47 protein-coding genes, 1 tRNA gene and 1 riboswitch (2 of these 49 only partly in view) are annotated in these 57,671 nt (G+C 71.6%); of the genes, 20 read left to right on the forward strand and 28 right to left on the reverse strand.

The window, feature by feature from the left end:
• Window positions 1-1,382: the 3' portion of a phosphomethylpyrimidine synthase ThiC gene (gene thiC, locus CLV40_RS05750; protein ID WP_104477639.1), read on the forward strand. It extends 292 nt beyond the left edge of the window; only the last 1,382 of its 1,674 coding nucleotides appear in the window; its start codon lies off the left edge, out of view; the stop codon is at window positions 1,380-1,382.
• Window positions 1,382-2,224 (forward strand): bifunctional hydroxymethylpyrimidine kinase/phosphomethylpyrimidine kinase, encoded by an 843-nt coding sequence (thiD, locus tag CLV40_RS05755; RefSeq protein WP_104477641.1) that lies wholly within the window; start codon window positions 1,382-1,384, stop codon window positions 2,222-2,224. The genes thiC and thiD overlap by 1 nt, the downstream gene beginning before the upstream one ends.
• Here the strand turns inward: thiD and CLV40_RS05760 are convergent.
• The 3 genes from CLV40_RS05760 to CLV40_RS05770 form a co-directional block, all read right to left on the reverse strand.
• The gene (locus tag CLV40_RS05760) at window positions 2,210-2,647 is read right to left on the reverse strand and encodes a MarR family winged helix-turn-helix transcriptional regulator (protein WP_104477643.1); all 438 of its coding nucleotides are present in this window, start codon (window positions 2,645-2,647) and stop codon (window positions 2,210-2,212) included. The genes thiD and CLV40_RS05760 overlap by 15 nt on opposite strands.
• Before the next feature lie 76 nt (window positions 2,648-2,723).
• On the reverse strand, window positions 2,724-2,891 hold the full coding sequence (locus tag CLV40_RS05765; RefSeq protein WP_104477645.1) for a DUF397 domain-containing protein: 168 nt from the start codon (window positions 2,889-2,891) through the stop codon (window positions 2,724-2,726).
• 131 nt (window positions 2,892-3,022) lie between these two features.
• Window positions 3,023-3,874 carry a helix-turn-helix domain-containing protein gene (locus CLV40_RS05770; protein WP_104477647.1) on the reverse strand — a complete coding sequence of 284 codons (852 nt, stop codon included), beginning with the start codon at window positions 3,872-3,874 and terminating at the stop codon, window positions 3,023-3,025.
• A gap of 132 nt (window positions 3,875-4,006) precedes the next feature.
• On the opposite strand from CLV40_RS05770, the gene CLV40_RS05775 reads away from it, so the two are divergent.
• Window positions 4,007-4,816, forward strand: a complete 810-nt coding sequence (locus CLV40_RS05775) for a helix-turn-helix domain-containing protein (protein ID WP_104477649.1) — start codon at window positions 4,007-4,009, stop codon at window positions 4,814-4,816.
• Window positions 4,817-5,131: 315 nt separating this feature from the next.
• Here CLV40_RS05775 and thiG read toward each other — a convergent pair whose 3' ends face one another.
• The 3 genes from thiG to thiO all read right to left on the reverse strand — a co-directional run bounded on the left by thiG (window position 5,132) and on the right by thiO (window position 7,198).
• Window positions 5,132-5,887, reverse strand: a complete 756-nt coding sequence (thiG, locus tag CLV40_RS05785) for a thiazole synthase (protein WP_104477651.1) — start codon at window positions 5,885-5,887, stop codon at window positions 5,132-5,134.
• Window position 5,888: 1 nt separating this feature from the next.
• Window positions 5,889-6,089 carry a sulfur carrier protein ThiS gene (gene thiS, locus CLV40_RS05790; RefSeq protein ID WP_104477653.1) on the reverse strand — a complete coding sequence of 67 codons (201 nt, stop codon included), beginning with the start codon at window positions 6,087-6,089 and terminating at the stop codon, window positions 5,889-5,891.
• Window positions 6,086-7,198 (reverse strand): glycine oxidase ThiO, encoded by a 1,113-nt coding sequence (gene thiO / locus CLV40_RS05795; RefSeq protein WP_104477655.1) that lies wholly within the window; start codon window positions 7,196-7,198, stop codon window positions 6,086-6,088. Before thiO ends, thiS begins: the two co-directional genes overlap by 4 nt.
• A riboswitch (TPP riboswitch) is annotated at window positions 7,192-7,299 on the reverse strand. Its footprint overlaps the gene before it by 7 nt.
• A 32-nt stretch (window positions 7,300-7,331) precedes the next feature.
• Between thiO and thiE the strand changes: the two genes are divergently transcribed.
• Window positions 7,332-7,988: a thiamine phosphate synthase gene (thiE, locus tag CLV40_RS05800; RefSeq protein WP_104477657.1), complete on the forward strand. Its 657-nt coding sequence runs from the start codon at window positions 7,332-7,334 to the stop codon at window positions 7,986-7,988.
• An 18-nt stretch (window positions 7,989-8,006) separates the two neighbouring features.
• Here the strand turns inward: thiE and CLV40_RS05805 are convergent, their stop codons facing one another.
• On the reverse strand, window positions 8,007-8,729 hold the full coding sequence (locus CLV40_RS05805; protein WP_104477659.1) for a hypothetical protein: 723 nt from the start codon (window positions 8,727-8,729) through the stop codon (window positions 8,007-8,009).
• A 128-nt stretch (window positions 8,730-8,857) separates the two neighbouring features.
• On the opposite strand from CLV40_RS05805, the gene CLV40_RS05810 reads away from it, so the two are divergent.
• Complete coding sequence (locus tag CLV40_RS05810) at window positions 8,858-9,805, forward strand: threonine ammonia-lyase (RefSeq protein WP_104477848.1); 948 nt, start codon at window positions 8,858-8,860, stop codon at window positions 9,803-9,805.
• Here CLV40_RS05810 and CLV40_RS05815 read toward each other — a convergent pair.
• Window positions 9,795-11,276 (reverse strand): MFS transporter, encoded by a 1,482-nt coding sequence (locus CLV40_RS05815; protein ID WP_281261644.1) that lies wholly within the window; start codon window positions 11,274-11,276, stop codon window positions 9,795-9,797. The genes CLV40_RS05810 and CLV40_RS05815 overlap by 11 nt on opposite strands.
• Before the next feature lie 4 nt (window positions 11,277-11,280).
• Window positions 11,281-12,039 (reverse strand): GntR family transcriptional regulator, encoded by a 759-nt coding sequence (locus CLV40_RS05820; RefSeq protein ID WP_104477661.1) that lies wholly within the window; start codon window positions 12,037-12,039, stop codon window positions 11,281-11,283.
• A gap of 616 nt (window positions 12,040-12,655) precedes the next feature.
• On the opposite strand from CLV40_RS05820, the gene CLV40_RS05825 reads away from it, so the two are divergent.
• Window positions 12,656-13,552, forward strand: a complete 897-nt coding sequence (locus CLV40_RS05825; protein WP_245931102.1) for an N-acetylglucosamine kinase — start codon at window positions 12,656-12,658, stop codon at window positions 13,550-13,552.
• A 4-nt stretch (window positions 13,553-13,556) separates the two neighbouring features.
• Here CLV40_RS05825 and CLV40_RS05830 read toward each other — a convergent pair whose 3' ends face one another.
• Window positions 13,557-14,216, reverse strand: coding sequence for a DUF3159 domain-containing protein (locus tag CLV40_RS05830; RefSeq protein ID WP_245931104.1), 660 nt, complete (start codon window positions 14,214-14,216; stop codon window positions 13,557-13,559).
• Window positions 14,217-14,414: 198 nt separating this feature from the next.
• On the opposite strand from CLV40_RS05830, the gene CLV40_RS05835 reads away from it, so the two are divergent.
• Window positions 14,415-15,209 carry an SGNH/GDSL hydrolase family protein gene (locus CLV40_RS05835; protein WP_104477667.1) on the forward strand — a complete coding sequence of 265 codons (795 nt, stop codon included), beginning with the start codon at window positions 14,415-14,417 and terminating at the stop codon, window positions 15,207-15,209.
• A 182-nt stretch (window positions 15,210-15,391) separates the two neighbouring features.
• Here the strand turns inward: CLV40_RS05835 and CLV40_RS05840 are convergent, their stop codons facing one another.
• The 7 genes from CLV40_RS05840 to CLV40_RS05870 form a co-directional block, all read right to left on the reverse strand.
• Window positions 15,392-18,178, reverse strand: a complete 2,787-nt coding sequence (locus CLV40_RS05840) for an AfsR/SARP family transcriptional regulator (RefSeq protein WP_146107942.1) — start codon at window positions 18,176-18,178, stop codon at window positions 15,392-15,394.
• Between the two features lie 587 nt (window positions 18,179-18,765).
• Complete coding sequence (thpD, locus tag CLV40_RS05845; protein ID WP_104477671.1) at window positions 18,766-19,665, reverse strand: ectoine hydroxylase; 900 nt, start codon at window positions 19,663-19,665, stop codon at window positions 18,766-18,768.
• Window positions 19,666-19,693: 28 nt separating this feature from the next.
• Window positions 19,694-20,089, reverse strand: a complete 396-nt coding sequence (locus tag CLV40_RS05850; protein WP_104477673.1) for an ectoine synthase — start codon at window positions 20,087-20,089, stop codon at window positions 19,694-19,696.
• Window positions 20,090-20,107: 18 nt separating this feature from the next.
• On the reverse strand, window positions 20,108-21,358 hold the full coding sequence (gene ectB, locus CLV40_RS05855) for a diaminobutyrate--2-oxoglutarate transaminase (RefSeq protein ID WP_104477675.1): 1,251 nt from the start codon (window positions 21,356-21,358) through the stop codon (window positions 20,108-20,110).
• Window positions 21,359-21,378: 20 nt separating this feature from the next.
• Window positions 21,379-21,897 (reverse strand): diaminobutyrate acetyltransferase, encoded by a 519-nt coding sequence (ectA, locus tag CLV40_RS05860; RefSeq protein ID WP_104477677.1) that lies wholly within the window; start codon window positions 21,895-21,897, stop codon window positions 21,379-21,381.
• 141 nt (window positions 21,898-22,038) lie between these two features.
• Window positions 22,039-23,067: an L-glyceraldehyde 3-phosphate reductase gene (mgrA, locus tag CLV40_RS05865; protein ID WP_104477678.1), complete on the reverse strand. Its 1,029-nt coding sequence runs from the start codon at window positions 23,065-23,067 to the stop codon at window positions 22,039-22,041.
• A gap of 81 nt (window positions 23,068-23,148) precedes the next feature.
• A complete protein-coding gene (locus CLV40_RS05870) occupies window positions 23,149-23,796 on the reverse strand; it encodes a hypothetical protein (RefSeq protein WP_104477680.1) in 648 nt (215 codons plus the stop codon).
• A 168-nt stretch (window positions 23,797-23,964) separates the two neighbouring features.
• Here CLV40_RS05870 and CLV40_RS05880 point away from each other — a divergent pair, with 168 nt between their 5' ends.
• A complete protein-coding gene (locus CLV40_RS05880) occupies window positions 23,965-24,765 on the forward strand; it encodes a hypothetical protein (RefSeq protein WP_181043343.1) in 801 nt (266 codons plus the stop codon).
• 91 nt (window positions 24,766-24,856) lie between these two features.
• Window positions 24,857-26,182, forward strand: a complete 1,326-nt coding sequence (locus CLV40_RS05885; protein WP_104477850.1) for a lysine N(6)-hydroxylase/L-ornithine N(5)-oxygenase family protein — start codon at window positions 24,857-24,859, stop codon at window positions 26,180-26,182.
• Window positions 26,183-26,259: 77 nt separating this feature from the next.
• Here the strand turns inward: CLV40_RS05885 and CLV40_RS05890 are convergent, their stop codons facing one another.
• Both CLV40_RS05890 and CLV40_RS05895 read right to left on the reverse strand, forming a co-directional pair.
• On the reverse strand, window positions 26,260-26,847 hold the full coding sequence (locus CLV40_RS05890) for a hypothetical protein (RefSeq protein WP_104477686.1): 588 nt from the start codon (window positions 26,845-26,847) through the stop codon (window positions 26,260-26,262).
• Complete coding sequence (locus tag CLV40_RS05895) at window positions 26,844-27,386, reverse strand: SigE family RNA polymerase sigma factor (protein WP_281261645.1); 543 nt, start codon at window positions 27,384-27,386, stop codon at window positions 26,844-26,846. The genes CLV40_RS05890 and CLV40_RS05895 overlap by 4 nt, the downstream gene beginning before the upstream one ends.
• Before the next feature lie 231 nt (window positions 27,387-27,617).
• On the opposite strand from CLV40_RS05895, the gene CLV40_RS05900 reads away from it, so the two are divergent.
• Complete coding sequence (locus tag CLV40_RS05900; RefSeq protein WP_104477688.1) at window positions 27,618-28,400, forward strand: PIG-L family deacetylase; 783 nt, start codon at window positions 27,618-27,620, stop codon at window positions 28,398-28,400.
• A gap of 324 nt (window positions 28,401-28,724) precedes the next feature.
• Window positions 28,725-29,672 carry a methionyl-tRNA formyltransferase gene (locus CLV40_RS05905; protein ID WP_104477690.1) on the forward strand — a complete coding sequence of 316 codons (948 nt, stop codon included), beginning with the start codon at window positions 28,725-28,727 and terminating at the stop codon, window positions 29,670-29,672.
• A gap of 12 nt (window positions 29,673-29,684) precedes the next feature.
• Here the strand turns inward: CLV40_RS05905 and CLV40_RS05910 are convergent, their stop codons facing one another.
• The 8 genes from CLV40_RS05910 to CLV40_RS05945 form a co-directional block, all read right to left on the reverse strand.
• Complete coding sequence (locus CLV40_RS05910) at window positions 29,685-30,023, reverse strand: hypothetical protein (RefSeq protein ID WP_104477692.1); 339 nt, start codon at window positions 30,021-30,023, stop codon at window positions 29,685-29,687.
• Window positions 30,020-31,912 carry a hypothetical protein gene (locus tag CLV40_RS05915; protein WP_104477694.1) on the reverse strand — a complete coding sequence of 631 codons (1,893 nt, stop codon included), beginning with the start codon at window positions 31,910-31,912 and terminating at the stop codon, window positions 30,020-30,022. Before CLV40_RS05915 ends, CLV40_RS05910 begins: the two co-directional genes overlap by 4 nt.
• 281 nt (window positions 31,913-32,193) lie before the next feature.
• Complete coding sequence (locus CLV40_RS05920; protein WP_104477696.1) at window positions 32,194-34,449, reverse strand: transglutaminase-like domain-containing protein; 2,256 nt, start codon at window positions 34,447-34,449, stop codon at window positions 32,194-32,196.
• A complete protein-coding gene (locus tag CLV40_RS05925) occupies window positions 34,446-35,633 on the reverse strand; it encodes a DUF58 domain-containing protein (protein WP_146107943.1) in 1,188 nt (395 codons plus the stop codon). The genes CLV40_RS05920 and CLV40_RS05925 overlap by 4 nt, the downstream gene beginning before the upstream one ends.
• A gap of 5 nt (window positions 35,634-35,638) precedes the next feature.
• Window positions 35,639-36,604 carry an AAA family ATPase gene (locus CLV40_RS05930; RefSeq protein ID WP_104477699.1) on the reverse strand — a complete coding sequence of 322 codons (966 nt, stop codon included), beginning with the start codon at window positions 36,602-36,604 and terminating at the stop codon, window positions 35,639-35,641.
• Between the two features lie 37 nt (window positions 36,605-36,641).
• The gene (locus CLV40_RS05935) at window positions 36,642-42,830 is read right to left on the reverse strand and encodes an Ig-like domain-containing protein (protein ID WP_245931106.1); all 6,189 of its coding nucleotides are present in this window, start codon (window positions 42,828-42,830) and stop codon (window positions 36,642-36,644) included.
• Window positions 42,831-43,148: 318 nt separating this feature from the next.
• Window positions 43,149-43,895 carry a PP2C family protein-serine/threonine phosphatase gene (locus tag CLV40_RS05940; protein WP_104477701.1) on the reverse strand — a complete coding sequence of 249 codons (747 nt, stop codon included), beginning with the start codon at window positions 43,893-43,895 and terminating at the stop codon, window positions 43,149-43,151.
• Between the two features lie 160 nt (window positions 43,896-44,055).
• Window positions 44,056-44,131: transfer RNA gene (locus CLV40_RS05945), tRNA-Thr, on the reverse strand.
• Between the two features lie 251 nt (window positions 44,132-44,382).
• Here CLV40_RS05945 and CLV40_RS05950 point away from each other — a divergent pair.
• From CLV40_RS05950 to CLV40_RS05990, 9 genes are all read left to right on the forward strand, one after another.
• Window positions 44,383-45,741, forward strand: a complete 1,359-nt coding sequence (locus tag CLV40_RS05950; RefSeq protein ID WP_245931135.1) for a threonine/serine exporter family protein — start codon at window positions 44,383-44,385, stop codon at window positions 45,739-45,741.
• Window positions 45,742-45,879: 138 nt separating this feature from the next.
• On the forward strand, window positions 45,880-47,310 hold the full coding sequence (locus CLV40_RS05955; RefSeq protein WP_104477702.1) for an alpha,alpha-trehalose-phosphate synthase (UDP-forming): 1,431 nt from the start codon (window positions 45,880-45,882) through the stop codon (window positions 47,308-47,310).
• Window positions 47,311-47,387: 77 nt separating this feature from the next.
• The gene (otsB, locus tag CLV40_RS05960; RefSeq protein WP_104477704.1) at window positions 47,388-49,916 is read left to right on the forward strand and encodes a trehalose-phosphatase; all 2,529 of its coding nucleotides are present in this window, start codon (window positions 47,388-47,390) and stop codon (window positions 49,914-49,916) included.
• 176 nt (window positions 49,917-50,092) lie between these two features.
• On the forward strand, window positions 50,093-51,184 hold the full coding sequence (locus CLV40_RS05965; protein ID WP_104477706.1) for a hypothetical protein: 1,092 nt from the start codon (window positions 50,093-50,095) through the stop codon (window positions 51,182-51,184).
• Window positions 51,181-52,326 (forward strand): toxic anion resistance protein, encoded by a 1,146-nt coding sequence (locus CLV40_RS05970; RefSeq protein WP_104477708.1) that lies wholly within the window; start codon window positions 51,181-51,183, stop codon window positions 52,324-52,326. The genes CLV40_RS05965 and CLV40_RS05970 overlap by 4 nt, the downstream gene beginning before the upstream one ends.
• Window positions 52,323-53,966 carry a VWA domain-containing protein gene (locus CLV40_RS05975; protein WP_104477710.1) on the forward strand — a complete coding sequence of 548 codons (1,644 nt, stop codon included), beginning with the start codon at window positions 52,323-52,325 and terminating at the stop codon, window positions 53,964-53,966. Before CLV40_RS05970 ends, CLV40_RS05975 begins: the two co-directional genes overlap by 4 nt.
• Entirely contained in the window at window positions 53,953-54,570 is a 618-nt protein-coding gene (locus CLV40_RS05980; protein ID WP_104477712.1) for a hypothetical protein, read from the forward strand. Before CLV40_RS05975 ends, CLV40_RS05980 begins: the two co-directional genes overlap by 14 nt.
• Before the next feature lie 34 nt (window positions 54,571-54,604).
• Complete coding sequence (locus CLV40_RS05985) at window positions 54,605-55,171, forward strand: RNA polymerase sigma factor (protein ID WP_245931110.1); 567 nt, start codon at window positions 54,605-54,607, stop codon at window positions 55,169-55,171.
• Entirely contained in the window at window positions 55,168-56,271 is a 1,104-nt protein-coding gene (locus tag CLV40_RS05990) for a hypothetical protein (RefSeq protein ID WP_104477716.1), read from the forward strand. The genes CLV40_RS05985 and CLV40_RS05990 overlap by 4 nt, the downstream gene beginning before the upstream one ends.
• A gap of 36 nt (window positions 56,272-56,307) precedes the next feature.
• On the opposite strand, the gene radA is transcribed toward CLV40_RS05990, so the two are convergent.
• Window positions 56,308-57,671: the 3' portion of a DNA repair protein RadA gene (gene radA / locus CLV40_RS05995; RefSeq protein ID WP_104477718.1), read on the reverse strand. 4 nt of this gene lie beyond the right edge of the window; the window shows 1,364 of its 1,368 coding nt (coding positions 5-1,368); its start codon lies beyond the right edge, outside the window; its stop codon occupies window positions 56,308-56,310.

Raw genomic sequence — 57,671 nt, forward strand, 5'->3', positions numbered from 1 at the left:
TCACCAAGGAGATGCGGTTCTGCGCCGAGCGCGAGGGCGTGACGCCGGAGTTCGTGCGCGAGGAGGTGGCGATCGGGCGCGCGGTGATCCCGGTGAACCGGTGCCACCCCGAGTCCGAACCGGCGATCATCGGCAAGAAGTTCCACGTCAAGATCAACGCCAACATCGGCAACTCCGCGGTGTCGTCGTCGATCGAGGACGAGGTCGACAAGATGGTGTGGGCGACGCGCTGGGGCGCGGACACCATCATGGACCTGTCCACCGGCAAGCGGATCCACGAGACCCGCGAGTGGATCATGCGCAACTCGCCGGTCCCCGTCGGCACCGTGCCGATCTACCAAGCGCTGGAGAAGGTCGACGGCGACCCGACGCGGCTGTCGTGGGAGGTCTACCGCGACACCGTGATCGAGCAGTGCGAGCAGGGCGTGGACTACATGACCGTGCACGCGGGCGTGTTGCTGCGGTACGTGCCGCTCACCGCGAAGCGGGTCACCGGCATCGTCTCGCGCGGCGGGTCGATCATGGCCGCGTGGTGCCTGGCGCACCACAAGGAGAGCTTCCTCTACACGCACTTCGAGGAGCTGTGCGAGATCCTGCGCACCTACGACGTGACGTTCTCGCTCGGCGACGGCCTGCGCCCCGGGTCGATCGCCGACGCGAACGACGAGGCGCAGTTCGCGGAGCTGCGGACACTGGGCGAGCTGACGCACATCGCCCGCGCGCACGACGTGCAGGTGATGATCGAGGGCCCCGGCCACGTGCCGATGCACAAGATCGCCGAGAACGTGCGCCTGGAAGAGGAGTTGTGCGGCGAGGCGCCGTTCTACACCCTCGGTCCACTCGCGACGGACATCGCGCCGGGCTACGACCACATCACCTCGGCGATCGGCGCGGCGCAGATCGGTTGGCTGGGCACGGCGATGCTGTGCTACGTGACGCCGAAGGAGCACCTCGGCCTGCCGAACCGCGATGACGTGAAGGTCGGCGTGATCACGTACAAGATCGCCGCGCACTCGGCGGACCTGGCCAAGGGCCACCCCCGCGCGCAGGAGCGCGACGACGCGCTGTCCAAGGCGCGCTTCGAGTTCCGCTGGACCGACCAGTTCAACCTCTCGCTCGACCCGGACACCGCGCGCTCGTTCCACGACGAGACGCTGCCCGCGGAACCGGCGAAGACGGCGCACTTCTGCTCGATGTGCGGGCCGAAGTTCTGCTCGATGAAGATCACGCAGGACGTCCGGAAGTACGCCGAGGAGCGTGGACTGTCCTCTGTGGAGGCCATCGAGGCGGGCATGGCGGAGATGTCCGAGGAGTTCGCCGACCACGGCAAGAAGGTGTACCTTCCGGTCGTGGGGCAGGAGAACCGGAGCCAGGAGAACTGATGAATCCGACGCCGCCGCGCGCGCTCACCATCGCCGGATCGGATTCCGGTGGTGGCGCGGGCATCCAGGCCGACCTGCGGACGTTCTTCGCCTGCGGGGTACACGGCATGACCGCGATCACGGCGGTGACTGTGCAGAATTCCCTCGGGGTGACCGGGGTGCACACGATCCCGCCGGAGGTGGTGGCCGCGCAGATCGAGGTGGTCGCCACCGACATCGGCGTGCAGGCGGCGAAGACGGGCATGCTGGCCACCGCGGAGATCATCTCCGCGGTGGCGGCGGCCTGCGACAAGGTCCATATTGGACTGGGCGGTGCGACGCCGCTGATCGTCGACCCCGTGTCGGCGTCGATGCACGGCGACCCGCTGCTGCGCGACGACGCGCTGGACGCGTTGCGCGGCGAGCTGTTCCCCCGGGCCACGTTGGTGACGCCGAACCTGGATGAGGTTCGGTTGCTGACGGGGATCGAGGTTCGGTCCCGCGCCGAGCAGCGGGACGCGGCGAAGGCGCTGGCCGAGTACGGGTCGAAGTGGGTGCTGGTCAAGGGCGGGCACCTGTGGGACGACCCGGAGTGCCTGGACCTGTTGTACGACGGCTCGGAGTTCACCGAGTTCGTCGGCCCGCGCTACGACGTGCGGCACACCCACGGCAGCGGGGACACGCTGGCGTCGACGATCACGTCGGCGCTGGCGAAGGGCGCGGACATGGTGTCGGCGGTGCGCGCGGGGAAGGCGTTCATCGTCGAGTCGGTCCGGGCGGCGTACCCGCTGGGTGGGGGCGTGGGGCCGGTGTCGCCGCGGTGGCGGCTGCCGGACGCGGACCAGTTCCTAGTCGGCGAGTAGCGATTCGAGGACGGGGATGGCGGCGACGAGGCGGTCGCGGTCCTCGGGGGTGAGGCGGTCGAGGCGGCGGCCAAGCTCGTGGACGCGGGTGGAGCGGACGCCGGAGACGATGCGTTCGCCGTCGGCGGTCGCGCGGACGAGCCAGGCGCGCCGGTCGCCCGGGTCCGGTTCGCGGACGACGTAACCCGAGTCGACCAGACTGGCCACGATGCGTGACATGGTGGGGGCGGCGACGCCCTCCTTAGTGGCGAGGTCACCGAGTCGGAGTTCGCCGCAGTTGACCAGTGTGGACAGGGCGGAGATGGAGCCGTGCCCCAGTCCGGGGGCCCCGGACCGGCGCAGCGCCCGCGACAGGCGCCCGATGGCGAGGTAGAGGCGGGCTGGCACGTCCCCCGCGGCGGACTCGGCGGCCGTTGTCGTCATACCTCATTGTGACGGTCGCGGGAAGTCGCCGAACGGGCAGCCTCGCCCCCGACCGAGGGCCGAGGGCGAGACGGGCCTACGAGCGCTTGGCCAGCCGGACAAGCGCGCTGATGTCGGCGCGCAGGGTCGGGCCGGGGTTCTTGCTGTCGCGGATCGCGCCACCCGAGTGCAACTCAACGCACTGGCAGCCGTTACTGCCAGAACGGGAAGACTTCCGCCAGCCCTGTACAGGCGAGTCGGACATGAAACACCTCCTACCGCTTGACTGGCCGGACCAGCGCGCGAACAGCGATGCGCAGGACCGGCCGGGGTTCCTATTATTGCTGATCACACCGGCAAGGTGCAGCGCCGCCAGCGTTCAACTCCCACCGACCATCACAGTTCCCGCCGCACACTGTCCACCAGTCGCACCGACTCTTTTGCATCCAATGCTGCCTTCACAGTGCTCTCCCAGACAGTCACGTAGGCCTCGCGCTGCGGATCGTCGGCACGGTCGAGATAGCTCGCAAGGGTCAGTTCTTCGAGGTACACGACGTCGTTACCGCCATCTGGAAACCGCATCACAGAGAAGGCGAATCCGATCGCCGGGTGCGCTCCGCGTCCGAACGGCACGATCTGCATCGTGACGCTTGGCAACTCGGCCATTTCCAGGAGGTGCGCAAGTTGATCGCGCATCACGACACGACCACCCACCAGGATGCGAAGCGCAGCCTCCGACATGATCGCCCAGAGATGCAACGCATCGGGTTTGTGCAGCATGGCCGCTCGCGCCATGCGCCCCTCAACAAGCCGCTCCACATCCGCAGGTTGGTTGGGCGGGTATGAACTGATCAACGCCCGGGCGTAGTCAGCGGTCTGAAGTTGGCCCGAGATGAGTTCACCCGTGTAGGTGCGCAGCTCAGAAGCAGCCTCTTCAAGGCCGACATATCGCCGGAACCAGCCCGGGACAGCGACGCCGTGGTTTGTGCGCGGGCGCCGTTGACGCGCGGCGCGGGAGAGGTCCTGCACCTCCGCTCGTTGTTCAGAGGTCGCGTGGTAGAGGTCGAGCAGCAAGGCCAGGTCACCCGCCGATGGCGCACCCAGACCGGTTTCCAACCGGCTGATCTTCGACGGCGAGCACTCCAGGATCTCGGCCGCGTCCTCGCGGGTGCGCCCGGCGGCCTCGCGTAGTTCGACGAGAGCGCGGCCTACCTGGCGGCGGGCTGCTGTCGGACTTGGACGGGTCATCGGTCTCCACTCACTCAAGGTGACCAACAGTCTGCCGGATGGGGGACTCCGCTGGCCAATCTGCACGTGCACGTTTATGGTGCATCTTGACCGGGATTCTCCGGTTGACCCCCTTCCCGCAGAGGAGTCCAAGTGGGCACCAACAGTCCCAAGTCGTTCGCGCTGGGGCGGGTGATCCGGCGAGCCCGCACCCAGAAGCGCTTCTCCCTCAAGGACCTCTCCCGCATCATCGGCCGCGACACCGCCACCATGTGCCGTTGGGAGATCGGCGAACGCATTCCCGCCCTCGACCAACTCACCTACATCCTCGGCGTCCTGGGCGTCCGCGGTCAGGCCCTCCACTACGCCACCGGCCTGGCCCGCGACCCCGACAACACCTCCTGGCTCACCACCGACCCCCACGACCGCCTCGCCCAGCACGACGCCTACATCGACTTCGAGCAGCGCGCCCGAGAAGCCACCATCGTCTCCCCCATGCTCGTCCCCGACCTCCTCCACACCCCCGCCACCGCCGAGGCCATCGCCGCCGCGGGTGGCAACCGGGTCACTCATCGCGAACGGTCCCGGATCCTCAGCGGGGCTCAGCCCGTCAACCTCCGCGTCTTCCTCGGTGCGCCTGCCCTCAACCAGCACATCGGCGGTACCGCCACGGCACACGAGCAGCTTGAGCACTTGGCTGTCGTCTCGCGGTTGCCCACTGTGGAGCTTCGGGTGTTCGGGCTCGGGCTCGGGTGGCATCCAGGGGTCGACGGGTCGTTCAGCGTGCTCAACGCGCACAACCTGCGGACCGCCTACGTCACCGGTCGGCAGTGTTCTGTCTGGTTGCACCGCAGCGAGGATGTCGAGCGCTACGAACAGGACTGCCGGGCGATCGAGGAACGCGCGCTGTCCCCTGAGGAGTCGCTGGCCCTGATCAGTGAGACGGCTCGGCGGCTGCGGTAGGGATCACCGGCAGGGGATCATCTGGGTGTGGCGATCCTGGATCGGGCCGAGCCGCTGTTCGGGGACCTCACCATCCGGCCTGCGCTGGCGGGCGAGGAAGACATCCTGCTCGACCTGCTCGGGGAGGCGGCTGCCTGGTTGCGGGGGCGGGGCGTCGACCAGTGGCCGTCGCGGTTTCCGGTGGAGTCCGTTCGGGGCAGATCGCGGCCGGGGAAGCTCTGCTGGTTGAGGACGCGTTGGCTGAGGACGCGTTGGTGGAGAACAACCTACGACCCGCCGGGTGCGCGGTGGCCTACGAGTCTGTACGAGCGGGAGCTACCGGGGTGGGCTGGAGGCCTGGGCCCAGAAGCGTTGGGGGATCCGGCCTGCTGAGCGGGCGAGTCGACCCGCCGTGACCGCGGCGCGCATGGCGGTGGCCATCTTCTCCGGGTCGGCGGCTCGGGTGACCGCGGTCGCCAGCAGTACCGCTGAGCAGCCGAGTTCCATGGCGAGGGTGGCGTCGGAGGCCGTGCCGATGCCCGCGTCGAGGATGACCGGGACGCCTGCGCGGGCGACGATCAACTCGATGTTGTGCTGGTTGCGGATGCCCAGGCCGGTGCCGATCGGGGAGCCGAGGGGCATGACCGCCGCGCAGCCCGCCTCCTCCAGGCGGAGGGCCAGGACCGGGTCGTCGTTGGTGTAGGGCAGAACTACAAAACCGTCTGCCACCAGGGTTTGGGCGGCGTCGAGGAGTTCCAGGGGATCAGGGAGGAGGGTGCGGTCGTCGGCGATCACCTCCAGTTTGATCCAGTTGGTGCCCAAGGCCTCGCGGGCGAGTTTGGCCGTCAGTACGGCTTCGGCGGCGGTGCGGCAGCCCGCGGTGTTGGGCAGTGGGTCGATGCCTAGTCTGCGCAGGATTTCCAGGACTCCGGTGCCGCCTTCGGTGTCCACGCGTCTGAGGGACACCGTGGTGAGTTCGGTGCCGGAGGCGACCAGGGCGCGCTCGAGGACGGACAGGTTGGCGGCGCCGCCGGTTCCGGTGATGAGGCGGGAGGTGTACTCCCGGTCGGCGATGATCAGCGGGTCGTCCACGTCAGCCTCCCTGCACGGCGGTCAGCACTTCCAGCACGGCACCCTCGGCCACCGGGGTCGCGGCGTGCGCGGCGCGCGGGACGACCTCGCCGTCGAGCGCGACCGCGATGCCCGCAGCGGGCATGCCGAGCGCGTCGAGCACCTCGGCGACGGTGGCGCTGTCGGCGACCTCGCGCCGGGCGCCGTTGACCTGGATCCTCATCGGGCGACTCCCACACCGAACCGGGACGGGTCGGCCGCGCGGACGCGGGCCGGGACATCTTCTTCGCGCAGCAGCGCCAGCACGGCCTCGGCGGTGACCGGTGCCAGCAGCAGGCCGTTGCGGTGGTGGCCGGTCGCGGCGAGCACGCCCGGCGCGACCCAGCCGATGATCGGCAGGTTGTCCGGGCTGCCCGCGCGGAGACCGGCGGCGGTCTCGGTGAGGGCGTACTCGGCTATGCCGGGCAGGACCCGCTCGGCGTCGCGGAGCAGGTCGCGGACGCCGCCGACGGTGACCTCCTCGTCGAAACCGACGTCGTGCTGGGTCGCGCCGAGGACGAGGCCGCCTGCGCGCGGGACCAGGTAGACGGGGCGGGACTCGACGTGCGCGCGGATGGTGCGGGTCGGGGCGGGGAGGGTGCCGGGGCGGGCCTTGAGGCGGAGGATCTCGCCCTTGACCGGGCGGACGACGCTCAGCGCCGGGTGCAGCCGGCCGCTCCAGGCGCCCGCGGAGAGGACCACTGCCGCACATTCCACAGTGGACTCGTCTGCGAGGTGCACCGCGCCGCCATCGATTGTACGCGCTTGTTGGGTGACGAAGTCCACACCTGTTCGTACACAAGCGGAGTAAAGGGAGTCGAGGAGGGCCCGGTTGTCGACGGCCAGGTCGCCGGGGACGTGCAGTCCACTTCGGACGCTCGGGGAGAGGCCGGGTTCGAGTGCCCGGAGTTCCCGAGGGGTGAGACGGGTGACGTCCCGGCCCAGGTCGCGGAGGTGGTCGGCGAGGAGGTCGAGGGTGCCGACGTCGGCGGAGTCGACGGCCAGGGCGAGGGTGCCTTCTCGGCGCAGGCCCGGGTCGTCGGCCGCTTCGGCGAGCTTGGCGGCGAAGGCGGGCCAGCGGTCGAGGGACGCGCTGCCCAGTTCGAGGGCGTCCTCCTCCCCCGGCCACGACTCCGTGACCGGCGCGAGCATGCCCCCCGCCAGCCACGACGCGCCACGCGCCGGTTCGGGGTCCACGAGTGTGACGGGGTAGCCCGCGTCGGCCAACCACCACGCCACCGACAACCCGATGACGCCACCACCCACGACGGCGATGTGCCTTGCCTGCCTCATGTCACCACGCTCCCTGCGCCGGCATGACCCGGATCAGGTTCGACGGTCGGAGCGACGCAGCTCCCTCTCAGCCCGTTCACCGGACTCCCGTGCGACCGACCCCCACCGTAGCGCAGGCGCTAGCGTCAACTCCATGCCAGGACTAGACGGGGACCAGATCAGGGCCAAGCTCACCGACGCACGCCTCTACCTGTGCACGGACGCCCGAACCGACCGCGGAGACCTCGCCGATTTCGTCGACGCGGCGCTGGCGGGCGGGGTGGACATCGTGCAGTTGCGGGACAAGGGGTTGGAGGCGGGCCCGGAACTGCGGGCGCTCTCGGTGATCGCGGAGGTGTGCGCGGCGCACGGGGCGTTGCTGTCGGTGAACGACCGGGCGGACGTCGCGCTGGCGGCGGGGGCGGATGTCCTGCACCTGGGTCAGGACGACCTGCCGGTGCCGGTGGCGCGCCGGGTGGTGGGGGACGCGGTGGTGATCGGTCGGTCGACGCACGACTTCGCGCAGGCGGTGGCCGCGGCGGCGGAGCCGGGGGTGGACTACTTCTGCACGGGGCCGTGCTGGCCGACGCCGACGAAGCCGGGGCGGGCGGCGCCGGGGTTGGAGTTGGTGCGGGAGACGGCGGCGACTGAGGTCGAGCGGCCGTGGTTCGCGATCGGGGGGATCGACCAGGGGCGGTTGCCGTCGGTCCTGGAGGCCGGGGCGCGGCGGGTGGTGGTCGTGCGGGCGATCACGGAGGCGGCGGACCCGAAGGCGGCGGCGGAGGCGTTGTCGTCGGCGTTGCGCGGGTGAGGCTCACGGTGCGCTGACTCAAGGTGCTACGCCCGCTGGGTTGGAGGCGGGCGACTGCGCTGTGGTGGTGGTCGGCGGCGGGGTGACCTGCGTGGACGTCGTTGTCGGTGGGGTGGTCGACGTGACCGGCGGGGTGGTCGTGGTCGCCGGTGGCTCGGTTGTGGTCGTCGGGGGTGCGGAGGTGACTCCCGTCTCCGAGGGCATCGTCGGCGGCAGGGTCGGCGGGACCGACGGTGTGGTGGTCGGTGTTTCGCGGACGGTGACCGTAGTGGTCGGGGGTGGGGTTTCGCGGGGCTGGACGAGGTTGCCGACAGTGGTGCCCTGGCCACCGGACAGCGACTCGCCCCGGGCGAACTCCAGGGTCGTCACGACCGCCATCCCCAGGACGAAGGCGAGGACGGCGCCCGCGACCAGCGCCCACGGGCGGCGGCTCGCCGGAGTCGGCCCGTCGGGGGTCGGTTCCTCGACGTCGTCCGCATCCGGCGGGTCGGTGGAGACGTCGGTGGAGACGACGGAGCCGTTGCGGGTCGTGATTTTGGCGTGTACCGAGCGGACGCCCTCGGTGGTGCGCTCCAGGGAGCGCAGGTAGAGGGAGCCGCCGACGGTGGTGATGACGCTGGCGATGGCGGCGCCGGTGACCGTGCCCGCCAGGCCCAGGGTGGAGCCCAGGACGGCGGCCGTGGCGGCGGCCAGGGCGCCCGCGGCGATCTGGCTGATGCGGAGTCCGTTTTCCTTGGTCATGGTTCCGTTCTGCTGGTCTGCCCCTCGTGGTCTCAACCGGGGCGACGCGGCGCGCGTTGCGGGGGTTGGGTCGAGGTGAGGTTCGCTACACCGCGTTGTCCATAGTGGACTTGGTGCACACTGGGGTGGTGAACCTTGTCACCGTCGATGACATCACCGCGGCCGCCGGGCGGATCGCGGGGACCGCCGTGCGCACGCCGCTGGTGCCGTGCGGGTGGGCCGATCGTCCACTGTGGATCAAACCGGAGAGTTTGCAGCCCGTGGGGTCGTTCAAGATCCGGGGGGCGTTCAACGCCGTGGCCCGGATCGAGGACGCGCAGCGGGCGAAGGGGGTGGTGGCGTACTCGAGTGGCAACCACGCGCAGGCTGTCGCTTATGCGGCGAAGGTGTTCGGGGTGCCCGCTTGGATCGTGGTGCCCGAGGACACGCCCAAGGTGAAGGTGGCGGCCACCCGGGCCCATGGGGCTGAGGTTGTGCTGGTCAAGCCCGGGCAGCGGGAGGTGGTGGCGGAGGAGATCGTGGCTCGGGAGGGGGCGACGCTGGTGCCGCCGTTCGACCACCCGGATGTGATCGCCGGGCAGGGGACGATCGGGTTGGAGATCGTCGCGGACCTGCCCGATGTGGACCTGGTGCTGGTGCCGGTCAGCGGGGGTGGGCTGATGTCCGGGATCGCGGCGGCGGTGAAGGGGCTGCGACCCCAGGCGCAGGTCTGGGCGGTGGAGCCCGCGCTGGCCGGGGACACGGCCGAGGGGCTGGCGAAGGGCGAGCGGGTGTCGTGGTCGGTCGAGGACCGCAACCGCACGATCGCGGACGGGCTGCGCAGCCAGCCGTCGGAGTTGACCTTCGCGCACCTGAAGTCGCTGGTCGACGGGATCATCACGGTCACGGAGGAGGAGATCCGGTCGACGGTGCCCATCCTGGCCCGGAAAGCGCGGCTGGTCGCGGAGCCCAGTGGTGCGGTGACCACGGCCGGGCTGCTGCACCACGCGGACCAGCTGCCTAAGGGCAAGACGGTCGCCGTGCTGAGCGGCGGCAACGTCGACCCGGAGGTCTTCGCGGACCTGCTCAAGCCCTAGCGGGCACGACGTGCGTCGGTGGCCCCTCGACCCCGCAGTGGAAGCACTCGCCGGGTTGGGGGGCCGGGGTCGGTTCGGGGGTGGCGGCCAGGACGTTGTCACGGATACTGAGCGCCAGCAAGCCGCCGATCGCCGCCAGGCCCGCGCACACCAGCAGGGACGTGCGCCAGCTGCTCGTCAACGCCACCGGGTCGGCGTAGGCCTCGCCGGTCAGGCCTGCCACGGCGGGCAGCACGGCCACCGCCAGCAGGCTGCCCGTGCGGGCGACGGCGTTGTTGACGCCCGACGCCACGCCTGCGTAGCGGTCCGGGGCGGCGGCGAGGACCGTCGCGGTCACCGGTGCCACTACGGCCGCCAAGCCGAACCCGAACACCAGCACCGCGGGCAGCACCGCGCCCACGTACGAGGCCCCCGGACCGATCCGGAGCATGAGCAGCATCCCGGCGGCCACCACCAGCGGTCCGACGACCAGGAACCAGCGCGGGCCGAAGCGGGTGGCGAGTTTCCCGGCGCGGGCCGAGAGCAGGAGCATGATCACGGTGATCGGCAGCCCGGCGACCCCCGCCGCCGTCGGCGAGTAGCCCAGCGAGGTCTGCAACTGCATGACCATCAGCATCATCACGCCGCCGAGCGCCGCGTAGACCGCGAACGTCAGCGCGTTGGCCACCACGAACGTGTGACCGCGGAACAGCACCGGTGGCACCAGAGGCGCGCGCTGACGCCTCTGCAACAGCACGAACGCGACCAGCGCGCCCACACCCACCACGGCACACAAAGCGACCAGCCAGTCCACACCGCGGGCCGGTGCTTCGACCAGGGCCGCCGTGATCCCGGCCAACCCGAACGCGCCCAGTACCGAACCCGCCACGTCCGGGTGACCAGTGACCTCGGGGTCGCGGGACTCGGGCACGGAGCGCAGCGCCAGCAGCACGCAGACGACGGCCACCGGGATGTTGACCAGGAACGCCAGCCGCCAGGACCAGGCCTGGACCAGGAGGCCGCCGACCAGCGGGCCCGCCGCCGCGGCGATGCCGCCCAGGCCGGACCAGGTGCCGATCGCGCGGGCCCGGTCCTCGCGGTGGAAGGTCGACTGGAGGATCGCCAGCGAACCCGGGGTCAGCAGCGCGCCGCCGACACCCTGGAGGACGCGGGCGGCGACCAGCGTGCCGGTGTCCTGCGCCAGCCCGCACAGCACCGACGCGGCACCGAACCACACCACTCCGACCAGGAACACCCGCCGGCGGCCGTAGCGGTCGCCGAGGGACCCCGCGACCAGGATCAGCGCCGCGAGGGCCAGCAGGTAGCCGTCGAGGATCCACTGCAGACCGGCCACCGACGCGCCCAGCTCCACCCCGATGCGCGGCAGCGCGACGTTGACGACGCTGCCGTCGAGCATCGCCATCCCCGAGCCGAGGACGGTGGTCGCCAGCACGCCGCGGGCCTGGGGACTGCCCCAGCGGACCTCGGTCACCCGGCTACTTGGTCGGCCGGTTCAGCGTCGCCACGAACTTGTACCGGTCGCCCCGGTACACCGACCGCACCCACTCGACCGGGCGCTCGTCGGTGTCGAACGAGTGCCGCGACAGCAGCAGCATCGGCATCCCCACATCCGCGCCCAGCAGCTCCGCCTCGTGCGGACCGGCCAGCGCGGTCTCGATCGTCTCCTCGGCGTGTCCCATCTCGACGTCGAACCGCTCGCGCAGCACCTGGTACAGCGACCCGCCCCCGCTGACGTGCCTGCGCAGGCCGCGGAAGCGGCCGAGCGGCAGGTGCGTGGTCTCCATGGCCATCGGCTCCCCGTCCGCCAGCCGCAGCCGGTGCAGGCGCAGCACCTTGGCACCCGCGCGGATGCCGAGCAACCGGGCCAGGTCGGCCTCGGCGGGGATCTCGGAGACCTCCAGCAGCTTGGACGACGGTTCGCGGCCCTGGGCCCGCATGTCCTCGGTGTAGGAGGACAGCTGCAGCCGCTGCGCGACCTTGGGCTCCGCGGCGAAGGTGCCCTTGCCCTGCACCCGCAGCAGCCTGCCCTCGACGGTCAGCTCGGCCAGGGCCTGGCGGACCGTCGTGCGGGAGACGTCGAACTCGGTGGCCAGTGAGCGTTCGGTTGGGATGGGCGAGCCGGGAGGCATGGAGCCGAGCAGGTCGAGCAAGTGGCGCTTGAGACCCCAGTACTTGGGCTCCCGTTGCACGCGCGCCACCGTGTCCGACCCGTCGGCCGTGGACATCTCCAGCATGGCGTCCCTCCTGAGTCTTGCGCCCGACACCTAACAGAATGCCTTGTCGGGGGTGTCCCACGCGATCACACCCCGCCGGTTTGGTCCGACCGTGACCGGCTCGCGGGGCGCGGCGGGCCGCCCACCCGGGGTGATTGGTCTAGACCTTACCGCCTGAGCGGCCGTGGACGGCGCACCGGCGGAGCGAGCACGTCAGCCGCGGCGGTGGCCCACCCGACCTTATCGAGACGATCGAGACCGCGTGGGCGCGCGGTGCGACGGCCACGCGGTCGCGGGGATCGTTGAACACACGGACGGGAACGCGGGCAGAAGTGCGGGCAGAAGAAGGTCACCCGAATCCGGTGATCACTTCCTAGACTGGGCCGGTGCGGACAACCACGCGTCGGTCCGATTCCCCGCCCCGCGGATGCGCTCCCCGGCCGGGGGTGGCGCCGAACGAGCGCACCAAGCCAACGACGCTGCCGGAGCGATTCGACCACCACCCCGCCAAGTCGGGAACGATGCCGGGCGGGGACGTGGGGGTGGGTGGCGGGAGGAAATGCTTCAGCGCCCGCTCCGCCGAGGGGGTGGAGCGGAGCGGGCTCCACCATGTTACGCCGAACGGAGTAGTGGGGTCGTGACCGGGGTCGCCCTGGGCATCGACGTGGGCGGGACGTCGAGCGAGGCGGTGGCGCTCGACGAGTCCGGCGCCGTGGTCGGGCGGGGTTCGGCGGGCGGCGGCAACCCGCACTCGAACGGCGCCGAGCAGGCCGCGCGCAACGTCGCCGAGGCCGCGACGACCGCGCTCGGTCGGCACGAGCTGCTCGCGTGCGTGCTGGGGATGCCGGGTTCGGCGTTCAACACCCCAGCGGTCCAGCAGGCGTTCGCGCCGTTCTTCTCGTCGATGCGCCCCCGGCTGATCACCGACTCGGAGGTGGCGTTCGCGGCGGGGACGCGCGCGCCGGACGGCGCGGTGCTGATCGCGGGCACGGGGTCGATCGCGGTGCGGATCGCCGACCGCGCCCGCGTGGCGACCTCGGGCGGCTACGGCTGGCTGCTCGGCGACGAGGGCTCGGCGTTCTGGATCGGCCGGGAGGCCGTGCGGGCGACCTTGCGCGCCGTGATGGCGGGTACCGCGTTCGGTCGGCTGGCGCTGTCCGTGCTCGAGGCGGTCGACGCGCCCGTGGCGCACTCGGCCTTGGCCAGCGGCAAGGTGATCGCGGCGGTCAACCGGGAGCGGCCCATCCGACTTGCCCGGTTCGCCCCTTTGGTTTCCCTTGCCGCGATTGACGATCCGGTCGCCGCCGGGATCCTGGAGCGCGCGGCCCAGTCCCTGGCGGGCCAGGTGCTCGACGTCCACCGCGGCGGCCCGATCGTGCTGGCCGGTGGCGTGCTGCGCACCCCGGTCGGCGCGCGCGTCCGCGAACTCCTCACCGGACGGGAACTCCTCGACGCCCCCGACCCCGCGCTCGGCGCCGCCTGGCTGGCCGCCGTCGACGCCTTCGGCCCGGACGCGCCCCGACCGCGGATCTGAGGCCCTACTGGGACTTATCCGCCAACTCCGGTGCGCGGGGGTGGCGGAGGCCGGGGTGGTCGGGGGGCAGCGACTTGCGCAGGACCGCGGCGCTGGCGGCGACGACAACCGCGACCAGCGGCCAGGAGAGCGCGACCCGGGAGACGGCCAGGGCGGTGACGCTGCCGGTCCACCAGAACAGCGCGAACACCGCCGTGCGGAGGGTGTACTGGAGGAAGACCCAGACCCAGCTCGCCCGGCTGTAGGCGCGGAGCAGGTCCGGATCGCGGCGCCAGCGGGTCTTCTGGCCGAGGATGGTGCCGACCACCACGCCGAGCAGCGGCCAGCGGATGAGGATGCTGATGGCCCAGGCGAGCGCGCTGGCGATGTTGGAGAGCAGTTGGACCACGAAGAAGTCCTCGCCCCGCCCGGTGATCAGCGCGACCAGGGACCCGGCGACCACGGCCAGGATGCTGCCGACGACCGCGGTGACCTTGCCGCCCCGGTTGAGCCGGAAGGCCGCGACGAGGGTGGCGGCCAGCAGCGCGGCCGCGGCACCCCACTCGACGCGGTTGCCGGAGACCAGCCAGCCCACCGCGAAGGCCAGGGGCGGGATGGTGGCGTCCACCGCGCCCCGGCGGCCACCGAGGAGCTCGGACAGCGAATCGGATCGCGCGTCGGTCACCCGCCCAGACTGCCGCACGCCGGTTTGGTTAGGTAGCCCTAACCAGCCCTTCCCGCCACCGCCTACCGGCCGTGACGTGTGGTGTTCGCTTTGTGGTTGTGGCCAAACAAGTAGCGGCCCGTGGGAATGTCGGGGCATCCTACGTGTTTAGTTGTTGTAGGGCAGGTTACGGCCGGGTGCGCGAAGGGGAGGGCGGCTGTGCACGGGTGGGACAGCTGGATCGCCGTCGGGGACAGCTTCACCGAGGGCGTTGGGGACAAGCGCGACGACACGGCGCCGGGGGGCGCGGAGGAGTACGTGGGCTGGGCGGACCGGCTCGCCGAGGTGATGGCCGACCAGCGGCCGGGTTTCCAGTACGCGAACCTGGCGCTGCGCGGCAAGCTGCTGCGGGAGATCATCGACGAGCAGGTGCCGATCGCGGTCGCCGAGCGACCCGATCTGGTGACGTTGTGCGGGGGCGGCAACGACATCATCACCCCGGGCACCGACGTGGACGACGTGGGCGCGCTGTTCGACACCGCGGTCGCGGCGCTGCGCGCGGCGGGCAGCGAGGTGCTGATCTTCACCGGGCCCGACCCGAAGGTGCAGCCGCTGCTGCGCCGGGTGCGCGGCAAGGTCGCGATCTACAACGGACACCTGCGCGCGATCGCCGAGCGGCACGGCGCCAAGGTGGTCGACCTGTGGTCGATGGGCGTGCTGCACGACCGCCGGTCCTGGTGCGACGACCGGCTGCACTTCTCCACGGAGGGTCACCGCCGGATCGCGTTGCGGGCCGCGGAGGTGCTCGGTGTCCCGGTCGTCGAGGACTGGCGGGAACCGCTGCCGATGGAGCAGCGCAGGCCGTGGTTGCAGCTGCGCCAGGACGACATCACCTGGACCACGACCCACCTGATCCCGTGGGTGCGCAGGCAGATCCGCGGCGAGTCCCTGGGGGACGGTCTCGCCCCCAAGCGGCCTGAGCTGCGACCTTTCCGCGCGGACACACGGGTTTAAGCCCCAACCCCCGAGGAAGGCCGGAAACGACGACCGGCCGGCTCTCCCTCCCCCGAGAGTGCCGGCCGGTACATCGGGCCGCATCCCCCATGACTCTCCCGCCGCGGCCCTGGGTGACCGTGGCGACAGTCACCCTGGGCGGAAAGCGTGCCGGCCGTCGCACCCGGACGGCTAAGCGTTCACTAAACGTCCTTGGACAGTGCCGCCAGTCCCGCTTGGACGGCGTCGGCGGCCGGTGACTGCACGAGCCGGTACAGCTCCAGCGCCAGGGTCAGCTCAACCCGGGCGGCACCGACGTCGCCGCGGTCGCGCAGCACCCGGGCCAGCACCTCGCGGGCGAACGCCTCGGTGAGGTCCAGACCGTGCGCCTCGGCCGTCGCGATGGCCTCGCGGGCGTGCAACTCGGCCGCCTCGGCCAGGTCCAGCTCGTGCTCCAACTCGGCCAGGTTGGCCAGCGCGTGGCCGACGAAGCCGTGGTCGCCGACCTCGCGGAAGATCGCGACCGCCTGCGCCTGCGGGCCCACCGCCTCCGACGGCGACCCGAGGTTGCGGTGCACCTGGGCGATGTTGTTGAGCAGGTTGGCCTCCCCCAGCCGGTAGCCCGCGCGGCCGGAGAGCTCCAGCGCCTTGCGGTACCCGGCCAGCGCCTCGCCGTAGCGCTTCTGCCCGTAGAGGGCGCCCGCCACGGTGTTGAAGCCCATCGCCATCAGCTTGGAATCACGCAATTCGGTCGCGATCGCCACCGCGCGCTCGGCGTCGGCGACGGTCTCGTCCTCCTGGTCGAAGCGGGTCAGCAGCACGCACCGGCTCAGCCGCATCAGCACCTCGCCGCGCCGGTCGCCCGCGGACCGCGCGGACTCCAGGCCCAGCCGCAGCACGTGCTCCCAGTCGTCGCGCCGGGAGCGCACCCGGCGGAAGTCGCCCGCCATCCTGGCCAGCTGCCACACCTCGGTGTGCAGGCCCGCCTTGGCACCCGCCTCGGCGGCGGCGATCAGGTTGGGCCACTCCCGCTCGAACCAGGCCAGCGCCTCCTCGCGGCCCGCGATCCGCGGTCGCGGCACGTCCTGGTGGCCGTCGGCGTAGTCCAGGTCGTCGGCGACCGCGCGCAGGTGCCTGCGGGCGATGTCGGCGGCGACCAGGTAGTAGCGCAGCACCACGGGCAGCAGGTCGACGTCAGGCCCCAGTTCGCGGGCGTAGAGGCGGACCAGGTCGTGCATGCCGAACACGTCGAGGTCGGTCTCGGTGACCAGGAACAGCGCGGCCAGCGCGCGCAGCCAGTCGCGGGCGGCGGCCACCCGGTCGTCCTCGCCCGCGACGGCGGAGTCGTGCGGGCAGCGGGCGACCATGGTGGCCAGCAGGTGCGGGCCGACCGTGGGGCCGGGCACCGCGCCGAGCAGCCGCAGCGCCTCGGCCTGGGCCGCGTCGAGGCCGCCGTAGGTGAGGTCGAGCGCGGCGCGCACGCCGGTGTCCACGTCCTGCACCCGCAGCGCGCTGAGCCGGGTGTGCTCGTCGGCGAGTTCGTCGACCAGCTCCTGGAGTGACCACTGTGGACTGACGACCAACCGGGCGCCCGCGATCCGCAGCGCCAGCGGCAGGTGGCCGCAGAGCTTGGCCAGCCGGGCGCGCAGGTCGCGCTCGTCCGCGGCCGGTGGCCCGGCGGCGTGCGCGATCACCGCCTCGGCCTCCTCCGGCGGCAGGGTGTCGAGCACGCGCAGCGCGGCGCCGTCGGTCACCAGGCCGTCGAGCCTGCGCCTGCTGGTGACCAGCACCATCGCGCCGGGCGCGCCGGGTAACAGCGGGCGCACCTGGTCGGAGTCGCGGGCGTCGTCGAGCACCACGAGCAGCCTGCGGTCGGCGAGCAGCGAGCGGTAGAAGGTGACCCGCTCGGTCAGGTCCTCGGGGATGTGCTCGGCGGCCACGCCGAGGGCGAGCAGGAACCGGGCCAGCACCTCGGCGGGCTCGACCGGCTCGTGGTCCGGGTCGAACCCGCGCAGCGCGGCGTAGAGCCTGCCGTCGGGGAACTCCCCGGCGGCCCGGGTGCCCCAGACCACCGCCAGCGCGCTCTTGCCGACCCCCGCGGGCCCGACCAGTACGCCGATTGCGGGCGCGGTGCCGTCGGCGCCGAGGCGGACGTCGTCGAGCCAGCCCAGGTCCGGCTCGCGGCCGGTGAACCCGCTCGGCGCGGCGGGCAGCTGCGCCGGGGTGAGCACGCCGACCCGGGGCGCGACCACCGCGGGCGGGCGCGACTGGAGCAGCGCGGTGTCGTCGCGCAGGATCCGGCTGTGCAGCTCGCGCAGACCGGGACCGGGGTCGAGGCCGAGTTCGCGGGCGGCGCGGTGGGCGAAGCGCTGGTAGATCTCCAGCGCGGCGGCGCGCCTGCCGGAGCGGTAGAGCGCCAGCGCCAGCTGCCCGACCAGGTGTTCGCGGAACGGGTGGGTGTCGACCAGGGCGGCGAGTTCGCCGATCACCTCGTCGTGGCGCCCGAGTTCCAGGTCGGCGTCGATGCGGGCCTCGAGCACGGTGAGCCGCAGTTCGGCCAGTTCCGGCGCGCGCACCCGCCCGCCGATGCCGGAGAGCTCCGGTCCGCGCCACAGGCCCTGGGCCCTGGCCAGCAGTTCGGCCCGCTCGGCGGCGGGCCTGCCGCGCGAGGCGGCCAGCAGTTCGCGGGCCAGCGCGACGTCGATGCGGGCCTCGTCGACCACCAGCCGGTAGCCGGGGCCGGAGGTCTGGATCCTGGTCTCCCGCGTCGGGTCCACTGTGGACATCCAACGGCGCAGCCTGGACACGTACCCCTGCACGATCGTCCGCGCGGTCGCGGGCGGTTCGTGGTCCCAGAGCACGTCCATGACGCGCTCGACCGAGACCACCTGATTGGGCTCCAACAGCAGCATCGCCAGCATCCCACGCAGCCCCGGCCCCCCGGGGACCAGCGTGTTCTCCCCCACCAGCGCGCAAACCGGGCCCAGCACGCAAAACCGCGGTCCGGATTGCTCCGGACGCGCGAGCGCGACATGCGCCACTCGGTACCACCCCCCGATCGGACCGGCTCCCCTAAGCCGGTTTCAGCGCTCCCTATGACAAACCTAGGACGAACCGGCAACCGGCGGACCGAAAAGCGCGGTCGTCAACCGTATGGCGTAACGCGAAGTGGGGTCGGCGAATAACCGGCCTATCCGCGAATGGGGGCACACAGACCGCAACAGCGGGGAAACGACAAAGGCGGGTGGGGATCACCGCTAGGAAGGACGAAGTGGTGCGAATACGACACCCGGCGTATTCGCTACCGGAAGGTGGGCGAGCCCCGCGGAATTGGCCCGCCGATGCGGACCGGCCCAGCCCAGGGTGGCCGCACATGGGTCGGCCCCGCACGCACCGATTCCCGGGTCGGTGGGCGGGGCCGTACTCCGCGGTGTTGGTCAACAGCACGTCGGGTCCACCCCGAGTGGGACCCCGACCAGCTCTCGATCAACCGGCCGCGGAGCGCACCCGACGATAACACTCAGGTCACGTAAGATCACAAGGGGGTCACCCCCGGTCATCTCGACGCACGAGCCAACTAGCGGCTCAGCGGTGTGAACGTGCGGGCGGCGATGAAGTCCGGTCGCGGCGCCGGAGCGGCGAACGGGTCCACCAGCGCGTTCTCCGCGGAGTTGAAAACCACGAAGATGTTGGACCGGGGAAACGGCGTGATGTTGTTCCCCGAGCCGTGCATGATGTTGCTGTCGAACAGCAGCGCCGAGCCCGCCGGACCGGTGAACTGGTCGATGCCGCACTCGGCGGCCAGCGCGGTGATGTGCGCCCGGCTGGGGACGCCGATCTCCTGCTCGGTCAGCGAAGCCCTGTAGTTGTCGGCCGGGGTCTCCCCCACGCACGGCACGAACGTGCGGTGCGAGCCGGGCATGACCATCAGGCCGCCGTTGAACGGGTAGTTTTCCGTCAACGCGATCGACATGCTCACCGCGCGCGGCGTCGGCATGCCGTCCTCGGCGTGCCAGGTCTCGAAGTCGGAGTGCCAGTAGAAGCCCTTGCCCTGGAAGCCGGGCATGTAGTTGACCCGGCTCTGGTGCACGTAGACCTCCGAGCCCAGCACCTGCCGGGCCCGGTCGAGCACCCGCGGATCGCGGACCAGTTCGGCGATCAGGCCGCTGACCCGGTGCACCTCGAAGATCGAGCGGACCTCGGCGGAGGCGCGCTCGACGATCGTGCGCTCGTCGGCGCGCAGGGCCTCGTCGCGGGTGAGCCGGTCCAATTCGGCGCGGAACGCCTCGACCTCGCCCGCGCTGAGCAGGTTGTCGTAGACCGAATAGCCGCGCGCCTCGTGCGACGCCAGGGTCGCCGGGTCGATCGGGCCGTCGACGCCGGGGTGCACCGTCGGCTCCGGCCGGTCGGTCAGGCCGAGCGGCTCGGCGGTGCGGGTGCGGTAGTGGTCCTCGATTCGGACGTCGGCGATGGTCATCGGTCCTCCTCGGCGGTCGGGGTGCCGGTCACCGGTCCTCCTCGGTGATCAGCGGGTAGACGCCGTTCTCGTCGTGCACCTCCCGGCCGGTGACCGGGGGGTTGAAGACGCAGAACGTGCGCATCCGGGTGATCGGGCGCAGCTGGTGGCGCTCGTGCCCGTCGAGCAGGTACATCGAGCCGGGGCCCAGCTTGTGGGTCTCGCCGGTCTCCTTGTTCAGCAGCTCGCCCTCGCCGTCGATGACGAAGACGGCCTCGATGTGGTTGGCGTACCAGAAGTCGTTGACCGCGCCCGGGTACAGCGTGGTCTCGTGCACCGAGAAGCCGACGCGGTCGCCCCCGAGGACGATGCGTTTGCTGCGCCAGTTCGCGGTCTTGACGTCGCGGTCGGTGTCGGTGATCTCGTCGAGCGTGCGGACGATCATCGTCGGCCTCCAGGTCGCTCAGCTCAGGGTCGCGGACACCGAGTCGGTCAGGATCCGCAGGCCCTCGTCGAGCTCGTCGTCGGTGATGGTGAGCGGCGGCATGACCTTGGCGACCTCGCCGTCCGGGCCGGAGGTCTCCATGAGCAGGCCGCGCTCGAAGGCGTGGCGGCACACCTGACCCGCGGTGGCGCCGTCGGTGAAGCGCAGCCCCCTGGCCAGGCCCCGCCCCTTGGCGCGCAGGTCCGCGCCCGGGTAGCGCTCGGCGATGCCCAGCAGTACCCGCTCGACCTGTTCGCCCTTGGCCAGCGTGCCCTTCTCCAGGGTGTCGTCGGTCCAGTAGGTGCGCAACGCCTCGCTCGCGGCCACGAAGGCCGGGTTGATGCCGCGGAACGTGCCGTTGTGCTCGCCGGGTTCCCAGACGTCGAGCTCCGGCTTGAGCAGGGTGACCGCGAGCGGGAGACCGAAGCCGCCGATGGACTTGGACAGGCAGACGATGTCCGGGGTGATGCCCGCGGCCTCGAAGCTGAAGAACGGGCCGGTGCGGCCGCAGCCCATCTGCACGTCGTCGACGATCAGCAGCATGCCGTGGCGTTCGCACAGGTCGGCCAGGCCCTGGATCCACTCGATGCGCGCGGCGTTGATGCCGCCCTCGCCCTGCACGGTCTCCACGATCACCGCGGAGGGCTCGTTGAGGCCGCTGCCGCTGTCGGCGAGCAGGCGCTCGAACCAGAGGAAGTCGGGCACCCGGCCGTCGAGGTAGTTGTCGTAGGGCATCGGGGTGGCGTGCACCAGCGGGATGCCCGCGCCGCCGCGCTTCATCGAGTTGCCGGTCACCGAGAGCGCGCCCAGCGTCATCCCGTGGAACGCGTTGGTGAAGTTGACGACCGACTCGCGGCCGGTGACCTTGCGGGCCAGCTTCAGCGCGGCCTCGACGGCGTTGGCGCCCGCCGGTCCGGGGAACATGACCTTGTAGTCGAGGTCGCGCGGGCGCAGCACGATGTCGCGGAAGGACTCCAGGAAGTCCCGCTTGGCGACGGTGTTCATGTCCAGGCCGTGGGTCACCCCGTCGCGCAGGATGTAGTCCACGACCGCCTGTTTGAGCACCGGGTTGTTGTGGCCGTAGTTGAGCGCCCCCGCACCGGCGAAGAAGTCCACATAGGACTTGCCGGACTCGTCGTACATGTGGGCGCCGACGGCGCGCTCGAACACCACGGGCCAACCGCGGCTGTAGCTGCGCACCTCGGACTCAAGGGTCTCGAACACGCTCATTCATTTCTCCTGGCGAGGTTTCAGACCGGGACGGTCTCGCGGATCCGGGTGAACGGGCCGATGCGGTAGAGGTCTTCCGGCTCGTGGTCGTCGGGGAAGTGGGCCTCGGCGAACAGGTCCGCCCGCCGCAGGCCCACGCCGAGTCGCTCGGCGAGGGCGCGGAACAACGCGATGGAGGCGCCGTTGCCGGGCGAGATGGTGGTCTCCAGGTTGCGCACACCCTGCGCGGCCATGCGGTCGATGAGGTGGTCGAGCAATCTGCCCGCGATGCCCTGACCGCGCTGGTCGGCGTCGACGGCGATCTGCCAGACCACGACCGTCTCCGGCTCGGTGGGCCGGACGAACCCGATGACGAACCCGACGGGCCGCCCGTTCTTGGTGGCCACCGCGGAGGTCGCGGCGAAGTCGCGGCACCAGAGCAGGTAGGCGTAGGAGGAGTTGAGGTCGAGGGTGTGCGAATCGCGGGCGATCCGCCACAGCTCGGAACCGTCCGCAGTGGACGGTTCAGTGATGGTGATGTCGTGCGTTTCCCCGGACATACTCAGGAAACGTAACAGCGGCGCCGCGGGCGGACCGGGCGAGCGGTTTGCCGACACGCGGGTTTACCTGGGGATACACCGGATCACCGGTGAGGAGGGCAACAGGACGGTTGCCCTCCTCGTCGGTGGCGTGTTAACGGATCAACCGGACGTCCGGGAGGATTGCCACAGGTCGATGCCGGAGTCGACCGCGTACCGGTCGATGGCGGCCAACTCGTCGTCGGTGAACGGCGGCGCGTCGCGGGCGGCGAGGTTCGCTTCCAACTGGGCCACGGAACTGGCGCCGACCAGGGCGGACGTCACCCGGCGGTCGCGCAGGACCCAGGAGATGGCGAGCTGGGCGAGGGACTGGCCGCGGCTCTTGGCGATCTCGTTGAGACCGCGCACGCGCGCGAGGTTCTCGTCGGAGAGGAGCTCGGTGGAGAGCGAGGACGGGCGGCTGGCGCGGGAACCTTCCGGGATGCCGTCGAGGTAGCGGTCGGTGAGCAGGCCTTGGCCGAGCGGGGAGAAGGCGATGCAGCCGGACCCGAGTTCGTCGAGGGTGTCGAGGAGTCCCGCTTCCACCCAGCGGTTGAGCAGCGAGTAGGACGGTTGGTGGATCAGGAGTGGGACGCCTGCGCCACGCAGGATCTCGGCTGCTCGGCGGGTGGCGGATGGGGAGTAGGAGGAGACGCCTACGTAGAGGGCTTTTCCTTGCTGCACTGCGGAGATGAGAGCGCCGACGGTTTCTTCGAGCGGGGTGTCGGGGTCGAAGCGGTGGGAGTAGAAGATGTCTACGTAGTCGAGGCCCAGACGGGTCAGGGATTGGTCCAAAGAGGACAGGAGGTACTTGCGGGAGCCGTGGTCGCCGTAGGGGCCGGGCCACATGTCGTAGCCCGCCTTGGTGGAGATGACCAGTTCGTCGCGGTAGGGCTTGAGGTCGGTGGCGAGGACGCGGCCGAAGTTGGCTTCGGCGCTGCCGTACGGGGGGCCGTAGTTGTTGGCCAGGTCGAAGTGGGTGACGCCGAGGTCGAAGGCGCGGCGGAGGATGGCGCGGGAGGTGTCGAGGGGGCGGTCGTCGCCGAAGTTGTGCCAGAGACCGAGGGAGATCGGGGGGAGCAGCAGCCCGCTCCGCCCACAACGGCGATAAGCGGTGTCGTCGTAGCGGCTGGCGGCGGCCTCGTACGGCATGGATCTCCTTCGCTCGCGGATCCCCGCCACTCCCCAGCGGGACTCCCAGCCAACGGTACCCACGGGTGGCGCTAGCCGCCGTCAGATGAGGGTGCCCTGGCCCTGTTCGATCATGCGGGCGTAGAGGACTTCCTCGTTGATCTCCAGGCGGTTGATGACGCGGAGGGCGGCGACCACGGCGTCGCTGACCACGCCGGGTTCCACTTCGCCGTAGGAGAGGTGGATGGCGCCGTCGCTGTCGAGGTCGGTGGGGCCTCGGTGGATGAAGGTGAAGACCTCCGCCTTCCACCTGGGCACGGTGAGGGTGATGGACTCTTGGCGCACGCGGTCCAGGAGGACGCCGTGGGTGGGTTCGCCGAAGAGGGCCGCGTAGAGCAGGTCTTTCGCGAGGCGGAGGAGGTCTTCGCCGTGGGCGGTGCGCTGGGCGGGGCCGATCATGGCGCCGCCCGGCGGGGGCGGGTCGACCAGGCACGCGCTGGTGTCGAACGCGCCAAGACGCGCCGTGTGCTCTGCGAGTACCTGCTCGTCGAGGGTCAAGGGGCGCGGTAGGTGGCCCGACTCGCCGGGGCGCTGGGCCGGTACCCCACCCAACCTCGCCGCCGCCTCGGCCAGGAGTTGGTCGACCAGCCACTCGCGGGGCTGCGCCATGAGCCGGGCGCGCAGGGCGGGCAGCACGTGCCCGGCGAGATCGGCCTGGGCGCGGCGGACCATGTCGTCGAAGTCGGACATGCGGCGAACCTACCGGCGGCGCCCGCGCGGCCGGGGGTGCCGGGCGCGGGGTGTCACCCGTTGGGGACGCACGCCACTTGATAGGTAAGGGTCGCCTAACTTACTATCGGGGTACCGGTCGACGAGGAGGCGAATCCGTCCACAGTGGAGACTCTTGTCGGTCCACCCGTGCTCACCCGTCCGCAGCTGCGGTGCGCGCTCGACCCGGGCGACACCGCGGCCTTGCTCGGCGCGGCGCCCGCGCTGTACGCCACCGACACCGCCGACCTCCTGCGTTCCGCGCTGGTCGTCGCGGTCGCCGCGTGGGGTCCGCGACACGGCGCCGCGTTGTCGGTGCCCGGGCCCGGCGGGCTGTCGGACACGGTCGGCAGGCTCGCCGCGGCACCCGCGGCCGGGACCGTCGGCTTCGCCTTCCGAGCACCCGCCGGCCAAACGCACGCCATCGACGTGCGCGCCGAGATCGAGGACGGTCTGGTCACCGCGACCTGGACGTGGTGCGCCGCGTCGTTCGCCGAACGCGCGGTCGCCGACCTCGCCCGGACCTGGTGCGCCGCCCTCGCGGGCTTGGCGGCGGAAGCGCGCCGAGTTCTCCCGTTGCCGACAGACGCGCCCCGGGACGTGGAGGTGGTCATCGCCGTCCCGGGCGACACGAACGATCGAGCGGTCCGACAAGCGCTTGCCGGACTGGCTTCCGCGCACCCAATTCTCACCACCGGTCGACGCCAAGTGGGAACACGGGCGTACGCCGCCCCGGGCGCCGGGGACGCCACCGGCGCGACCGCTCCCGAGTGGACTTCACTGGTCCGGTTCGCCCTGGTCAGGCCCAGTTCGGCCGACGCCAGACTGATCATCACCGGGGACCCCGCGGTGGTCGGCGCGGACACCGTCGAAACCCTCGCCGACGCCCTGCGCCGGGTGTTCGGAGGAGATGCCGGCCACGTCCGGCCGTCGCCCATGAACTCCCCATGAGTCGCTATTTAGGTTAGCCTTACCTGGTTTTGGCCGATCGACGAAGGGACCGCGAGTGACCAGCGAGGTTCTGCCGCACGAGGTGCACGACATGGTCGGGATCGGCTTCGGACCGTCCAACCTGGCGCTCGCGATCGCCGTGCGCGAGCACAACGAGCGCACCCCCGACGCACCCGTGCGCGCGGTCTTCCTGGAACGCCAGGCCGCGTTCGGCTGGCACCGCGGCATGCTCATCGACGACGCGACCATGCAGGTGTCCTTCCTCAAGGACCTGGTCACCATGCGCGACCCGGCCAGCGACTTCAGCTTCCTGTGCTACCTGCGCGACCGCGACCGGCTGGCCGAGTTCATCAACCACAAGACGATGTTCCCGCTGCGCACCGAGTTCCACGACTACTTCGAGTGGGCCGCGGCGCGGGTGTCCGACCAGGTCCGCTACGGCGCGGAGGTCGTCGCCGTGCGCCCGGTCGAGGTCGACGGCGAGACCGAGTTCTTCGACGTGCTCTACCGCGACCCCGAGGCGCCCGACGAAGCGGTGACCTCGGTCCGCGCGCGCAACATCGTCATCGCGACCGGGCTGCGGCCGAAGCTGCCCGAGGACGCGGTCACCACCGACCGGGTCTGGCACAACATCGAGCTCATGCACCGCGTCGGCGCGCTGGCCAAGTCCGACCCGCACCGGGTGCTGGTCGTCGGCTCCGGGCAGAGCGGCGCGGAGACCGTCGCCGAGCTGCACACGGCCTTGCCGCGCGCGCAGGTCTGCGCGGTGTTCTCCCGCTACGGCTACGCGCCCGCGGACGACAGCCCGTTCGCCAACCGGATCTTCGACCCGCGCGCGGTCGACCACTTCCACGGCGCGTCCGAGGACGTCAAGCGGCTGCTGCTGGACTACCACCGCAACACCAACTACTCCGTGGTGGACATGGACCTCATCGAGGACCTGTACCGCCGCGAGTACCGCGAGAAGGTCACCGGCCGCAAGCGCCTGGACATCCGCAACGCCTCCCGGGTCACCTACGCGCGCGAGACCGACGAGGCGGTGTACGTGACCATCCAGTTCCTGCCGACCGGGGAGACCGAGACGCTGGAGTGCGACGCGGTCGTCTACGCCACCGGCTTCCTGCCCGCCGACGTGTTCGGCCTGCTCGGCCGGGCCGCGTCGGTGTGCGAGCAGGACGCGGACGGCCGCCCGGTCGTGGACCGGGACTACCGGCTGCGCACGGTGCCGGGGGTGCGCGCGGGCATCTACGTGCAGGGCTCCGAGCACAGCCACGGCCTGACCGCGACCCTGCTGTCGACCACGGCCGTGCGCGTCGGCGAGATCCTGGACTCGGTGGTCAACGGCTCTCCCGAGCCCGCCCCGGCGGCCGTCGAGACCTCGTCCGCCGCGCCCGCGGTCCAGGGCATCACGGCGTAGCCCCCGGACGCGCGGAGGGGACGAACCACTGGTCCGTCCCCTCCGCGTTCACTTCCCGCCGGGCTGCACGCCAGTTGCTAAGGCCGGGTCGCCGTGACCGGCGGTTCGGTCACCGTCGCCCGGGGACCCGTCACCGTCGTGGGCGGTTCGGTCACCGTCGCCCGGGGACCCGTCACCGTCGTGGGCGGTTCGGTCACCGTCGCCCGGGGACCCGTCACCGTCGTGGGCGGTTCGGTCACCGTCGCCCGGGGACCCGTCACCGTCGTGGGCGGTTCGGTCACCGTCGCCCGGGGACCCGTCACCGTCGTGGGCGGTTCGGTCACCGTCGTCCGGGGACTCGTCTCGGGCCCTGGCGGCTCGGTCACCGTCGGCTGCGGACCTGGGGTTGTGAGCTCCGTCGTGGTGACCAGCGGGGGCGAGCCGCCGTCGGCGGGGGTGACCGGTGTGGCCGCGCCGATCCCGTTGAGCAGCACGCCACCCACGACGAGCAGCGCGACCACGGTCGCACCGCCACTCGCCGCGACGGTCATCCGACGCTTGCGCGTCCGGCGGGCGCCGAGCACGACGGCCTCGGTCGCGCCGGGGCGCACCGGCACGTCGAGCCGGTCGTCGGCGAAGAGCCGCCGCAGCCGCGCGTCCACCTTGTCGAAGTCCTCGGAGTTCATGCCGTGCCCTCGCCTTCCCAGGTCGTCGCCAGCACGCCGCGCAGCGTCGCCATGGCCTTGCTCGTCTGACTCTTGACCGTGCCCGCGGTGACCTTCAGCGCCCGCGCGATCTCCACTTCGGACAGCCCGTCGTAGTAGCGCAGGACGATCACCGCCCGCTGGCGCGGCGGGAGTGTGCGCAGCGCCTGCCACAGCGGTTCGTTCTCGAACGCGTCGCGCGCGCCCGCGGCGACCGTGTCGGGCACCTCGGACACCAGGTTCTCCCGCCGGGTCCGCCGCCACCGGCTGACGTGCGCGTTGGCCATCGCCCGCCGCGCGTACGCCATCGGGTCGCCGTCCTTGCGCAGCACCGACGCCCACCGCGCGCCGACCTTCTCCAGCACCCCTTGGACCAGGTCGGCCGCGTCGTGCGGGTTGCCGGTCAGCGCGTACCCGTAGCGCAGCAGCCCGGGCATCGCGGTGCCGACGAACTCCGCGAAGTCGGCCAGGTCGCCGGTGGCCGCCGTTCCCCCGATGCCCTGGTCGGCGAGCGCGGTCACCTCCGTCCCCCGAGCTTCGCCCGGGCGGGGAAACCGGTTCGGTGCAAAGACATCCGCTCTCCTTGATCCCCTACGGCCCGGTGTGGGCCGCTGACACCAGGAGCACGCTCGGTCGCGGCCACCAGTTGCCCTCGTTATCTCACCGTTACACAAGTCCCGGTGCTGTTCGTCCTCCGCGAACCGCCCGGTCACACCGGGCGACCTGTCGGTGCGGGTTAGTACGTTGGGGCTATGGCAACACTGGTCACCTTCCACGCCCACCCCGATGACGAGTGCATCAACTGCGGTGGCGTGATGCGCAAGGCCGCCGACGAGGGGCACCGGGTCGTGCTCGTCGTGGCGACCCGCGGCGAGCTCGGCGAGGTGGAGGACGGCTTCCTCGCCCCGGGCGAGACCCTGACCGAGCGGCGCGTCGACGAGACGCACAAGGCGGCGGAGATCCTCGGCGCGTCCCGCGTGGAGTTCCTGGGCTACACCGACTCCGGGATGATGGGCGAGCCGACCAACGACGCGCCCGGCACCTTCTGGACCGCCTCGGTGGAGGAGGCGGCGTCCCGGCTCGCGGCGATCCTGGTCGAGGAGTCCGCGGACGTGCTCACCGTCTACGACGACAACGGCGGCTACGGCCACCCCGACCACATCCAGGTCCACCGGGTGGGCCTGCGCGCCGCCGAGATCGCGGGCACGCCGCGCGTCTACCAGGCCACCGCCAACCGCGACGAGATCAAGCGCGGCATCGAGCGGGCCAGGGCGGCGGGCGACGAGACCTTCGGCCCGCCGGAGGACTTCGAGATCGGCAAGCCCGAGGCCGAGCTGACCGGCCGGGTCGACGTGCGGGCGTACCTGTCCGCCAAGCGCGCCGCCATGCGCGCGCACGCCAGCCAGATCAGCGAGGACAGCTTCTTCCTGGCCATCCCGGACGAGGCGTTCGCGGGCTCGTTCGGCACCGAGTGGTTCATCCGCGCGGGCCAGGGTCCGGGGATCACCGAGACCGACATCATGGCCGGGCTGTAGCCGGTTGCCGGAAAACGGCCCCGGAGCCGAGTGCTCCGGGGCCGTTCGCGGCGCGCACCGCCCGCGTTCACCCGGTGTTCGACCACGTCAGGTGGGAACCGCGGGCGAATCCCCTCGATCGCCGAGTTTTCCCCAGGCTGGGGACAGCCCTGTGCATAGATCCACTTCTGATGGCGGCTTGACAACGCGTCGGTCCACACCTGTCCACAGGCGCAATAACCCGGGCGCGTGTGGTCCGGCGAACAGTGGGTCATTTCGGGTGACCGATGAGGCTAGCCTAAGCAAGGCGAGGCTAACTACGGCGAGACTTCCGGGAGGGACCGCATGCGGGTCGTGATGTTCGGTTTTCAGACCTGGGGGCACCGCACCCTGCAGGCGCTGCTGGACTCCGAGCACGAGGTGGTCGCGGTCGTCACGCACCCACCGGGCGAGGGCGTCTACGAGAAGGTGTGGAGCGACTCGGTCGCCGACCTGGCCGCAGAGCACGGCGTCGAGGTCATCGTGCGCGAGCGGCCGGACGACGACGAGCTGTTCGACCGGCTGCGCGCGATCGACCCGGACGTCATCGTGGCCACCAACTGGCGCACGTGGATCCCGCCGCGGATCTTCACCCTGCCCAAGCGCGGCACGCTCAACGTGCACGACTCGCTGCTGCCCGCCTACGCCGGGTTCTCCCCGCTGATCTGGGCGCTGATCAACAACGAGCCCGAGGTCGGCGTGACCGCGCACATGATGGACGACGTGCTGGACGCGGGCGACATCGTCATCCAGCGCGCGGTGCCGGTCGGCCCGCGCGACACCTCGGCCGACCTGTTCGCCAAGACGCTGGCGCTGTTCGGCCCGATCACCGTCGACGGCCTGGCCGAGATCGCGTCGGGGCGCACGGAGTTCACCAAGCAGGACCGGTCCAAGGCGAGCTTCTTCCACAAGCGCGCCGCGGAGGACCTGCGCATCGACTGGACCTGGTCGGCCGACGAGCTGGACCGGCTGGTGCGCGCGCAGTCCGCCCCGTACCCGAGCGCGTACTGCTTCCACCGCGGCAAGCGGCTGGAGATCGTCGAGGCGCGGGTCTCGGCGGCGAAGTACGGCGGCACCAACGGCCGGATCTTCTACCGCGAGGGCGACGGCGTGGCGATCGTGTCGGGCCCGGAGTCGCGGCGCGGGCGCAACCACGCGCTGCTGGTGACCCGGGTGCGCACGGCGGACGGCGCGGAGCTGCCCGCGCACGAGTACTTCAAGCACATGGGCGGGTACCTGACCAGCAGGCCGTAGTGCCCCGAGGCACTAGGAGCTGATGGCCGCCACCGCGTTCGACAGGTCGCTCACGGCGGTGGCCACCGGCTCGACCGGCGCGACGAGCTTGACCAGCGTGTCGAGCAGCCGCGCCAACCGTCCTTTGTCGACGGTCTCCTGCCCGAGCTCGTCGGCGACCTCTTCGGTCACCTCGGCGGCCTCGGGCGGGAGGTCGTCGCGCGCGGCGAGCAGCCTGCGGATGGCGTCGACCAACTCGACCGGGCTCTGTCCCGTGTGGACCTGCGCGTTGTCGCCGATGGCCACCGGTCCGGTGTTGACCGTGCCGCCGAACACCTGGAATCCCTTGTTGACGCTGGGGTTCTCGCTCATCTCGCCTCCGCGGTGCTGCTGGCCTGCGCCTGGTCGCCGACGGCGAGCGCGCCGACGTTGCTGGTGCCGCCGGTCTGGATGACGCCCTGGTTGAGGATCGTGGTCTGCCTGCTGCGCAGCTCGGCGGTGTCCACGCCGCGCTCCTCCAGGAACTCGATGACCGCCTCCAACACGTGCTGCTCCACCAGTTTGACGCCCTTCTCGGCGTCCCGGCGCTGGAACTGGTTGTAGAAGTTGCCCCCCGCGGCGGATTCCCGGACCGAGAAGGCGGTGCCGTAGTCGAACAGCTGGTCGTCGAGTGCTTGGTCCTGTTCGCGGGCGGCCTGTTTGCCCAGGACGCGGCCGAGCAAGGCGTAGCGGACGAGCGCGAACGGCGCCGCGGGCAGCCTGCCGATGGCCGTGCCGATGGAGCCGAGGAACTTGTCGACGAACTCGTGGGGTTTCACGACCTCCACGCCGTGCTCGTCGATGCGCAGGTTCGAGCCGATCGGCCGGAGGACGGCGCGCTCGCACTCGGCGTGCAGCATGTGGCCGTTGGTGGAGAAGCGGAGGAACGTGCTGGCGACGACCAGGCCACCCCACGAGGGGACGTGCGCGACGAGGTAGCAGCGGGCGGCGTCACCGGGGTCGGCGACGATCTCGTCCACCAGGTCGTGGTCCAGGGAGGTGTCGGGGACGTGGGTGCGGTCGGGGAGGAAGCGCTCGTCGAGGGAGGTTCCGTCGACGAAGACGCGTTCCTCCACCGCGACGGTCAAGGGATCGCCGATGCCGTCGGGGTCGCCGATCGCGGATAGGCGGTGGCGGACTCGGGTGGTGAGTTCGTCGGCCGCGAAGGGGCGGAAGTCCCGCTTCGCCACGTGATCGCGCGACGGCCGGATGGGCAGGGAGAAGGACCAACCCGCCTCCGCTGCCCCGTACCCGACGAACGGGCGGAACCCGCTGAACACGGTGACGTTGCCGCGCTCGGCCGCCTCGACCTCCCGGAACCGCTGAGCCGTCCACGCGGGCGGCGGATCGGGTTCCCCGGCACCGACGGCGAACTCCTCCGGGTCGAACAGCTCGTGCACCCGACGGCGCAGGGTGTACCAGTGGTGGGTGAGGAGGGCGGCGCCACCGAGGAGACCGGCGATGAGCAGCCACCAGCTGATGATGACCAGGAGGACGGTGGCGATGAAGGCGAGGAGCAACCGGACCTCGAGGTCCATCCGCAGGCGGTAGACCGTGAGGGCGTGCCGGAGGACGAGCGTCGTGGAAACCCCAGGAGAGGTCGCGACGGCACGAACGCGGGAAGAGAGCAGGTTCCGCACGACGCGGTCGGCGAACCAGGGCTCCCAGTAGACGGCGCCGCACAGGAGCCTGGTCGCCTCGGTGGGGCCGTGGGGCCAGCTGTCCAGGTCGGCCACTGGGCCCGCCCCCTTGTGGTGGGTGTGCTTCTTGATTGGTCGTTGGGCGTTTCTTGTGAAATAGACGAAACCAGCGGCGAGTGCGCCCAGGGTGATGCCGAATAGGGCGCTGGAGGTGATTGAGGAGATCAGGGCGTAGGCGAAGTCGGATTCGCCTTCTTCGAGTCTCAGGTCGCCGATGAAAGTGTCGAAGCAGATCAACCAGAGTGTGTGACCCGCCGCCGCACCCAGTCCGATCGCCACGGCGAGCCAGCAGGCTCTGCGGGCTTCGGTGCCGGGCGCGTAGCGGTCTACCAGGACTACGGCGGCTAGGACGGAGAGGAGGAAGAGGAGCGGGGAGATGAGCCAGATGCCGTCGAGGTCCCAGACCGGGGGCAGCGCGAACCGGATCCACTTGGGGAGGTCGGCGCCCCAAACAGCGGTGTTGCCCAGCACGAGTTCGTAGACCAGGACAAATCCGAAGCCCCTGATGACGAGTCGCCCCACAGGGCGAAGCTAGGGGTGGGGGTGGGGGCGGTCAACAGGGGTCACCCATTTGCCGAGCGGGCAAAGCTAGGAGCGAAGGCGAGTAAGACTCACCAAGCTGCGGGTCGATCACCGGATCTGCGCCACTCCATTTGACCGCTTCGCGCACAATGCAAGCCAGGCCGCCGGGCCGCGAATCTCCACATTTGAGCGAAGGTTCGAGCGGCAAATCCCCATGGCCGATCATTCGGTTTCGACCGCATTGCTGCCGGAGGGCCCCACCCATCGGGTGGGGCCCCTTCTCACGTCTGGGAGCGGAGGGTTCGCAGGCTCAGGGCCGCGCGGAGGCGGCGGAGGCGGGAGACGTCCGCGCCGAGTTTCTTGCGCAGGTCGTCCACCGACTTCCAGTAGGTGGCGGCCGTGGCGTCCGTTGGGTCTGCGGGGCCGAAGACCGTCGCGTCGGCGGCGCGGGCTACCGGTAGGGCGTTGCTGCCCAGCACGGTGGCCTGCTCCGGGCGGGTCAGACCCGCCGGGACCGCAGTGCCCAGGTCTCGGGCCCGGTCGATGACCTCCTGCCACCCCGACGCCACCCGGGCGGCGGGGGCGCCGTTCCTGCGGCGGCGGCTGCGGCGGATCGCTTTGCCGCCGATGATGACCGTGCAGATCAGGGCGATCAGCAGGATCGGGGGACCTGCCCACGCCAGCACCGTGGACAGCCAGCCCGGGATCTCCCACGTGTCCTCACCCTTGACCGACGGCGACCGGCCGACGTTCGGGTCCACGCGGCTGGAGTCGGTCAGGGAGCTCGGGGGGTGGACGGTGTTGGGTGGGGGGACGACCGAGGCGTCCGTGTTCTCGTACTGCTGCGGGGGGATTCGGTCCGGCTTCTTGCTCCGGTCGGGCATGAACTCGGTGTTCATGATCTGCGCCCACCGGCCGTCGGTGAGGTGGACTTCCACCCAGGCCTGGACGTTCTCGCCCTTCACCACACCATCCGGGCCCGGGCGGGCACCCAGGACCACGCGGGCTGGCATGCCCAGCTGATTCGCGATCAGGGCGAAGACCGACGCGTACTGCTCGTCGTCGCCGACGGGCTTCTGGGCGTTCAGGAAGTTGGTCAACCGGCCGACGCTGTGGCCGGGGAGGTACTCCGTCTCGCCCGGGCCGCCGTCGCTGTAGGCGCCGTTGTTCTTCAGGTACGCGGCGACGGCCTTCAGCTTCGTGCCGAGGTTGCTTTCCTTGCCCGACCACGTCCCCGCCTTGGCCGCGACGAACGTGTACGCCGACGACGGGAGCCCGGGGCGGCCGTAGGGCTGCGGATCGTCCGGGACCTCGACGGTGTCCACAACGGTCTCGACCGTGTACGTGTCGCCGGTCTTCAACCGGTCCGCGACGATGCCCGACGTGGTCGACAGGTTGTACCGGAAGCTGTCCGAGTGCGTACCCGCCGTCACGCCGGTGAAGCGGACGGCCGTCGGCGACCCCGGTGTCGGCAGCCACGCGTTGACGTCGACCGCCGACGCGTAGGCCTCGCCGATGGTGACCCGCACGGTCGCCGTCCGCCCGTCACCGACCGCGGGGATGCGGGACCCGACGCGCTGGAAGCCCTGGCGGGCGGTGCCCGGTTCGGCGGACTCGCCCGAGGCCGCGCCCCAGACGGTGCCGGAGTAGTCGTCGAGGGTGGCGATGCGGACCAGGGAACCCTCGGGGAGACCGGTGACGGTGAACAGTTCCTGGTCCCACAACTGCTTGGCGTTCTTGGTGTACTTGCGGAACCCCACCAGCGGGCTGGCGTACTCCCGGATGTCGAACGGCGGCGTCACGTAGTCCCGCAACACCGTCCGGTGCCCCGCAACCCCCGGCAGGAACGGCACCGCGACCACCGCGACCGCCCCCACCAGACCGACCAGCGCCGCACCCGTCACCGCGCGGGTCGCGCGACGCGCCCCGTCCCGCAGCGGGCGGCGACGACGGCGCGCGCGCACGGACGTCCAGATCAAGGCCACCAGGGCGAAGGCGCCGCCCTGGATCTCCGGCCAGTCCGGCTTCGACGTGCCCAGCAGCGCCACCGCGACGAGCACCACCCCGGGCACGATGACCGGCGCCGCGCTGACCTTCACCCGGCGCGCCAAGGCGAAACCGCCCGCGCCGCAGACCAGGCCCAGGATGTACGGGATCGCCAGCAGCGGACCGCTGGCCTCGACCGGCGGCAGCGTGGTCAGCAGCTGCTTCCAACTGTCCACACTGGACCGAACGAGTGCTTTCGCGGTGTCCAGGTCCGGCACGACCCCCGCGATGGCCTGGTCGCGCATCACCAGCGCGCCACCGAACAGGAAGTACGCGACAACCGTCAGCGCCGCGACCGTGATGACCGGCCAGCGCCAGTAGTTGCACAGGTGGGCCACGAACAGCCCGATGCCCAACCCGGCCAGGCCCGTCCACAGGAACGGCAACCCGGTGTAGCTGGTGGTGAACCCGGCCAGCGCCACCGCGAACAGCAGCGCCAGGCACAGCGCGTCCGCGAGGTCGGCGCGGGTGAGGAAGGGGCGTTTGCTCATCCGAGCGGTCCTCCAGCGAGCACGGCCCGCAGGTCGGTCAGGTCGCGCACCGAGGCCACGGTCAGGCCGGGGCCCTCGGTGATCCCGGCCTTGCCCTCGGCGGACACGGTGATCGCGGCCCGGCGGATGTCGGACGGGAACTGGCCGCACGCGCGCAGCAGGTCCGCGTAGGAGCGCGACCCACCGGCCACCAGGACGACGACGGTCGCGTCCGGGGCCAGGCTCGCCGCGCGGGTGGCCAGGTCGTCGAGGCCCATGGTCACCGGGCGGACCCGGGCCAGGCCGTCGAGCGCGCGCTGGGCGGTGGCGTCGTGCACGACCTGGCCCGCGGCGAACAGCGTCAGGTCGATCTCGTCCTCCACCGCGCGCAGCGCCAGCGAGGCCGCGACCGAGACCGCGGTCTCGAAGTCATCGGGGTCCGGGTAGGCGGACACGTCGCCGTCGACCGCGACGACCAGCCGCGCGCGGCGGGTGTCGAGGTACTGGCGGACCAGGAACTGCGCGCCGCCCTGCCCGCCGGTGGCCAGCTTGGCCGACGAGCGCCAGTGGATGTGGCGGCGGTCGTCGCCGGGGGCGAACTCGCGCAGGGTGTGGAAGGCCAGGTCGCTGGTGGACAGGTCGGTGGTGGTGTAGCCCTCGAGGTCGCGGAGCATGCCCGCGCCGATCGGGCCGAGCGGCACGGTGACCGGGTGCACGAACAGCTCCTGCACGCTCCCCCACGACACCGCGCGGCGCAGCACGCCCAGCGGGTCGCCGCGCACGGTGACCGCCGGGCCCACCGCGATGACGCCGCGCTTGTCGGTCGGGATCGGGAACAGCTCGCGGTGCACCTGACCGGTGCCCAGCGCGGGCACCTCCACCACGTGCACCTCGTCGTCGACCGCCAGTTCCAGCTCCATGGCCAGCATCCGGCCGGTGGTGCGCCGACCGGCGACCTCCACCACGCACGCCGCCTCGGCGCCGACGACGACGCGCTCCTTCTCCAGCCCGAACCGCACCGCCAGCGCCGCCCGGCCCACCGCCCAGAACAGGCTGACGGCGAACACGAGCACGCCCGCGACACCGGCCACGACCAGCTCGGTCCAGCCGACCACGCCACCGGCGACCCACGCCAGCACCGAGCAGACGGCGACGGTGATGCCCATCGGCGTCACCGACCGCAGTGCCTCCAGAAACCCGTCCACCCGCGTCAGCCCCGCGCGACGGGCGGCGACACGTCGGCGAGCAGCTTCTCCACCACGTCGGTCACCGACACACCGTCGAACTGCGCCTGCGCGTTGAGCAGCACGCGGTGCCCGAGCACCGGCAGCGCCAGCTCCTTGATGTCCTCGGGGGTGACGAAGTTGCGGCCCTTGGTCATCGCCCAGGTCTTGGCGCAGCGCACGAACGCCAGGCAGCCGCGCACGGACACGCCGAGCCGCACGTGCTCGTGCGTGCGGGACGCCTCGGCGAGCCGGGTGACGTAGGACAGCACCGCCGCGTCCACGTGCGTGCGGTCCGCGGTGGCCGCGAGCTGCGAGACGACCTGCGAGCTGATCACCGGCTGCACCGCCGCCGACCGGTCGCGCACCGAGGCCGCCGACAGCAGCGCCACGGTCGCGGTGTGGTCGGGGTAGCCGATGCTGGTCTTCATCAGGAACCGGTCCAGCTGCGCCTCCGGCAGCCGGTAGGTGCCCGCCTGCTCGACCGGGTTCTGCGTGGCGATCACCATGAACGGCTTGCCCACCTCGTGGGACACGCCGTCGACGGTGACCCGCCCCTCCTCCATGACCTCCAGCAGCGCCGACTGGGTCTTGGGCGAGGCCCGGTTGATCTCGTCGGCGAGCACGATGGAGTGGAACACCGGGCCGCGGTGGAACTCGAACTCCTGGCGCCGCTGGTCGTAGATGGTCACACCGGTGACGTCGGAGGGCAGCAGGTCCGGGGTGAACTGGATGCGCGAGTTGGTGCCCTGCACCGACCGCGCCAGCGCCTTGGCCAGCATCGTCTTGCCGGTCCCCGGGTAGTCCTCCAGCAGGAGGTGCCCCTCGGAGAGCAGGCAGGTCAGCGCGAGCCGGACCACGTGCTCCTTGCCGACGATCGCGACGCTGACGTTGGCGACCAACCGGTCGAAGGTCTGCGCGAACATCTGCGCCTGCTCCGGTGTGGCTGTCATAACCCGTTCCTGTCCTCTGTGTACAAAGCGCTGGTGGTCACCAGACGAGCGGTTCGGCCTCGACCTCGCCGCAGGTGACGTAGAGCTTCGTGCCCGGCGACCCGTAGAAGTTCGTGGTCTGCCGCTTCTGGTTGGGCTGCATGTTGACGTTGGTGAAGGTGCCCGGGTTGTCGGCGCGGAAGGTGCACGTCACCGGGGTGAGGAAGAACTTCGTCTCCAACGTGATGAACGCGCAGCTGGCGTCCGTGCACGCCGTCGGCTTGTCCTTGTCGCACGGGTTGGCCTCGGTGCCGCAGGCCGCGCCCTTGCTGATCACGACCGTGGGCGCGGGCGGCGGCGGGTCGGTCTTGATCGACTTGGTCACGGTCAGCGTGGGCCGGTCCTCGTCGGTGACCGTGACCGTGACGCTGTACTCGGTGTTGTAGCCCGCGTTGGCCTTGCCGGACCAGTCCCAGTCACCGGCGCCGGTGGTCAGGTTCTCGGTGAGCTTGGCGGACTTGATCTGCACCTTGGCGGGCTTGCCGTTGGCGTTGACCGAGACGCGGATGTTGACGTCGTCGTCGGTCTTGGTCAGCGTCAGCTCCAGGTCCTTCATCGGGCCGAACGCGGTGACCGGGGTGCTCGCCGGGGCGTTGCACGGGTCGCCCGCGTAGGCACCGCCCTGGCTGCCGTTGCAGGTGCGCAGCGAGATCGACGTCTGCTGCCCGTTGGGCAGGCCGTTGATCGTGAAGCTCGCGTTCTGCTTGCCGTCCGGGTCGAAGGTCCAGGTGCCGCAGCTGGCCCCGGCCGCGGTGCAGGTGACCGTGTTGGTGCGGCCGTGCGACGCGGGGGCGTCGAAGGTCAGCTTCGCCTGACCGTCCACACCGGTCGGCTCCGCCTTGATCGAGCCCGCGTCGAACGGGTCGGGGGTGGCGGTGGCCTCCATCTCCGCGCCCGGGCTGGGCGGGGAGGTGTGGTCGTCGCCGGGCGCGGAGTTGGTCGCGGTGACGGTGTAGGTGTAGATCGTGCCGTCGTTGGCGAGGCCGTCGTCGGCGCACGAGGTGGCGGAGACGTCTCTGCAGACGACCTTGTCGCGGCCACCGCCCGTGCGGTTGACCGTGTAGGTGACCGGTCCCGGCCCGTTGGGGCTGGTCGGTGCCCACGTGACCTGCACCGCGCGGGACTTGCCGTCGGCCGACTGCGCCGCGGTGAACGACGGCGCGGCGGGTCGTGACGGCGAGCCCGCGGACTGGCCGGTGGTGGACGCGGCCGGGCCGGGGCCCTGGCCGTTCACCGCGACCACGGTGAAGGTGTAGACGGTGTCGTTGTCCAGGCCGGTCGCCGTGGCGCCGGTGGCGCCTCCCGGGACCGTGGTGCGTCCGCCGCCGGTCCAACTGATCTCGTACTTGAGGATCTCGCTGCCCTCGTTGTGCGGCGCCGTCCAGTTCAGCTGTACCGCGCCGTCACGCGGTGCCGACGCGGTCAGCGCGCCGACCGCGCCGGGTACCTCGTCGGGCTTGGCCGGTGCCGACGCCGCGCTGGGCTTGCCCCAGCCGACCAGGTTCCGCGCCTTGACCGTGAACGAGTACTGCTTGCCGTTGGTCAGCCCGTTGATCGTGCACGGCGACGCCGAGCACGCCTGGCTGCCACCGTCGTAGTCGACCTGGTAGCCCTCGATCGGCGCGCCGTTGTTGGCGGGCGTCGACCAGGACAGCTCGACCACGCGGCTGAGCGTGGTGCGGCCCGGCACCGGTGTGCCCGGCGCGTCCGGCACCCCGAGCACGCGCAGGCTGATCCGGCCGGGGACCTTGCGGTCCGCGCGGCTGCGGTCGGCCACGTCGGTGACGGTGACCTCGAAGGACATCGTGCCGTGCGAGTCGCCGCTCGGCGTGATGCGCACGGTGGCGCCGTCGGAGAGCGCGGTCGCGGACCCGCCCTCGACCTGGTGCACCGACACCACGGAGATCACCGGGTCGCGCAGCCTCGACCGCACGTACGCGGCGACGTTGACCTCGGCGGTCTCCCCCGCCTTGATGCCGTCGATGGTCACCGGCGACATCGACGGCGCGGGCGCGGCGATCACCTTGACGGAGAACGGGGTGCCCTTCGCGGGCGAGCCCTGCACGCCGACCTCCAGCACGCCGTTGCTGCCCGGGCGGGCCGCGCCGGACGCGGTGAGCCGGATGGTGCGGCTGCCCTCGCCCTCGATGTCGACGCCCTGGGCCTCGTTCGCCCACCGCGCGGTGTACTTCAGGTCGGCGGCGCCGCCCACCTTGGCCGTCCACACGTGGCAGACCGAGGTGATGTCCATGCCGATCGTCGTGCCACCGGCGATGAGCGTGATCGTGCCGGTGGGGCAGCGCAGGATCGGCACGTCCGGGCCGACCTGCACGGGCACGGTGATGTAGGCCGTGGTGCCGTCGGTCAGCGTGGCGCCGTTGGTGACCTCGAAGGTGATCGCGGCCGGGCCGTTGTAGCCCGGGATCGCGGTGAGCACGAGGTTCTGGTCGCCGTCGTTGCGCACCTTCAGGCCGATGGCGGGCGAGGCGGAGATGTGGTCGGCCAGCGTCAGCTTGACCGGCTTGCCCGCCGGGTCGATGACGAAGTCCGCGACGGCCACGGTCTTGCTGCCGTCGGCGGGCACGTCGATGCTCTGCCCCGGCTTGGCGTAGGGGGCGCCGTTGCCGGTGGCGGGCACGTGGATGAAGCCGAGCGCGGTGGCGCCGCCGCCGTCGCGCAGCTCGTAGGCGACGGTGCGCGGGAAGTCCTTGACCGCCACGGTGATCTTGCCGTCGGCCTGCGTGGCGCCGTCGTCGAACACCTTCGCGACGGTCAGCTCCTCGGCCGGTCCGTCGACGTCGCCCGCGGCGGCGAACACGTCGACCTCCACGGTGCCCGCGCCGGGCCGGGGCTGGGCGTAGGTGTCGCCCGCGATGGGCGGCACGTTGTAGTCCTTCTGGCTGCGCACGGTCAGCGTCGCGGTGGACGGTTCGCCGTAGCCGCCGGTGATGGCGTAGACGACGACCAGCGGCTTGCCGGTCAGCTCGGGCGCGGTCAGCTCGATGAGCCCGGAGTCGGGGTTGAGCGAGACGCCCGCGGGCAGGTTCGCGTTGCGGTCGGCCAGCGGTTCGACGCGGATCGAGTCGCCGGGGGCGCGCAGGTCGTTGCCCATGACGTCGATGGCCAGCCGGACCCCGGGGGCGGCGGTCACCACGTCGTCCACGGCGACCGCGGGCTGCGGGTCGCCCGGCGGCACCACGGCCACCCGGACCTGGGACTCGGCGGACTTGCCGTACGCGTCGGTCACCAGGTAGCTGAAGGTGTCGGTGCCCGCGCTGGTCGGGTACGCCTGGTAGGTCACCGAGGTGGCGCCGATCTCGATCACCCGGCCGAGCGCGGACGCCGAGCCGATGCCGGTCACGGTGACCGAGTCGCCGTCCGGGTCCACCCCGCTGGTCGGCACGATGATCTTGATGGTGTCGCCCGCGGTCGCCCGCGCCTCGACCGGCTGCGGGGCCGGGGCCTGGTTCGGCGCGGCCGGGGTGGGCGCCGGGTTGACCGTCACGTGCGCCTGCCCGACGGCCTGGTCGCCGTTGGGGTTCTGCGCCACGTAGCTGACCGTCACCTTGACCGGCGCGTCCACCGTGGACGGCGGCACGTAGCGGACCACGCCGCCGGTCACGTACGCGGAACCGACCTGCTCGTCCGGGTTGGACACGCCCACCACGGAGAGCTGGCCGCGCGCGGGCGCGCCCTCGACGTTGGCCTGCAACGAGATCGGCGAACCACCGGGCGTGGTGTCGTTGTCCAGCACCGGGATCGCGACCGAGTCGCCCGCGCGGACGGTCGCGTAGTCGTCCTTGGGCACCGGGGTGTCGTCGGCGGGCGGGCCGAGCTGGGTGACGGTGACCTCGCCGGAGATCGCGCCGGTCAGGCCGTTGGTCACGGTGTAGCGGACCAGCTGCGGGTTCGGGCTCAGTGTCGGGGTGAGCGCGGTGAGCCGCAGCCAGCGGCCCTTCACGATGGCGACCTTGATCTGGTCGTCGACCACCGGCGCGGCGGACTGCACGACCAGCAGCGCCCCGGACGGGTCGACGTCGTTGGCCAGCACGTCGACCAGCGTCGGCAGCTGCGCGCGGACCACGGCGCTGTCCGGCACCGCGACCGGCGGCAGCGGCTCGGCGGGCGCGGGGGCCGCGTCGACCCGGATGCCGCCCTTGGCGAACGGCGCGTTGCCGAAGGCGGCCGAGTACTCCAGGAACACCGTGCCCGGCCGGTCGACGACGACGGTCACGAGACCGGTCTTGAGGTCGGTGGTGACCGCGGCGCCGGGCGGCGCGGCCAGCTCACCGGCCAGCCGCAGCCGGGCCAGCGGGTCGCTGGGGTCGGAGCCGGGCCGGTCGTTCTCCAGCGGCTTGACCTGGATCGGGCGGCCGACCTGGCCGCGCACCACGTCCGGCTCGGCCACGGCGGCCACCGCGGCGGTCGCGGTCGGCTCCTGCACCAGGACCGACTCCTCGCCCATGACCGGCTCGCCGCGGCCGTCGGTGACCCGGTAGTCGACCTGGCGGGTGCCCGCCTCGCGGGGCGCGGAGTACTCCACGAACCCGGCCGGGGTGGTGGTCACCGAGCCCGCGTCGGTGTGCGCGTCGGCCAGCACGATCGGGTCGCCGTCGAAGTCGCGCCACTCGGTGGTGGCGGCGATGGACAGCAGCCCGCCGGACGGCACGCTCCAGTCGCGCTCCTTGAACCCGGTGCGCAGCGCGGGCGGCTCGTTCTGGTCCTGGGTGCGGCCCTCGACGTTGACCGAGGCGGTGGCGTTGAGGCCCTTGCCGTCGTCGACGGTGTACTTGAACCGGGTGTCGACGGCGCTCTCGGGCATGGTGAGCTGCACGGTCTGGCCGTCCGGCGAGATCGCCAGCTTCACCGCCGGGTTGTCCGGGGCGGTGATGGCCGAGATCGACAGGATGTTGCCCGCCGGGTCGGAGTCGTTGTCGAGCACGTGCAGCACGGTGGTGCGACCGGGCCGGGCGCCGAGGTTGTCGTCCACGGCCTTCGGCGGCTTGTCGTTGACGACGTCGGTGTTCTTGTCGTCCTTGGTCTTGTCGCTCTGGTTCTGCACCGGCGGCGGCTTCACCGCGGACCAGTTGTCGACCTTGCGCCGGGTGTCGAGGTCCCAGACCGCGCCGGAGGCCAGGTCGTTGAGCACGGCCTGCCCGCGGTTGACCCGGAACAGCGGCTTGACCAGGGCTTCCAGGTCGGCGAGCCCGCCGGGCTCGGCCTTGCCGCCCGCACAGGCGCGGACGTAGCCGTCCGGGGTGCGCGACCAGGCCGCGTGCACGCAGTTGCCGACCCGGACGGGCGCCGCCGGGGCGCCCTTGCCCGCCTCGGAGAGCACGCTGACCTGGCCGTCGGCGATGGTGACGGAGATCAGGTCGGTGCTGGTGGCCAGCACGACCGCGGCCGACCCGGGGCCGGGCTGCTGGAGCCGCGCGGCCTCGTCGGTGTCGACGGGGATCTCGCGGCCGTCGGGGAGCACGAGCTTGTGGCCGACGGGGTCGAGCACGACCAGGTCGCCGCCGACGGAGGTGACCTGCACGCTCTGCAACGGGTGCGGCAGCGTCGAGTAGTCGGCCTCGGCGAAGGTGTTGTCGGCGGGGCGGATCGTGGCGACCTTGCCGGTCTTGGCGACCACGCGCACGGTGCCGTCGACGCCGACGGCGAGCGCGGCGTCCGGGTCGACGGCGGCCAGCGGCGCGTTGGCGGGGTCGAGGGTGCCCAGGTTGGTCATGCCCGCCTGGGTGTCGACGCGGGTGGCCCACACGCGGCCGGTCTTCGGGTCGAGCGCGGCGAGCGTGCCGCCCGCCATCGCCAGGGTGGTGTCACCATCGACGGATAAGCCCTGCTCGGGCAGGGCGACCGCGCGGGCCACGTCGACGGGGAAGAGCCTGCCGGTCGCGGCGTCGCGGGCGGCCACCGCCGAGCCGTCCTGGTGCACGTCGAGCTGGTAGGTCTGCTGGGTGCCGCCGGGCGGGTAGAAGGCCGCGTCGAGGGCGCCGACCGGCTTGTTCAGCCTGCCGAAGAGGCCGTCGCGGTCGCTGGTGACCCAGATGCCGCCGTCGTCCAGCTCGATCTGCCGGACCGGGTACCCGGTCGACGACAAGGCGAAGGTGACCAGTGCCGTGGCACCGACGGCCACCACGACCGAGGAGGCGATGGCGGTTCGGTGTCGCCTGAAAAAACCCACGTGTCCCCTGCCAGAGTCCCCTAGCCGTCAACCGGCCCTATCGCGTCGCGCGGGGACAATGTTGCAGATTCACCGGGTCGGGTTCCACACCCGGTTCCGGTTCCGGGCGCGCTCCCGGGCGGCGACCCGGGTTCCCGCGCTCAGGTGACGTGATGGACAACACAGAGCGCTGTTTCGGCGGTTGACGGAGAGTGCTCCGTTCAGCCCATTCCGTCGCGGTCACGGTGGTAACTCCCGCACCTCGCACAACTCTGTTATCAGCTACGAAGGGTGACGTCCGCGAATGCGGAAATGCGCGGCGGCGCCTTCGAACAATCGTCAGTCGGAAGTGGATTCTTCGAGGTGGTCGACGACCACCACGGTGACGTTGTCGCGACCGCCCGCGGCCACCGCGGCGCGCACCAGCACGTCCGCCGCCTCGCGCGGGTCCGCGACCCCGGCCAGGTGGCCCGCGATGGTGTCGTCGTCGAGCTCGCCGGTGAGGCCGTCGGAGCAGAGCAGGAACCGGTCGCCGGGGGTCAGCGGGAGCGGGAACAGGTCGGGGTTGGGGGGCATCGGCGAGCCGAGCGCCCTGGTCACGACGTTGCGGCGGGGGTCGACCGCGGCCTGCGCCGGGCTCAGCTCACCGGCGGCGACGAGCTCGGAGACCTCGGAGTGGTCGACGGTGAGCTGGGTCAGGCCGCCGCCGGTGTAGCGGTAGACGCGGGAGTCGCCGACGTTGAACACGCTCCACTGCACGGCTCCGTCCACTTCGACCAGGCAGAGCCCGGTGATCGTGGTGCCCATCCCGGCCTGCTCTGGGTTGCGCACGGCGGCGGCGAGGATGTCGCCGTTGAGCCGCACGATGTGCTTGCGGACGTCGTCGGGGTGGGGCAGGCCGTCCCCGCCGAGCTGGGCCAACCCGGCGACCGCGAGCCCGCTGGCCACGTCACCCGCGGCGTGCCCGCCCATGCCGTCGGCCACCGCGTAGACGGTGGACGTGATGACGTAGTTGTCCTCATTGGCCGCGCGGACCAGGCCGACGTCGGTCGCGGCCCCGGCCCTGATCGTCGGTTCCACGGTCACCGTCTACCCCCACGCTAGTTCGACGAGCGGCACGACGCCGTCGTCGTCCCAGCCACCATCGTCCCAGGCCGGGCCGCCGTTGCACACCTGATCATGGACAACGGGCGGTCGGGGAGGTGCGGAAAGGTGTTTTCCATTGGTACACAAAGGACTTCCCGGGTGGAGCCGGCAGCGGGACTCGAACCCGCAACCTTTCGCTTACAAGGCGAGTGCTCTGCCAATTGAGCTATGCCGGCAGTCGACACCGCCCGGGGATCACAGCCAATCGTAAGCCCAGACGGTTGTGGGGTTGCGGGGCGACCCATGATCCGAGACCGTCGACTGGCTGGTACGGGTGCTCTTTGTGGGTGTTCGGTGGTGTCGTCGGACTGCTGAGGAGGTCGGGATCGTGCGGTTCGCGCGGCGCGCGCCGTTCGGGTTGGGGCGGTTGGTCGAGGGTCGGGAAAAGCCGGGCGTGAACGGGAACACCCAGCTCAACGGGCATTCGGTGCACCACTCGGAGAGCACGGCCGTGTACGGCCCGGCGCTACCCGAGGAACGCACCGTCCACTTCGTGCTTGACCTGGCGTTGCGGATTGGTGAAGTGCAGATGGCGTCCGGGGCCGGGGCGGCCGACGCCACCGCGACGATCCTGGCCGTGTCGGCGGCCTACGGGTTGCCGCACTGCGAGGTGGACGTCATCTTCACCTCGATCACCGTGGCCTGCCAGCGCGGCACCGACGAGGCGCCGATCACCTCGCTGCGCGTGGTGCGCTCGCGGGGTCTGGACTACACCCGGCTCGCCGACGTGGAAACGCTCGTCCAGCGGATCACCGCGCGCCGCGTCGACGTGCTGGCGGCACGCGCCGAACTGGAGCGCATCACCACCGCACCGCACCCCTACCCGCGCTGGGCGGCCACGCTGGCCTTCGCGGGCATGGCGGCGGCGATCACCGTGCTGATCGGCGGCGCGGCACCCATGGCCGCGGCCGCCGCCGTCGTCACCGCCCTGGTCGACCGGGTCGGGCGGCTGCTCAACCGGCGCGCGCTGCCGTTCTTCTTCCAGCAGGTGGTCGGCGGCGCGCTGGCCACGGGGGCGGCGCTGGCGCTGATCGCGAGCGGGGTGCTCACCGCCAAACCGACCGTGCTGGTCGCCGCCACGATCACCGTGCTGCTGTCCGGTCTGTCCGTGGTCTCGACCGTGCAGGACGCGATCACCGGCTACAACGTCACCGCGGCGGGTCGGATGATGGAGATCTCGCTGATGACCGCCGGGCTGATCACCGGGGTCGTGCTCGCGCTCAACACCGCGATCTGGCTCGGCATGGCCTACACGCCGCTGGCCGACCCGCTGCCGCCGAGCGCTTTTCGTCTACCGGTGCAGACCATCGCGGCCGCGGCGTCGGCAGGCCTGTTCGCCCTCGCCAGCTACGCCAAGCCGCGCGCGCTGCTCGTCGCCTCCGTCGCGGGCGGGGTCGGCGCGGCGACCTACGGCGCGTTGACGCTCACCGGCTCCGGCACGATCGCCGCCTCCGCCATCGCCGCGGTGGTGATCGGGTTCGCCGGTGGGGTGATCTCCCGCCGGTTCCGCATGCCGCCGCTGGTGGTGGCGGTGTCCGGTCTGGTGCCGCTGCTGCCCGGTCTCACCATCTACCGCGCGCTCTACGAACTGGCCGTGCTGCGCGACATCAGTGGCCTGCCCACGCTCATGCTCGCCGCCGCGATCGCCTTGGCGCTGGCCGCCGGGGTGGTGCTCGGCGAGTACCTGGCGCAGCCGGTGCGCAGCGGCCTGAGCCGGTTGGAGCGCAAGCTCGCGGGCCCGCGGATGTCCGGGCCGTTGCGTCCCACCGAACGGCGCCTGGAGTAAGCCCGGGAAGTAAACCCCTGGGCCGCGTGAGAGTCGCCACGCCGCACACGCACCGGTCGCAGGACGCGGCGACGCGCCCGAGTGGATAGCCTCGAACGGGTAATCGGGGCTGGGCGGTCTTGAGGAGGCGCGGCGGGCGTGAGCAGCGAAGACGGTGCGGATTTCATCGTGGTCGCCAACCGGCTGCCGGTCGACCTGGAGCGCCTGCCCGACGGCACCACCCGGTGGAAGCACAGCCCTGGTGGGCTGGTCAGCGCGCTGGAGCCGTTCCTGCGCCGCAACAGCGGCGCATGGGTGGGCTGGCCGGGTGTGGCCGACGTCGACGTGGACGAGTTCACCGAGGACGGCCTGCGGCTGTACCCGGTGTCGTTGACCGGTGACGAGGTCCGCGACTACTACGAGGGTTTCTCCAACGCGACGTTGTGGCCGCTTTATCACGACGTAGTAGCGCCGCCGGTTTTCGACCGCGGTTGGTGGGACAGCTACGTCAAGGTGAACCACCGCTTCGCCGAGGCGTGCGCGCGGGTCGCCGCCAAGGACGCCACGGTGTGGATCCAGGACTACCAACTCCAGTTGGTGCCCGCGATCCTCCGGGAGCTGCGGCCGGACCTGCGCATCGGTTTCTTCCTGCACATCCCGTTCCCGCCGACCGAGCTGTTCATGCAGCTGCCGTGGCGCACCGAGATCGTGCGCGGCCTGCTCGGCGCCGACCTGGTCGGGTTCCACCGACCGGGTGGCGCGCAGAACTTCCTCTGGCTGGCCCGCCGCCTGCTCGGCCTGGAGCCGACCCGCGGCGCGGTCGGCGTGCGCACCCGACCCGGTGTCATCCAACTGGGCGACCGGGCGGTCCGGGTCGGCGCGTTCCCCATCTCGATCGACGCGGCGGGCCTGGACGCGCTGTCGCGCAAGCGGGAAACCGTCGCGCGCACCAACCAGATCCGCGCCGATCTGGGCAACCCCAAGAAGGTGATCCTCGGGGTCGACCGGCTGGACTACACCAAGGGCATCGACCTGCGGCTCTACGCGTTGCAGGAGTTGCTGAGCGAGGGCCGGGTCGACCCGGACGAGGTCGTGATGGTGCAGCTGGCCACGCCCAGCCGCGAGCGGGTCGAGCACTACCAGCGGATGCGCAGCGACATCGAGCAGGTGGTCAGCCGGATCAACGGCGAGTTCGGCCGGGTCGGTCGACCGATCGTGCACTACCTGCACCAGTCCGTGGGACGCGCGGAGCTGAGCGCGTTCTTCGCCGCGGCGGACGTCATGCTCGTGACGCCGGTGCGGGACGGGATGAACCTGGTGTGCAAGGAGTACGTGGCTTGCCGCCACGACCTCGGCGGCGCGCTCGTGCTCAGCGAGTTCGCGGGCGCCGCCGCGGAGTTGACCAGCGCGTTCCTGGTCAACCCGCACGACCTCGACGGGGTCAAGAACGCCATGCACGCGGCCCTCGCAATCGATCCAGCGGAAGGTCGCCGTAGGATGCGCGCGCTGCGGCGACAAGTGCTGACCCACGACGTCGACCGGTGGGCTCGCTCGTTCCTCGACGCACTCGACCCGGAGCACGCCCACTGACACCGCGCGGTTCGACCACACCGCGAGCCGCCGACACGCAGACCGCCCAAACCCTGCCTGAGCCCAAGGAGAAGGCGTTGACCGCCGAGGCACTCCCCGCCGAGTTGCGCCGCGCCATCGTGCAAATAGCCCGCACGCCCCGGCTGCTGGTCGCCTGCGACTACGACGGGACGCTCGCGCCGATCGTCGAGAACCCCGAACACGCCCGCCCGCACACCGAGTCGGTCGGCGCGCTGCGCTCGCTGGCCGGCCTGCACGAGACCACCACCGCAGTGATCTCCGGCCGGGCGCTGCGCGACCTCGCGACGCTGTCCAGACTGCCCTCCGAGGTGCACCTGGTCGGCAGCCACGGCTCGGAGTTCGACGTGGGCTTCGTGCACGCGCTCGACGCCGAGGCCCGCGACCTGCACCGGCGGATCGAGGCCGAGCTGGCCAAGCTCACCGAGGGCGCCGAGGGTGTGGCGCTGGAGGTCAAGCCCGCCAGCATCGCGGTGCACGTGCGCCGCGCCGACCCGGTGACCGCCGACGAGGTGCTGGAGCGGGTCCGCACGGGCCCGTGCACCTGGTCCGGCGTCCAGGTCACCGAGGGCAAGGCGGTCGTCGAGCTGGCCGTGGTGCAGACCGACAAGGGCCACGCGCTCGACGTGCTGCGGCACCAGGTCGGGGCCACCGCGGCGATCTTCGTCGGCGACGACGTGACCGACGAGAAGGCCTTCGTCCGGCTCTCCGGCCCGGACCTCGGGGTCAAGGTCGGCGACGGCGAGTCGCACGCGGAGCACCGGATCCCCGACCCGATCGCGGTCGCCACCATGCTCGCGTTCGTGCTGGAGGAGCGCCGCGCCTGGCTCTACGGCGACCAGGCGCCGCCGATCGAGCGGCTGTCCATGCTGGCCAACGAGCGCTCGGTCGCGCTGGTCACCCCGGACGCCCGGCTCACCTGGCTGTGCCACCCGGAACCGGACTCGGCGGCGATCTTCGCCGACTTGCTCGGCGGGCCGACCGCGGGCCACTTCTCGGTCGCCCCCGAGCGCGGCGGGCTGCCGCTGGGCCAGCGCTACCTGCCCGGCACCATGACCGTGGAGACCCGCTGGTCCGGTCTGCTGGTCACCGACTACCTCGACCACGGCGCCGAGTCGCACCGCACCGACCTCACGCGGGTGCTGTCCGGCTCGACGCCCGCCGTCGTGGAGTTCGCGCCGCGCCCGGAGTTCGGGCAGGTGCAGGTGCGCTTGGCGGCCACCGCGGACGGCCTGCTGGTGCTCGGCACCGGTGACCCGATCGCGCTGCGCGCCCCCGGCGTGGACTGGGAGATCACCTCCGACGGCCAGTTCGACTCCGCGCGCGCCGTGGTCACCCCGACCCCGGACGCGCCGGTGGTGTTCGAGCTGCGCTGCGGCACCGACGACACGGGCCCGCACCCGGTGGCCGAGCACGAGCGCAAGGCGCGGGCGGCGGGGTACTGGACCGAGTGGCTCGACACCCTGGTGCTGCCGCCGGTCGAGAAGGAGCTGGTGGCCCGCTCCGCGCTGACCCTGCGCGGGCTGTGCCACAGCGAGACCGGCGCGATCATGGCCGCGGCGACCACGTCGCTGCCCGAGGAGATCGGCGGCATCCGCAACTGGGACTACCGCTACTGCTGGCTGCGCGACGCGTCGATGACCGCGAAGGCGCTGGTGTCCCTGGGTTCCACGGCCGAGGCCGAGGCGCTGCTGCGCTGGCTGCACGGCGTGCTGGCCACCCTGCCCGGCCCGGAGCGGCTGCACCCGCTGTACACGATCGCGGGCACCACGCTGCCGCCCGAGGCGGTCATCGACACCCTGCCCGGGTACGCCGGTTCGCGGCCGGTCCGGGTGGGCAACCTGGCCAACCAGCAGGTGCAGCTCGACGTGTTCGGCCCGGTGGTCGACCTGGTCGCGGCCCTGGCCGAGGTCAAGGGCGAGCTGTCGGACGGCGACTGGGCGATGGTCCGGGCGATGGCCGAGGCGGTCACCCGGCGCTGGCACGAGCCCGACCACGGCATCTGGGAGGAGCGGCACCGCCCGCGCCACCACGTGTACTCGAAGGTCATGTGCTGGTTGACCATCGACCGCGCGCTCAAGCTCGCCGAGGCGCACGGCCGCACCCCGGAGCCGGGGTGGGCCGGGCTGCGCGCGGAGATCTCGGAGGACGTGCTGGCCAACGGCTGGAACGACGAGGTCCGCTCGTTCACCACCGCCTACGACGGCACCGACCTGGACGCGGCCACCCTGATGATCGGCATGGTCGGCCTGGTCGACCCGGCCGACGAGCGGTTCCAGGCCACGGTCACCGCGACCGAGGCGGAGCTGCGCAGCGGGTCGACGGTCTACCGCTACCGCCGCGACGACGGCCTCCCGGGCGACGAGGGCGGCTTCCACATCTGCGCGGCCTGGATGATCGAGGCGTACCTGCTGACCGGGCGCCGCCCCGAGGCGGAAGACCTCTTCGCGCAGATCGTCAACGCGGCGGGCCCGACCGGGCTGCTGCCGGAGGAGTACGACCCGGTGGCCGAGCGGTCGCTGGGCAACCACCCGCAGGCGTACTCGCACCTCGGACTCATCCGCTGCGCGCAGCTCCTGTCCAGCTAGTACCCGCACGCACCAGCCACGGGCCGATCGTCCACACGGGACGGTCGGCCCGTGCGCGTCGGCGGTGATCACCCCTCGTTGTAGCCAATCGTTCATGTGGCCTTCATGTCCCGATCCGGTGAATCGGCGTCCAACGAAGTGTCACGAAGGGATGATCGGCCTCGCGAGGAGGGGTGATGAAACGACAGGTCAGCGTGGGTCTTGCGGTCGTGTTGCTGGCGGCGGTGGTGGTGATCATCATCAGTTCGGGCGATGACGACGCCCAGCCGGGCCAGAGTTTGACCACCGTGCGTGGCGTCGGCGGCTCCGAGAAGGCGGCGTTCTTCGCGGACCCGCGCGTGGTCGACGTGTTCGCCCGCCACGGCTTGCGGGTGGCGTACGACGCGGCCGGTTCCCGCCAGATCGCCACCACCGTCGACCTGACCCCGTACGACTTCGCGTTCCCGTCGTCCTCGCCCGCCGCCGAGCGGATCAAGGCCGACCGCAAGGTCGGGCAGGTCTACACCCCGTTCTCCTCCCCCATGGCGGTCGCCACCTTCGCGCCGATCGCCGACCTGCTGGCCGCGCAGGGCGTGGTGAAGCCCGGTCCGGAGGGCCGCCAGGTCTTCGACATCGCCGCCTACCTCGACCTGGCCGCCAAGGGCACCCGCTGGGACCAGCTGCCCGGCAACACCGCGTACCCGGCGCGCAAGAACATCCTGGTGACCACCACCGACCCCCGGGACTCCAACTCCGCCGCGATGTACCTGGCCCTGGTGTCCTACGTGGCCAACGGCAACAGCCCCGTCGCCTCCCCCGAGGCCGAGGCGCGCGTGCTGCCCGCGGTGTCGAAGCTCTTCCTGGACCAGGGCTACACGCAGAGCAGCAGCGAGGGCCCGTTCGAGGACTACCTGGCCACCGGCATGGGCAAGACGCCGCTGGTGATGATCTACGAGTCGCAGTACCTGGACCGGCAGGCCCGCGCGGACGGCTCGATCACCCCGCAGATGCGGCTCATCTACCCGGCGCCCACGGTGTACTCGACGCACACGCTGGTGCCGCTCAAGGGCGAGGGCGACCGGGTCGGCAAGCTGCTCGGCGACGACCCCGACCTGGTTCGCTTGGCCGCCGAGTTCGGCTTCCGCCCCTACCAGCACCCGCAGGTGTTCCAGCAGGTCGCGACCGCGCGGAAGCTGACCGTGCCCGCCGACGTCGGCGAGGCGGTCAACCCGCCCAGCTACGAGACGCTGGAGCGGCTGCTGGAGGCCGTCGGGAAGCAGTACCGGTGACCGACTTCGCGCTGACCCCACCCGACCCCGTCGACCCGATCCCGGTCGACCGCGCCGCGGGTCTCGTGCCGCTGGACGAGCAGACCCGCGGCGCCACCGCCGAACGCGCGGAGAAGATCGCCGGTGAGCTGAGCGGGCTGGACCCGCGCGCCCCGGAGTTCACCGCGAAGGTCGACGAGCTGCTCGCCTTGGGTGAGGCGGACATGCGCGTCGCGGCGACGATCGCGGCGAGCCTGCTCGACCGGACCGTGGACGCCGCCTCGACTGCCGACCAGGGCGTCACCGGCAGCCTGGCCGACCTGCGCCGCGCGGTCACCGCGCTGGACCCGGGCGACTCCGGCCCGCGCAAGCTGCTCGGGCTGCTGCCGATGGGCAACCAGGCCAAGAAGCTGCTGGACCGCTACCGTGCGGCGGGCACCCCGGTGAACCGGCTCGTGCTCGACCTGCGGGGCCGCCAAGACCAGCTGCGCCGGGACAACGCGGCGATCAAGGGCGAGCGGGCCCGGTTGTGGACGACCATGACCCGGCTGTCGGCCGCCGCCGCGTTCGCCGAGGCGCTGGACGCGGCGGTGGAGCAGCGGGCCGGGGTGCTCGACATCGCCGACCCGGGCGCGGCCAACGCGTTGCGCGCCGACGTGCTGCTGCCGGTGCGCCAACGCCACCAGGACGTGCTCACCCAGCTCGCCGTCTGCGCCCAGGGCTACCTCGCGCTGGACCTGGTGCGGCGCAACAACGACGAGCTGATCAGGGGCGTGGAGCGGGCCTGCTCGACCACGGTGTCGGCGCTGCGGATCGCGCTGGTGGTCAGCGGTGCCCTAGCCAACCAGAAGAACGTCCTCGACGAGCTGGACGCGTTGCGCGGCACCACCGAGGGCCTGATGCGCGGCAACAGCCAGCTCTTGGCCGACCAGACCGCGCGGATGCGGGCGGCGAGCGCGGACCCGGCGGTCGGCGTGGCCACCATCCGCGAGTCGTTCGACCAGGTGTACCGCTCGATCGACGCGATCGACTCCTTCCGGGCGAGCGCCGCGACGACCATGGCCACCACCGTCGCGACGCTCACCGAGGAGCTGCGCCGGGCCGAGGGACACCTGCGCCGCTCGCGCACGGGTGACATCAGCGAGATCACCGGTCCCCAATGACCGACAGGAGACGACAAGTGGGCAGGGTCTTACCGGCGGTGCTGGCGCTGGTCGTCGGGACAGGTCTGCTCGCGGGCTGCTCCAGCGACCCGGAGGGCCCCACGACGAGCCCGCCCGCGCCGGGCAAGCTGCGGGTGCTGGCGGGCAGCGAACTGGCGGACCTGCAACCGGTGCTCGACCGCGCCGCGCGGGACACCGGGGTGAAGGTCGAGTTCACCTTCACCGGCACCATCGAGGGCGCGGAGGCGCTGGCCCGCGGTGACGCCGACAAGGCCTACGACGCCGTGTGGTTCTCGTCGAACCGCTACCCGCAGGCCCTGCCGGACGCGGCGCGCAGGCTCGGCAACCAGACCAAGATCATGAGCTCCCCGGTGGTGCTCGGGCTGGCCAAGTCGAAGGCCGGATCCCTTGGCTGGGCGGGCAAACCGGTCACCTGGACCGACATCGCCAAGGCCGCGGAAGCCAAGCGGTTCAGCTACGGCATGACCGACCCGTCCGCGTCGAACTCCGGTTTCTCCGCGCTCGTCGGGGTCGCCTCCGCGCTGGCCGGTACCGGCGCCGCGGTGAACGCGGACCAGGTCAAGACGGTCACCCCTGAGCTGAAGAAGTTCTTCGCCGCGCAGTCGATGAGCGCGGGCTCGTCGGGCTGGCTCTCCGACGCGTACCAGCGGCGCGCCGCGGGCACCGATCCCGGCCAGAAGATCGACGGGCTGGTCAACTACGAGTCCGTGCTGCTGTCGCTCAACGCGAGCGGCAAGCTGCCGGAGCCGCTGACGCTGATCTACCCGACCGACGGCGTCGTCACCGCCGACTACCCGCTCACCCTGCTCAGCAACGCCAGCGACCACGCCCGCAACGACCACCAGCGGCTCGGTGACTTCCTGAAGGCGCCGGACGTGCAGCGGGAGATCATGGCGCTGACCCACCGCAGGCCGGGGCAGCCCGGCGTCGCCCTGGCCGCCGAGTTCGGCACCCAGCCGATGGTCGAGCTGCCGTTCCCGGCCACGCAGGAGGCGTTCGACGCGCTGCTGTCGGCGTACTTCGACCAGATCCGCAAGCCGTCGCGGACCGTCTACGTGCTCGACGTGTCCGGGTCGATGAACGACGACGACCGGATCGGGTCGCTGCGCACCGCGCTCGTCGGGCTGACCGGCGCCAGCGACGACCTGGTCGGCCGCTACCGCCGCTTCCACGGGCGCGAGGAGGTCACGTTCATCCCGTTCAACGGCGCACCGCAGGCACCGCGGTCGTTCACCGTCCCGGAGACCGACCCGAAGGCGGAGCTGGAGCGGATCAAGTCGACCGTGACGGGGCTGGAGGCGAGCGGCGGCACCGCGATCTACGACAGCCTGGAGCGCGCGTACCAGGTGATCGCGAGCCAGCCCGCCGAGGACCGGTTCACCTCGATCGTGCTGATGACCGACGGCGCCAACACCAGCGGCACCGGCTACGACGACTTCCAGCGCGCCCAGGCGGGCCGGTCACCGCAGTTGCGCGGCGTGCCGGTGTTCCCCGTGCTGTTCGGCGAGGGCGACCAGACCGAGATGGAGGGCCTGGCCGCGCAGACCGGCGGCAAGGTGTTCGACGCCCGGAAGGCGGGTCTGCAACAGGTGTTCCGGGAGATCCGTGGCTACCAGTAACCCGGTCGTCCGCTACTTCGGTTCGACCAAGAACCTCGCCGGGTCGGCCCTCGGGCTGGTCGGTGTCGTGCTGCACCTCGCGGGTGCGGTCGGTGGCCTGTGGCCGGTGGTCGTCGTGGGCCTGTACCTGGTCGGGGCGCTGGGGGCGCCGCCGGAGAAGGTGCACCTGGGCGTCGACCCGGACGCCGAGGCGTCCCGGCTGCGGGCCGACCTCAACGAGCTGGTCGGGAAGGTCAAGGCGGCCTCGACGCGGATGCCCGAGGGGTCGGTGGACCGGCTGGAGCGGATCGCCGAGGTGCTGCGGTCGATGCTGGACCGGCCGCGCGCCCTGGCCGACGACCCGGAGTCGACGCACGGCGCGACCCGGCTCATCCGGGTGGACGTGCCGCTGGCGGTGGAGACGTACCTTAACCTGCCGTGGTGGTTCGCGGTGGCGAAGAAGGTCAACTCCAGCACGCCGAGCGCGGCGGAGGAGCTGCTGACCCAGCTGGAGCTGCTGGAGAAGGACGCCGAGGCCGTGTCCGGCCGGTTCTTCGCCGACGACCTGCGGAAGCAGTCGGACCACACCCGGTACCTGCGGGACCGGTCCGACGGCCACGACTGAGAACGCGGAGACCGACATCGGGCAAGTACCCGGTGTGACGGCCGAAACCATCCCGGACGACCGCCCGGACCTCACCGGAGCGCGGGCGGGCGCGGAACTGACCCGCCTCTACGCGGCGCACGCCCGAGACCTGCACCGCTACCTCGCGCGGCGGCTCACCCCCGCCGCAGCCGACGACCTGGTGGCCGAGACGTTCCTGATCGCCTGGGAGCGCCGGGCCACCTACAGCCCGGGCCGGGCGAGCGCCCGCGCCTGGCTCTTCGGCATCGCGACCAACCTGGCCCGCAGGCACGCCCGCGACGAGGTGCGCGGACTGCGCGCCCACACCCGCGCGGGTCCGGAACCCGATACGGCCGAGGCCGCCGAGGTCCGGGCCACCGCTCGCGCGGACGCGGCCAACCAGACCGCCGCGCTCAGCGCCGGACTGGCCGGGCTGAGCGACGAGGAACGCGACGCGCTGCTGCTCGTCGCCTGGGCCGGGCTGACCCCGAAGGAGGTCGCCGAGGCCCTGGGGATCAACCCGACGACCGTGCGCACCCGCCTGCACCGCGCCCGGACCGCCTTGCGCACCCACCTCACCGACAGGGAGAACCGGACATGACCGACGAAGACCTCGACCTCCTGCTCGCCGACCTGAACGCCGACGTCCCGGACATGACCGACGACGCCTACAACGCCGGCCTGGCCCGCCTGGTGGGCCGCACCGGAAGCGCCGAAGACCTCGAACCCGCCCAGCCCACGCCCCGCCCGGTCCTGGTGCCGGCGTCACCGCACGCCGACCGGAGCCCACCGCGCCGACGACGAGTGTGGACGGTGGCCGCCGCTGCTGCCGCCGTGGCAGCCGTCTCGGCGGGCGTCATCTACGCGGTCGGCGACAACCACGGCCAGACCACTCCCAGTGGCACCGTGCCCACGGACAGCCCGGTCGGCTCAAGTGCACCCCACACGCCCGCACCCACAAGTAGGGCACCAATCCGAGACGTGACCGATGTCGCACCCACGACGCTGGCGGTGGTCGGCAGCACACCCACCCACTACGCGATGGCTCCCATGCGGTTCGGCCCCATCGGGCCGATGCCCAACCACCCGGTCAACAACGCGGGTGACCTGGCCGCCGTCGTGTCCGACCTGGAAATCCCGCCGGGGGCGTTCCGCTTCGAGTTCAGCGGGGCGTGGCAGAACGGGAAGCTCACCCACGGCGTGTACCACTGGTATTCGTCGGATCCCGCCGGGGACTGGGGAACCCAGGACGCCCCGAAGGCCGGGCAGCCCGCTCCAGCGCTGCGCCTGGTCAAACCCGATTCATCGGGCCGCGAACTCCAACAGCAGCGCCTTGACGCGATCCCCGACGACCCGGCGGGCTACTACGAGCAACTGCGGCAGCAGTTCACCGGTAAGCCCAGCGGCCAAGCGAACGCGGTGCAGACGATGAGCGGCCTGCTGTACGGGGACGCGAAGGCCCGCGCCACGATCTTCCGCACACTGGGCTACTTCGACTCGGTGACCGTCCGCACCGACCAGCGCAACCCCGACGGTCGGATCGCCACCGCGATCACGGTGAACGACGGCCACATCTACCTCGAGCTCTACATCGACCCGGCGACAGGCAGGTTGATCGGTCGCCGCAGCAGCGAACTCGGCCCGGCTCGGGAGGTGACCACCGAGGCGCTGGTACCCACCATGGGCGCGTTCCCCAAGTAACCGCCGGGCGGGGCACTGGGAGTGCCCCGCCCGGTACTACTTCCGCAGTACTTGGAGGTTGTGCATGGCCGACGCCAGGTCGGCCACCTCCCGGACCTCTATCCCCTCCGGCAGGTCCCCGGAATCCTTGGGCACCAACGCCTTCGTGAACCCGAGCCGCACGGCCTCGCTCAGCCGCGAACGCACACCGCTCACCCGCCGGACCTCGCCCGCCAGGCCGACCTCGCCCAGGACCACCAGGTCCGGCGGCAGCGCGACGTCCCGCGCCGCCGTGGCGACCGAGAGCGCGATGGCCAGGTCCGCGGCCGGTTCGGGGATCTTCATACCGCCGACCGTCGCGGTGAACACGTCCGCGTCGCCGAGGCGGACGCCGCCGCGGCGCTCCAGCACGGCCAGCACCATGGCGACCCGGGCCGAGTCGAGGCCCGACACGGCCCGCCTCGGGGTGCCCAGGTGGGACTTGGCGACCAGGGCCTGGAGTTCACCCAGCAGGGGGCGCTTGCCCTCGACCGCGACCGTCACCGCGGTGCCCGCGACGCCCGTGTCGCGGCGGTTGAGGAACAGGCCCGACGGGTCGGGGACGCCGACGATGCCGCTGTCCACCATCTCGAAGCAGCCGATCTCGTCGGCCGGGCCGAAGCGGTTCTTCACCCCCCGCAGGAGGCGCAGGGCCGAGTGGCGGTCGCCCTCGAAGTGCAGGACGACGTCGACGAGGTGCTCCAGCACGCGCGGGCCCGCGATCGAGCCCTCCTTCGTGACGTGCCCGACGAGCAGCACCGGCAGGCCGCGCTCCTTGGCCAGCGCGACCAGCGCGGCCGTCACCGCGCGGACCTGGGTGACGCCGCCCGGGGCGCTGTCGACCGCGGGCGACGACATGGTCTGCACCGAGTCGACCACCAGCAGGCCCGGGTTCACCGCGTCCACGTGCCCCAGCAGCGACGCGACGTCGCTCTCGGCGGCCAGGAACATCGACTGGTGCACGTTGCCCGTGCGCTCGGCGCGCAACCGCACCTGGCCTGCGGACTCCTCGCCGGTGACGTACAGCGTGGGCCCGTAGTCGCCTTCGCGGGCGGCCCAGCGGTAGGCCACCTCCAGCAGCAGCGTCGACTTGCCGACACCGGGCTCACCGGCCAGCAGCACCACCGCGCCGGGCACCAATCCGCCACCGAGCACCCGGTCCAGCTCGGAGACACCGGTCTGCTTGGCCCGGGCCGCCTCGATGTCGACCTCGGCGATCGGCCGGGCCGGGGAACTCGGCGCCCCCGCCGCGACCTTGACCCGGGGCGCGCCGATCTCCTCCAGGCTGCCCCAGGCCTGGCACTCCGGGCAGCGGCCGAACCACTTGGCCACCGCGTGCCCGCACTCGGCGCAGCGGTAGCTGAGCTTGGTCGTCTTCGTCA

This window comes from Actinokineospora auranticolor (genome assembly GCF_002934265.1).
Taxonomy (GTDB): domain Bacteria; phylum Actinomycetota; class Actinomycetes; order Mycobacteriales; family Pseudonocardiaceae; genus Actinokineospora; species Actinokineospora auranticolor.

Excerpts from the sequence above, each read along its gene's own strand:
- thiD (WP_104477641.1), top strand. The coding sequence starts at position 1,382 with ATGAATCCGACGCCGCCGCGCGCGCTCACCATCGCCGGATCGGATTCC.
- CLV40_RS05760 (WP_104477643.1), bottom strand. The coding sequence starts at position 2,647 with ATGACGACAACGGCCGCCGAGTCCGCCGCGGGGGACGTGCCAGCCCGC.
- CLV40_RS05765 (WP_104477645.1), bottom strand. The coding sequence starts at position 2,891 with ATGTCCGACTCGCCTGTACAGGGCTGGCGGAAGTCTTCCCGTTCTGGC.
- CLV40_RS05770 (WP_104477647.1), bottom strand. The coding sequence starts at position 3,874 with ATGACCCGTCCAAGTCCGACAGCAGCCCGCCGCCAGGTAGGCCGCGCT.
- thiS (WP_104477653.1), bottom strand. The coding sequence starts at position 6,089 with ATGAGGATCCAGGTCAACGGCGCCCGGCGCGAGGTCGCCGACAGCGCC.
- thiO (WP_104477655.1), bottom strand. The coding sequence starts at position 7,198 with ATGAGGCAGGCAAGGCACATCGCCGTCGTGGGTGGTGGCGTCATCGGG.
- thiE (WP_104477657.1), top strand. The coding sequence starts at position 7,332 with ATGCCAGGACTAGACGGGGACCAGATCAGGGCCAAGCTCACCGACGCA.
- CLV40_RS05805 (WP_104477659.1), bottom strand. The coding sequence starts at position 8,729 with ATGACCAAGGAAAACGGACTCCGCATCAGCCAGATCGCCGCGGGCGCC.
- CLV40_RS05820 (WP_104477661.1), bottom strand. The coding sequence starts at position 12,039 with ATGCTGGAGATGTCCACGGCCGACGGGTCGGACACGGTGGCGCGCGTG.
- thpD (WP_104477671.1), bottom strand. The coding sequence starts at position 19,665 with ATGACCATCGCCGACGTCCGAATCGAGGACCACTACCGCACCCGCACC.
- CLV40_RS05850 (WP_104477673.1), bottom strand. The coding sequence starts at position 20,089 with ATGATCGTCCGCACGCTCGACGAGATCACCGACACCGACCGCGACGTC.
- ectB (WP_104477675.1), bottom strand. The coding sequence starts at position 21,358 with ATGAGCGTGTTCGAGACCCTTGAGTCCGAGGTGCGCAGCTACAGCCGC.
- ectA (WP_104477677.1), bottom strand. The coding sequence starts at position 21,897 with ATGTCCGGGGAAACGCACGACATCACCATCACTGAACCGTCCACTGCG.
- mgrA (WP_104477678.1), bottom strand. The coding sequence starts at position 23,067 with ATGCCGTACGAGGCCGCCGCCAGCCGCTACGACGACACCGCTTATCGC.
- CLV40_RS05870 (WP_104477680.1), bottom strand. The coding sequence starts at position 23,796 with ATGTCCGACTTCGACGACATGGTCCGCCGCGCCCAGGCCGATCTCGCC.
- CLV40_RS05885 (WP_104477850.1), top strand. The coding sequence starts at position 24,857 with ATGGTCGGGATCGGCTTCGGACCGTCCAACCTGGCGCTCGCGATCGCC.
- CLV40_RS05890 (WP_104477686.1), bottom strand. The coding sequence starts at position 26,847 with ATGAACTCCGAGGACTTCGACAAGGTGGACGCGCGGCTGCGGCGGCTC.
- CLV40_RS05900 (WP_104477688.1), top strand. The coding sequence starts at position 27,618 with ATGGCAACACTGGTCACCTTCCACGCCCACCCCGATGACGAGTGCATC.
- CLV40_RS05905 (WP_104477690.1), top strand. The coding sequence starts at position 28,725 with ATGCGGGTCGTGATGTTCGGTTTTCAGACCTGGGGGCACCGCACCCTG.
- CLV40_RS05910 (WP_104477692.1), bottom strand. The coding sequence starts at position 30,023 with ATGAGCGAGAACCCCAGCGTCAACAAGGGATTCCAGGTGTTCGGCGGC.
- CLV40_RS05920 (WP_104477696.1), bottom strand. The coding sequence starts at position 34,449 with ATGAGCAAACGCCCCTTCCTCACCCGCGCCGACCTCGCGGACGCGCTG.
- CLV40_RS05930 (WP_104477699.1), bottom strand. The coding sequence starts at position 36,604 with ATGACAGCCACACCGGAGCAGGCGCAGATGTTCGCGCAGACCTTCGAC.
- CLV40_RS05965 (WP_104477706.1), top strand. The coding sequence starts at position 50,093 with ATGAAACGACAGGTCAGCGTGGGTCTTGCGGTCGTGTTGCTGGCGGCG.
- CLV40_RS05975 (WP_104477710.1), top strand. The coding sequence starts at position 52,323 with ATGACCGACAGGAGACGACAAGTGGGCAGGGTCTTACCGGCGGTGCTG.
- CLV40_RS05990 (WP_104477716.1), top strand. The coding sequence starts at position 55,168 with ATGACCGACGAAGACCTCGACCTCCTGCTCGCCGACCTGAACGCCGAC.